Annotated in this window: 36 protein-coding genes; 28 read left to right on the top strand and 8 right to left on the bottom strand. The window is 43.9% G+C overall.

Features of this window, described 5'->3' with window-relative positions; genetic code table 11:
* The 3 genes from tssI to C5471_RS15825 all read right to left on the bottom strand — a co-directional run.
* Positions 1 to 871 (bottom strand): type VI secretion system tip protein TssI/VgrG (tssI, locus tag C5471_RS15835; RefSeq protein WP_166296107.1); only part of this gene is annotated, 871 nt, incomplete at its 3' end.
* Between the two features lie 17 nt (positions 872 to 888).
* Positions 889 to 2,622, bottom strand: a complete 1,734-nt coding sequence (locus tag C5471_RS15830; RefSeq protein WP_133815426.1) for a type VI secretion system baseplate subunit TssF — start codon at positions 2,620 to 2,622, stop codon at positions 889 to 891.
* 514 nt (positions 2,623 to 3,136) lie between these two features.
* Complete coding sequence (locus C5471_RS15825; RefSeq protein ID WP_133815425.1) at positions 3,137 to 4,477, bottom strand: condensation domain-containing protein; 1,341 nt, start codon at positions 4,475 to 4,477, stop codon at positions 3,137 to 3,139.
* Between the two features lie 369 nt (positions 4,478 to 4,846).
* Here C5471_RS15825 and fepB point away from each other — a divergent pair, with 369 nt between their 5' ends.
* The 10 genes from fepB to dhbA all read left to right on the top strand — a co-directional run bounded on the left by fepB (position 4,847) and on the right by dhbA (position 19,725).
* Complete coding sequence (gene fepB / locus C5471_RS15820) at positions 4,847 to 5,887, top strand: Fe2+-enterobactin ABC transporter substrate-binding protein (RefSeq protein WP_242688736.1); 1,041 nt, start codon at positions 4,847 to 4,849, stop codon at positions 5,885 to 5,887.
* A gap of 23 nt (positions 5,888 to 5,910) precedes the next feature.
* Positions 5,911 to 6,963: a FecCD family ABC transporter permease gene (locus tag C5471_RS15815; RefSeq protein ID WP_133815424.1), complete on the top strand. Its 1,053-nt coding sequence runs from the start codon at positions 5,911 to 5,913 to the stop codon at positions 6,961 to 6,963.
* Positions 6,960 to 8,024: a FecCD family ABC transporter permease gene (locus tag C5471_RS15810; protein ID WP_133815423.1), complete on the top strand. Its 1,065-nt coding sequence runs from the start codon at positions 6,960 to 6,962 to the stop codon at positions 8,022 to 8,024. The genes C5471_RS15815 and C5471_RS15810 overlap by 4 nt, the downstream gene beginning before the upstream one ends.
* Before the next feature lie 611 nt (positions 8,025 to 8,635).
* Entirely contained in the window at positions 8,636 to 10,750 is a 2,115-nt protein-coding gene (locus C5471_RS15805) for a TonB-dependent receptor (RefSeq protein WP_133815422.1), read from the top strand.
* 180 nt (positions 10,751 to 10,930) lie between these two features.
* Positions 10,931 to 14,017, top strand: coding sequence for a condensation domain-containing protein (locus C5471_RS15800; RefSeq protein ID WP_133815421.1), 3,087 nt, complete (start codon positions 10,931 to 10,933; stop codon positions 14,015 to 14,017).
* A 99-nt stretch (positions 14,018 to 14,116) separates the two neighbouring features.
* The gene (locus tag C5471_RS15795) at positions 14,117 to 14,956 is read left to right on the top strand and encodes an ABC transporter ATP-binding protein (RefSeq protein ID WP_133815420.1); all 840 of its coding nucleotides are present in this window, start codon (positions 14,117 to 14,119) and stop codon (positions 14,954 to 14,956) included.
* A 325-nt stretch (positions 14,957 to 15,281) separates the two neighbouring features.
* Positions 15,282 to 16,463, top strand: coding sequence for an isochorismate synthase (locus tag C5471_RS15790; protein ID WP_133815419.1), 1,182 nt, complete (start codon positions 15,282 to 15,284; stop codon positions 16,461 to 16,463).
* Positions 16,460 to 18,103 carry a (2,3-dihydroxybenzoyl)adenylate synthase gene (locus C5471_RS15785; RefSeq protein WP_133815418.1) on the top strand — a complete coding sequence of 548 codons (1,644 nt, stop codon included), beginning with the start codon at positions 16,460 to 16,462 and terminating at the stop codon, positions 18,101 to 18,103. Before C5471_RS15790 ends, C5471_RS15785 begins: the two co-directional genes overlap by 4 nt.
* Positions 18,090 to 18,965, top strand: coding sequence for an isochorismatase (locus C5471_RS15780; protein ID WP_133815417.1), 876 nt, complete (start codon positions 18,090 to 18,092; stop codon positions 18,963 to 18,965). Before C5471_RS15785 ends, C5471_RS15780 begins: the two co-directional genes overlap by 14 nt.
* Position 18,966: 1 nt before the next feature.
* On the top strand, positions 18,967 to 19,725 hold the full coding sequence (gene dhbA, locus C5471_RS15775; protein WP_133815416.1) for a 2,3-dihydro-2,3-dihydroxybenzoate dehydrogenase: 759 nt from the start codon (positions 18,967 to 18,969) through the stop codon (positions 19,723 to 19,725).
* A 1,771-nt stretch (positions 19,726 to 21,496) separates the two neighbouring features.
* On the opposite strand, the gene C5471_RS15770 is transcribed toward dhbA, so the two are convergent.
* Together C5471_RS15770 and sbcD are read right to left on the bottom strand one after the other, a co-directional pair.
* Entirely contained in the window at positions 21,497 to 25,186 is a 3,690-nt protein-coding gene (locus C5471_RS15770; RefSeq protein ID WP_166296104.1) for an AAA family ATPase, read from the bottom strand.
* Positions 25,183 to 26,418: an exonuclease subunit SbcD gene (gene sbcD, locus C5471_RS15765; RefSeq protein ID WP_133815415.1), complete on the bottom strand. Its 1,236-nt coding sequence runs from the start codon at positions 26,416 to 26,418 to the stop codon at positions 25,183 to 25,185. Before sbcD ends, C5471_RS15770 begins: the two co-directional genes overlap by 4 nt.
* A 259-nt stretch (positions 26,419 to 26,677) precedes the next feature.
* Here sbcD and phoB point away from each other — a divergent pair, with 259 nt between their 5' ends.
* From phoB to brnQ, 3 genes are all read left to right on the top strand, one after another.
* A complete protein-coding gene (gene phoB / locus C5471_RS15760) occupies positions 26,678 to 27,367 on the top strand; it encodes a phosphate regulon transcriptional regulator PhoB (protein ID WP_133815414.1) in 690 nt (229 codons plus the stop codon).
* Positions 27,368 to 27,390: 23 nt separating this feature from the next.
* Positions 27,391 to 28,728 (top strand): phosphate regulon sensor histidine kinase PhoR, encoded by a 1,338-nt coding sequence (phoR, locus tag C5471_RS15755; protein WP_133815413.1) that lies wholly within the window; start codon positions 27,391 to 27,393, stop codon positions 28,726 to 28,728.
* Between the two features lie 349 nt (positions 28,729 to 29,077).
* Positions 29,078 to 30,409, top strand: coding sequence for a branched-chain amino acid transport system II carrier protein (gene brnQ / locus C5471_RS15750; protein WP_133815411.1), 1,332 nt, complete (start codon positions 29,078 to 29,080; stop codon positions 30,407 to 30,409).
* Positions 30,410 to 30,562: 153 nt separating this feature from the next.
* Here brnQ and ggt read toward each other — a convergent pair whose 3' ends face one another.
* From ggt to C5471_RS15735, 3 genes are all read right to left on the bottom strand, one after another.
* Positions 30,563 to 32,326 carry a gamma-glutamyltransferase gene (gene ggt, locus C5471_RS15745; protein ID WP_133815410.1) on the bottom strand — a complete coding sequence of 588 codons (1,764 nt, stop codon included), beginning with the start codon at positions 32,324 to 32,326 and terminating at the stop codon, positions 30,563 to 30,565.
* A 215-nt stretch (positions 32,327 to 32,541) separates the two neighbouring features.
* Entirely contained in the window at positions 32,542 to 33,144 is a 603-nt protein-coding gene (locus C5471_RS15740) for a peroxiredoxin C (RefSeq protein ID WP_133815409.1), read from the bottom strand.
* A 160-nt stretch (positions 33,145 to 33,304) separates the two neighbouring features.
* Entirely contained in the window at positions 33,305 to 33,853 is a 549-nt protein-coding gene (locus C5471_RS15735) for an acyl carrier protein phosphodiesterase (protein ID WP_133815408.1), read from the bottom strand.
* A gap of 104 nt (positions 33,854 to 33,957) precedes the next feature.
* Between C5471_RS15735 and queA the strand changes: the two genes are divergently transcribed.
* The 15 genes from queA to C5471_RS15660 all read left to right on the top strand — a co-directional run.
* Positions 33,958 to 35,025 (top strand): tRNA preQ1(34) S-adenosylmethionine ribosyltransferase-isomerase QueA, encoded by a 1,068-nt coding sequence (gene queA / locus C5471_RS15730; protein WP_133815407.1) that lies wholly within the window; start codon positions 33,958 to 33,960, stop codon positions 35,023 to 35,025.
* Positions 35,026 to 35,084: 59 nt separating this feature from the next.
* The gene (tgt, locus tag C5471_RS15725) at positions 35,085 to 36,209 is read left to right on the top strand and encodes a tRNA guanosine(34) transglycosylase Tgt (protein ID WP_133815406.1); all 1,125 of its coding nucleotides are present in this window, start codon (positions 35,085 to 35,087) and stop codon (positions 36,207 to 36,209) included.
* Positions 36,210 to 36,304: 95 nt separating this feature from the next.
* Positions 36,305 to 36,637: a preprotein translocase subunit YajC gene (yajC, locus tag C5471_RS15720; protein ID WP_021323460.1), complete on the top strand. Its 333-nt coding sequence runs from the start codon at positions 36,305 to 36,307 to the stop codon at positions 36,635 to 36,637.
* A 27-nt stretch (positions 36,638 to 36,664) separates the two neighbouring features.
* Positions 36,665 to 38,512 (top strand): protein translocase subunit SecD, encoded by a 1,848-nt coding sequence (secD, locus tag C5471_RS15715; RefSeq protein ID WP_133815405.1) that lies wholly within the window; start codon positions 36,665 to 36,667, stop codon positions 38,510 to 38,512.
* A gap of 10 nt (positions 38,513 to 38,522) precedes the next feature.
* Positions 38,523 to 39,491 carry a protein translocase subunit SecF gene (gene secF / locus C5471_RS15710; protein ID WP_133815404.1) on the top strand — a complete coding sequence of 323 codons (969 nt, stop codon included), beginning with the start codon at positions 38,523 to 38,525 and terminating at the stop codon, positions 39,489 to 39,491.
* Between the two features lie 115 nt (positions 39,492 to 39,606).
* Positions 39,607 to 40,056: a transcriptional regulator NrdR gene (gene nrdR, locus C5471_RS15705; protein WP_041382373.1), complete on the top strand. Its 450-nt coding sequence runs from the start codon at positions 39,607 to 39,609 to the stop codon at positions 40,054 to 40,056.
* Between the two features lie 6 nt (positions 40,057 to 40,062).
* Positions 40,063 to 41,172, top strand: a complete 1,110-nt coding sequence (ribD, locus tag C5471_RS15700) for a bifunctional diaminohydroxyphosphoribosylaminopyrimidine deaminase/5-amino-6-(5-phosphoribosylamino)uracil reductase RibD (protein WP_133815403.1) — start codon at positions 40,063 to 40,065, stop codon at positions 41,170 to 41,172.
* A 126-nt stretch (positions 41,173 to 41,298) separates the two neighbouring features.
* Complete coding sequence (gene ribH, locus C5471_RS15695; protein WP_133815402.1) at positions 41,299 to 41,769, top strand: 6,7-dimethyl-8-ribityllumazine synthase; 471 nt, start codon at positions 41,299 to 41,301, stop codon at positions 41,767 to 41,769.
* Positions 41,770 to 41,795: 26 nt separating this feature from the next.
* Entirely contained in the window at positions 41,796 to 42,212 is a 417-nt protein-coding gene (nusB, locus tag C5471_RS15690) for a transcription antitermination factor NusB (protein ID WP_133815401.1), read from the top strand.
* Between the two features lie 102 nt (positions 42,213 to 42,314).
* Positions 42,315 to 43,304 (top strand): thiamine-phosphate kinase, encoded by a 990-nt coding sequence (gene thiL / locus C5471_RS15685; RefSeq protein ID WP_133815400.1) that lies wholly within the window; start codon positions 42,315 to 42,317, stop codon positions 43,302 to 43,304.
* Complete coding sequence (gene pgpA / locus C5471_RS15680; protein ID WP_133815399.1) at positions 43,297 to 43,788, top strand: phosphatidylglycerophosphatase A; 492 nt, start codon at positions 43,297 to 43,299, stop codon at positions 43,786 to 43,788. Before thiL ends, pgpA begins: the two co-directional genes overlap by 8 nt.
* 512 nt (positions 43,789 to 44,300) lie before the next feature.
* Complete coding sequence (locus C5471_RS15675; protein WP_133815398.1) at positions 44,301 to 45,014, top strand: hypothetical protein; 714 nt, start codon at positions 44,301 to 44,303, stop codon at positions 45,012 to 45,014.
* A 51-nt stretch (positions 45,015 to 45,065) separates the two neighbouring features.
* Positions 45,066 to 46,247, top strand: a complete 1,182-nt coding sequence (locus C5471_RS15670) for a cysteine desulfurase family protein (protein ID WP_133815397.1) — start codon at positions 45,066 to 45,068, stop codon at positions 46,245 to 46,247.
* Between the two features lie 33 nt (positions 46,248 to 46,280).
* The gene (locus tag C5471_RS15665; RefSeq protein ID WP_133815396.1) at positions 46,281 to 47,474 is read left to right on the top strand and encodes an MFS transporter; all 1,194 of its coding nucleotides are present in this window, start codon (positions 46,281 to 46,283) and stop codon (positions 47,472 to 47,474) included.
* Positions 47,475 to 48,191: 717 nt separating this feature from the next.
* On the top strand, positions 48,192 to 48,573 hold a 382-nt coding region (locus C5471_RS15660), incomplete at its 3' end, for a two-partner secretion domain-containing protein (protein ID WP_166296101.1).

Raw genomic sequence — 48,573 nt, 5'->3', positions numbered from 1 at the left:
CCGGCATTAATCGAATACAATTGCTCTCCGCTTGCCCTGATTTGCTGTCCGTCCGCAGGGCTTCCAGCCGGTACTGGGTAAACGGAATGCCCTCTTTGTTTTTCAGAAAACGCCCGTAACTTTCGAAGATATGAAATGGCGTGCTGTTTTCTGCTTCATAATCGGTGGCGTTATGCTGCAAAGCATAATTGGGGTTGTGGTAATTCCGGTCTTTTTGAGTGGTGGATTCAGGGCGCATGTGGGAGCCAAGAGACCATCCGGAGATAACATTTTCATCTGTTACGTCGGTGACATCTGGGTTGTAGATCAACGTATCCGGTGCCCTCATGTGTAAGTGGCTGTCGCTCACATGGAGGCCATCATCGGCGAACCAGAAGAAAATCCCCTCTTCCGCGGCCAGGCGGGTGAAGAAATCATAGGAGGATTCCCTTTTCATGGTGGTGTATTCCCGCACTGAGTGCGGGTCATTAAAACGTATATTGGCCTGGAGTTTTTTCTGTTTCAGTATGCTGTGTAAAATGTCGGGAACACTGAGCTGGTGATAAATACGGCTGTCCTGATCCAGGGTCAGCAGCCACATTTCTGGCCTGACGGTCAGGTGATACAGCGTTTGATGCCGGTTTGTGGTCCCGATAACCGCACTTTCAATCAATCCGTTCACTTCACGTTGTAAAACATCGTCACGGGTGACGGTGAACTGTGCGGTTTGAAGCAGAAGGGTCGCCGTATCAATATCGGAGCGCGGTGCCGCCAGGGTCAGCGACAGGGTAAGTAACGATGAAAGCGCTTCATCTAATGTAAAATTGACGACCGCAAAAGTTTTGGGTGCCAGATTGCCGATAGTGCAGGAAAAGCGGAGTCCGGTTTTCATGGTTTTTCCTCATCATGTTACATAATCTTCTGATGCCCAGGCATATTGTAAAATCGCCAGCATTCACCGGTGCCGTTATTGATGACCGTTAATCGGTGAAAGCTTGTTTCGACCAGGCAGAGGGAGAAGGTGGTATGTAATGTTTTGGCGAAGACATACATTTCGCCTTCATGTTCATAATTTTCCGGTGTCATACGCAGCGTGATTTCCTGGCCTCTCATGGGGATACCCTTGACCAGATGGTAGTATGGCTCGATATGGATACTACTGAGACCGTCGGCCATGCGCTGAATATGCCGGCTCCGCGGGGCGTCCAGATGTGCGAAGGTATCAAGTTGTTTGACCAGCGATCTGACGGAATCAATATGGCCGAGAAAAAAGGGCCCAAGCGACAACAAAGATAGTATCGGCCAATGCTGATGACTGTTGACTACGGCAGGAAAGTCTTTTGACGCGGCCACAATATTTTTGGCCTGAATATGACTAGGTATCTGCTCATCGGGTATACAGATTTGCCCGATGCCCAGTGTTCGTGCTTGTGTATCAAATTTCTGATATTGGCAGTAAAAGTCGCAATGATGGTGTTCTGTGACCGGTTTTGCCTGATGATCATAAAACGTGAGATTAATTTGATTGCTCCCCAATGGCACTGCTTCCCGTATATGGTCAAAAAGTAATATTTTGTCACCGGGTTCGGCAAAATGGTGGGCGGTCAGTTGCGCGCTGTCGATAAGAGGAACACGGTGGTCAGATCCATCAGCGATTTCCTCTGGTTCAGATTGGAGTTTAATGCTGTCAATACTAAAGATTTCATCTGCTGCCAATACATAACGCGATTGACCCGGTTCAAATGCTATTGGTTTTGTTTTTGTCGAAGACAGGTTGATAACCGGTACGCAGTGGGGAATAAATGCGGGGGTAATATCCTCAATGGGAATGTTGCGGTCGAATTCCAGGATGAGGGTAAATTGCTTATCCTCTCCCAAAGGGAGCTGAGAGATCTCCTCCGATAAATCAAATGACATAAAGTCATTCACATGTGGCAGATAGAGGTATTCGTATAACACCTGCAGCGGCCAGAAATAGTCATGGGGTCTTGGCAATACCAGATTTTCCTTCAGACGTGTCGCTATCTTGATACCCAGATCCATCTCTTTCTCGGCAAGGGATGTTTTCAGATAAGTGTCATCCAGCGACTGACCCAGGTATTTTGTCAGTAAAGATGCCAGTTTTTGATCTGCGCCCAGAAAAAGTATGACGGGCCCGGTCTTCCAGTGGGGCGTTTGCCCATGATATTGAAAGGTCAGCGAGATAAGGCTTTTGTTTTCGCTGTGTTTCAAAGTCTTATGGATCAAGGTGACCGGTTCAATGCTGATATCTTGGGTGGTTCTGAATGCAATTGATTGGCTATGTTGTATGGCAGAAATTTGACTGCCTTTGGCAATGAGTGTGGCTTCAGTTATGCTGCCCGGTTCAATATCTAACTGGATAATACTGGTTGACGGAATAGGGTGTAACGGTATCGGCCATACTTTTCGTAAAAGCGGATAAACCACTTCCGGGAAACCATCATCAATTTTTTGTTGAATACCGGCAGCCAGAAGCGCAAAACCTTCCAGTACCCGGAGAATATCAGGGTCACCCGATTCCGGAGTAAATGGGGCAAGATGTGGATGTTCTTGCGCCGCGTGATGCATATCCTGCTTTATTTGCGAAAGTGCTTCCCGATAGAAGTCTTCAAAATTCTTCATATTTATGTCTGTCTCTTTTATATTCAACTATTAGTGTGAATTTATATTTATACCTGAGAAATATCAAGGTTGATATTTCAAAGATTTGTAAATTTAGCTTTGTAATAGTCAATAATGTAAATTTTATAGGTGTTCAGGTAACGGGGTTATTTAAGTTATTTCAATGATTTTGGTTTTATGAAGTTTGCTTTAAATTAAGTTATGGCACCATGATAGTTAGATGTAATAAGCTGAAATTAATAGTTAACTAATAATTAATATGGTAAATAAATGTGACGTTACATTATTTTGGTTGGAGATCCTGTATCCTGTCCAAAATGTGATGGTAATCGAAACCGTTATACCCGGTGTAAAAGATCGGCCGTTCACGATCGATAACTAATGGTGCCTGACGGTGTGAAAAAATACAGCTCATCCGAAAGGTGGGAGAATTATCAGATGCTGCTTACCCGACTCATGTGTTCTGAACCGAAGTCAGACTCCGGTTCTTTATATATTAAGTTATTTTTTCATTTTATGAATAAAGCGCTTTTACAGGCAGGGAAAGAGAGTTGCCGGTGAGCACTTTTTGTAGAAAGTCAGTCAGATTTTTCTGATGTTTTTCAACCTCTTCTTTGCCAAACATTGCTGAATCAGCATCAAGATCAACAATTAATTCTCCGGCATCGACTTTCCCGCGATAGATAATGTTAAAGCTAGAGCAATCATAGAGCCCACTGGTGAGTATATGACGTTTAACCTGGCAATCGACAAAGTTTGGAGAGTCAAAAGGTAACACGTTGATGAGTGGCGAAAATAAATAACGGGTATCTTGAGGTAGTTTATGATCTAAAAAGATCTGTTCTATACGATATCTGGCATGAGTCCGTTGAGTATGAAGCGCGTTGATTGTTTTTTTCAAAAAGGTTTCTAATATTTCATCCGGGTTGGTGTTTATCAATAAGGGAAGAATATTAGTCATTAATGCCGGTGTATTGGTTCTGAAACGGGTTCGGCGATTCATATAGGGGAGCCATAACGGCATTGAATATTCACCATTTTGTGTCTGTGCAGCGAAATAGTAAAGCAGGTAGATGCTTGAAAGCGCCACTAACAGATCAGGCCAGGCGATACCTGTATCAGCCGATAGACGTGTTAAACCTGTGATAATATTCCCGGAGAGCACACAACTGGTGTAATGGTGTTTGGTGCTATAGTCGGCACGGGCGATATCCACGGTTGGAAGGTGCACGGATGAAAGATAATTTTGCCAGTATAAGCGATCCTTTTCATATTGCTCGCTGTTACAGTACTCTTGTTCTTCAGTAAGGTAGCTGCTGAGTGAGTGAAAAGAAGCATCGGCACTGGCTTTACCAAGATAGTATGAATAGAAATGCGCACAACGATGTTCAATGAGCGCCATACCAAATCCATCAAGCAGAATATGATGAGCCCGGTTGTACCAGAGATAATGAGATTCGCTTAATTTAAATAGCCACTGAGCGGATAGCAGCTGAGTTAATAAATTCAGCGGAGATTCCACATCGGCCCGCATAAGTTGCAACGCTGTGTGGAAGGGATCGGGCTGCGTTTGTAAGTCGATGAATTTTAACTGTGGTGTGGCGGCTTGATTCGGTTGTTGTAAAGGAAACAGCTGTTCTTTAAGGCGTTTAAAACGGACAGAGAGTATATCTGTTTCACTGGTCACTGTCGTTATTGCTTTGCAAAGCGCCTCTTGATCGACATTGCCCTGAATATCAAGATAGTGAGCGACAGTCGAAACAACTTTTTCGGAATGCAGGCTGAACTCATGCCAGTAATATTGTTGTGCCTGCGTCAATGGCATCCAGCGAGAAGTTTGATCGATGTTTAACATGGTAAACCTTATGAATTCATCATAGAAAATAGAATAAAAAATAAAAAAAACAGATAAAATTTTCTTCTATGTTTGTGATAGGTGTTCATACAATGTTAAGCCACGATATTCCCGTCTGAACAAGCCAACACATAATCGCCTATTTATTCTCATGACATTCATTCTCCTGTTTGATCACCATTTTTCGTTGATTGTTTCTGGCTGAAATCTGAATTGGTTTTATATCTGAGAAAATGAAACATTTGTTGTGCGATACAACAAGAATGTGACGTATTTCGTGATCAGCGTTATTGTATATGATAATCATTATTAATCTCATTGTCGGATATTAGACAAAATGATACATTACGTCCACTTTGGATTATCTGAATGGGTATGCGAGGTTTCTGCATCGCAGATCCACCATCACTGTCTGAGAATGCCGGAATGAAATCGATATTAACCCTTGTATATGGCTTGGTAATTACTCTGGTCACTCTATTTGGGGGGACTGTTTATGCTGCAAACGCGAAAAATGCAGCTCAGACGGAAAGCCTTTCTTGGCCAAGAGAGTTTAAAAATGCGGATGGCACTATTACCACTATTCCGACAAAACCACAGCGTATTTTATCGACCACTGTTTCGATAACCGGAATACTGTTATCGATTGACGCGCCTGTAGTCGCGAGTGCAGCGGCTATGAATGGGAAATTTTTCGCGCAATGGGAAAAGGTTGCTCAAGAGCGGAAAATTGAAAAGCTTTGGCCAGCCGGCAATATTGATCTGGAAATGGCTTATGTTGTCGCGCCCGATCTGATTGTGGTTTCTGTGAGCGGCGCTGATTCCGCATATGCTCAGGTAGAACAACTTAAACAAATCGCGCCTACGATTATCTTAGATTATGGTAAACAGACATGGCAGGGTTTGGCGACTGAATTAGGAAAAGCGACAGGGCTTGAAGATAAAGTTGCGGCCAGAATTACTGGTTTTGATAATTATCTTGCTGAGTGCCGGGCAAAAATTGCTATCCCCGAAGGTAAGGTGAATATTATCAGCTATGCGGGGCCGGGAACCGTTAACCCCATATCAACGAGTATAAGCCCACATGCTTTGTTGCTTTCACAGCTTGGGTTTACTATCGAGTCGGCAGATCCGGCTTGGCATAATAGTGCGAATAAAACCGGGGACTTTGTTTGGGCGCAATATGAAAATATTACGCAGTTAACCGCGCCCACGACATTTCTTTTAAGTGCAGGAGAGCACAGAGCGGCTGAATTCTTAAAAGATCCTGTACTTGCTAATTTGCCTTCAGTCAAAACAGGACAAGTCTATGGTCTTGGTGTGAATTCGTTTCGAATTGACTATTACAGCGCAAAAGAAATTGCTGATAGCATTGTTAAACGGTTTGGCATTAAGCAGAAAGCCAAATAATTTAGCAATTGTTTGAGCTGAATATGAAAAAATTGATTTTTTCAGTTGCTAATTCTGTTACGCAATCCGATAACCAGCAATTCAAATTTCAACGAAAAGGGTTGCTGATTTGCGGGTTATTACTTGTGGCATTTTCAGTTTTTAGTCTTTTTGTCGGGACCCGCCCTGTCACGATTAAAGTCACCTGGGAGGCATTCACCGCTTTTAATCCTGCTAATAGTGAACATTTATTGGTTCGTTACCTGAGAGTGCCCCGTACTTTGCTGGCGATTATCGTTGGTTGTTCATTGGGTGTCGCGGGTGCCATTATGCAGGCGCTTACCCGTAATCCACTGGCTGATCCGGGTATTCTGGGAGTCAATGCCGGGGCAGCGGTTTCCATTGTCTCGGCAATTGCTTTTTTGGGCATTTCCGACGTTATTGGCTATATGTGGTTTGGTCTGGTAGGGGCGACAATTGCAGGTTGTGGCGTGTATCTGCTTGGGGGGATCCGGCATGGGTTGAACCCGGTAAGAATGGTATTGGCGGGCGCTGCACTGTCCGTTGTATTACTTGCTGTCACCCAGATTATCACCATAAACAGTGAAGATGAGGTATTTAATCAATTCCGACACTGGGTGGTGGGTTCACTTCAAGGACGAGGTTATGAGGTGCTTTTCCCTGTCTCCATTTTGGCGGCCTCAGGAGTGATGATTGCTTTAATGTTGACAAAGTCTCTTGATACGGTAGCACTTGGTCATGATCTGGAAAAATCACTGGGTGTTAACCAAACCAAAGTCTGGATCCTATCTGCATTGGCTATCATTATGTTATCTGGCGGCGCTACGGCAGCGGCGGGGCCCATTAGTTTCATCGGCCTGACCGCCCCCCATTTTGCTCGTTTAATTGCAGGGCCTGGTTATCGTTGGGTACTTCCTTATTCTATGTTGATATCTGGCGTCATGGTGGTTGCTGCTGATAGTTTGGGACGGGTCATAGGATATCCTGGGGAAATTAGTGTTGGCATTATGGTGGCGCTAATCGGAGGGCCGTTCTTTGTTTTCCTTGTCAGAAAATGGAAAATTGTTCAATTATGAGCAGACGGAATGATTATGAGACTGAGGTTAATATTTCCGGTAAGGTCTGGCGACAAGGAAAAGTGTCTCTTGTTTTTGTTCCCAGAAATCTTATGGTGATTTGTGCCATACTGCTGTTGATTATGGTATTAGCGCTTTTTTCCATGACTATCGGAAAATTTAATATCACAATCGAACAAATTATCACTATTTTTTGGGGGCGGGGCTCCGGTACAATCAGCGAAAAGATCATCATGGATATTCGTTTACCTCGCGTGTTAACCGCAATTTTTGTTGGTGCAGCACTGGGGGTATCTGGTGCGGTTTTTCAGTCCATTTCCAGAAATGCGTTAGGCTCTCCAGATGTAATTGGTTTTACAGCCGGTGCGGCGACGGGGGCGATTCTACAGATAGTTTTATTTGATAATAGTGCAGTGCAAGTAGCGATTGCTGCTGTTGCCGGAGGAACGCTGACCGCGGTGATAGTGTATCTGTTATCTTTAAAATCCGGTGCAATAGGTGGGTATCGCCTCATCCTGATAGGTATTGGTGTGGGTTCAGTGCTAAGTGCCCTGAATGGCTTATTACTGGTAAAAGGAAATCTCGATAATGCCGTGATGGCAAATTTATGGCTTGCCGGATCACTTAATGCCCGAACATGGATACATGTTTTCCCTGTTTTAATGGGCGTTGTATTGCTGGTGCCTTTGGTTCTTTTGATGGCAAGGAAACTGAGCATTATCGAGATGGGGGATGATATTGCCAGTCAGCTTGGTATCAGGGTGGAACGCGTTCGTCTTATTATGATTTTTTGTGCTGTGGTTTTAGCGGCTCTTGCCACTGGTGCCGCAGGACCGATTGCTTTTGTTGCTTTGGCAGCCCCTCAGCTTGTGGTTCGCCTGACTCGTTCGAGAAATATACCGGTTATCAGTGCGGCGCTAATGGGCGCTTGCCTTTTGTTGGCAGCTGATCTGTTTACACAACTGTTACCTTTACAAGCGGCAGTCCCTATTGGGCTTATGACGGGGCTCATTGGCGGAATTTATCTGATTTGGTTGTTGACCCGTTCCCGGCAAATTTAGCAAGAATTATCGTAAATTTTCTCTTCATGTGGCGAAGATCTCAAGAGAAACAGTCATTCAGGTAATGAATATAATGATATATTTTTTGCGATCTTTATCTGTCTCAATTGATGGAATATTTTCGTTATTTATATTTTTAACTTAGTTTGTGAATTGTTTCTTTATTTTCCTGGTTTGTTTTTTTAAGCCTCAAATTAATTCCATAAAATATAGGGATATATTTTTAGTCAATTTCTTTCTGGCTAAATACCTTCCTAAAACCACATGTTTTACCGAGTTATCTTTTGTTTTTTTTATTTCCTTAAAATAAAAATTTGTTTTATATGGGAAATTTATTTTTCTGTTGCATTGATCACAGTTAATGATAATGATTTTTATTTACATACAATAATACACCTTGTTATGATAATTATTCCTATTTAAGAAATATTATAACAAAGCAACACCGAAGAGTAATAATAACATTACGAAACTACTCTGCGTAAAATTAACATGGGTTGAATCGCACCATGTTTTTCCAGACTGGGAGCCACTGGTCAGCAATGTCACGATTTAACTTATTTAATTTTATTAAAACGATTTCGTGTAAGCTGGCTAAAGGAGAAAAATGAATGAATAGGTTGCACTCAACTCTGCAACATGATGTATCAGAAAAAGAACATACTGAGAAATCAAATTTTGTAGGTATTTTTGGGGCTATATTTTTCGGTGCTATTGTGCTGACAGGAACTGACGCTATTGCGGCAGAAGAAAAGAACACAAAAAGCGCCCAAAAAGGAAATACCAAGGCATTATCATCGGAAGAAGATGTATTAGTGGTAACTGGAGAGAAAGTTAACCGCTCTATTTATGATAGTGGTTCAAGCGTCGAGGTTTATAATCTTCGCAAATTGAAATCTATTCCTAATCCTGATGTTAACACGTTGCTGCAAATGACGCCGAACGTTGTTGATAATGGTATTAGTAATGCTCTTCCCGCTGTTCGCGGTGTTGATGGTTCGGGCCCTTCACAGGGGGGAATGGCTTTCATTAGTGGGACGCGTCCCAGAATCAACGTCTCTATTGATGGGCGTTCGTTTACCTATAATGAATTAGCTTTCGGCACGCAATCTTTGTGGGATATAGAGAGTGTCGAGGTATTTCGTGATCCACAAAGTTATATTCAGGGAAGGAACGCAATTGCAGGCGCGGTGATCATTAAATCACTCGATCCTACCTTTTATTGGGAAAGCGCAATCAAAAGTGGGTTCGCTAATCAGGGCTATCAGCAAGTTGCGGCTATGGCTTCCGGACCTTTGATTGACGAGCAACTGGCCTTCCGTCTTAGTGTCGATCGCCAAAATCGCGATAGCTTTGCTAACCTGGTTTCTTATGATCCTGTTGGCGATCCGCACAAAATTGAATCAACAACGGTCCGTGCGAAGCTGCTATTTGAACCACTGTCCATTCCTGAGTTATCCACCAAATTAACGGTTAACCATCTTGATAGTCGGGCTCCTCAGAACGAAGCATACAATCCAAGGGATACGCTTAATTTAAGGCATGAGCTGTTCAGGCCAGTGGTAGAGCGAAAAACGACCAGCGGGATCTGGGATATTTCATGGGCTTTGTCAGATACGATGAGTCTGGAAAATAAATTAATTTATACCGATCTGGCTTATCACAGATTAACCTCGTCTAAAATTCCAAAAGCTGATACTGATGGCAAAGAGTTAGAAGTTGAACCTATTATCCGTTTTCAAGGGTTTGATAATCGGCTGAATGGTTTGGTGGGTGTGCGTTATTTCCATGGTAAACAGGATGAATCCATTAATCTTTTCGGAGGCAGCAAGTTTGATGATAAAACAGAAACAGCCTCTGCCTATACTGTTTTGACCTACACGGTTGTTCCTGAGATTGATGTGACTTTATCAAGCCGCTTTGAGCGTGAACACAGAACACGTAAAGGGGGAAGTGAAAGTGTAGCAATCGATTTTGATAAAACCTATAACGCTTTTCTGCCTAAAATTGATGTCGCCTGGAAACCGCAGAAAGATCAAACTGTCGGGGTAGCTGTTGGTAGAGGTTATAACGCAGGGGGGGCGGGAGTGACCTTTGGCAAGCCTGTCATTAGTTATACCTACAATCCTGAATATGTCTGGAACTACAGCCTTTATACACGTAACAGCCTGCTGGATGGTAAACTGGAACTCACCTCCAATCTTTTCTATAACGATTATAAGGACATGCAGTTACCTTACTATCTGTCACTTGATTCAACCATGATCCGTAATGCTAAGAAGGTTGAAACGTATGGCGCAGAAATCGGTGCCCGTTGGTTGCCGGTCGAAAAACTTGAGCTAAACGCTAATATTGGCTTGCTGAAAACGAAGATTAAAAGCTTTGCGGAGAGTGGTGTTCAGGGTAATGAATTACCTCGGGCACCGGGATATACCGCAAACCTCTTGGCTAAATATTTACTGACAGAAGATATTGATGTTAGCGGCAATGTTATGTTCTCAGATACTTATTACTCTCAGTATGACAATTCTGCCCGTGGAAAAATCCCCGCATATTGGATAGCTAACCTTCAACTTGGTTATAACTTCACATGGGGACGCGCCACCATATTTGCTCAGAATCTGTTTGACTCTGATAAACGTTTATTAGTTCCGGATAATAACGTTAATTCGATAATTTATCAGCGTCCGAGAATGATTGGTGCAACGTTTGAACTAAAGTTTTAAGGCAATTAATCAACGGCTTGGAACAATAACTCAATAAGTAACCGGACAGTGGTGTAAAACTTATTCTACCCGACAAAAATATGGAGGGTGGTTGTATGAGTGGGATCACATCCTCTGTCCGGAAAATGGCAAAAGATTAGTATGTAGATATAGCCCTGCGTTGACTGGAGAAGTGGGAATATGGCAAGAGAGTTTAAGCGGATACTGACAGATGATGAAGCGCTGCTTTTGGATGAAGTATTCAGTGCCCATGCTGATGGTCATTCATCTTCGGAAACCCAAGAAACTGAAAAGGATTTAACTGAATTTGAAGAGATGATGTGGCTTCATCATCAACAGGATCCTGATGCTTCCGGTCAGTTTGCCTGTGCCTGGTCATTGACAGGAAATATCAACATAGGCCAGCTTATCAGGGCATTAGAGCTTCTTACTAAAGAGATAGTTGGAATTCATGTTAGGTATCGTTTTGATGATGAAGGCGATTTGCGTAAATATTGCGATCCAACAGCGGATTCTCCTATCGAAATTTATCAGATTCAGTCTGATGAAGAAGCGATAAATAGGCTACTTAAGGATCAGTGCAGACCTATCGAGCTTGATGAACATCCACCCGTCAAATTCATGTTGTTTATGAATGGCAAGTGTGGGGTTATTTTGGGTATGATTGTGCATCATATTCTGAGAAATAGCGTGTCATGGCCGCAGATGCTTACCCGGCTTTCTGATGTCTATAATAATGGTTTGAAGACTATCGGATTTGGCAAGGAAGATGTATTTCGCAAGGCAATTCCGGCTAAATGGTTATCATGTGAGTCTGGAAAGATTGGTATTCCCTGGCTCTATAAATCCGATACCGCCAGGGGCGTGCTAATTAAAGAAACGGGTAAAACCAGTTACCTTGATGATGCTCTTCATCATCGTCTTGTGGGCAGATATCGTACTACAATCAATGTTGATGCACTTGCTCCATTTTTGCCTGTGGAGAACACCGCATATTCAGCATTGGCAACAGTAACGGCATTATTTGGTTACTATATTGCAATGATAGGCTCTCATTTGGAGGTGAATGTCAGTGTATCGTGCGACTCAGAATATACCCACGATGAACTCAACAGCCCATTTTTCTACTCAGAATTAATGTTGTTGCGTGTGTGCCGGGATGACAAAAGCCTGGATAAAATAATTGCCGATATTGAAAGGCAGATAGAAAGCGGCAAGCTACAAATTGGCAATGAGGTAGAGTTCGGACCTGACAGCCCACATATTCTTGTGACTTGGCTTAATCAGCCCCAGTCATCACTCAGGTTGAATGATGCAATGGTTGAATTATTACCCATTCCACCGTTGAACGCGCATTTTGATATCTCGCTGGCAGCTGGAAATATAAATGATGGGCAATGGTTTCTTGAATTAATCACGGGCCCGTCAGTATCCGCACATATTGGCGCATTTTTGTTAGAAGGTTTTTGTACCTTTATTCATGAACAAGATGTCACTATTGTGCCAAAACTTACGTCTGTTTTTTCGCTTCCAACGAAGAAAAAACATCAAGATATCAGTGGTACAGCACTTATTCTCGCCAAACAGCCAAAAGAACATGAGGCAACTGACAAAAGCGATAGCCATCGTAAAATAGCCAATATTATTCTGAATGAATTCAGGCAAGCGCTCTCCTCACCGGAAATGACAGTCAATGATGACTTTTTCGATCTTGGCGGGCATTCACTCATTGCCACCCGGGTGATAGGCAGATTACTGAGCTTACATAATATAGAGATCCATATTAACCATCTCTTTAGTTATCCGACTGCGTTGAAACTTGCCGAATATGCACAATGTCATGAACCTATTGATGAAAACAAAGATGAATTGAGCGAAGAACAATCCGAAAAAGATATTTCGGTTGTCGCACCTTTATCCCTTGCGCAAAAATCTCTATGGAAAGCGTATGCGGCATTTGATTTCAACGATATCTTCAACTTACCTTTTATTTTAAAATTTTCGGCAATTATTAATGAGCAGGTACTTAAGCAAGCTTTTTTTGATGTACTGCAAAGACATTCTGTATTGCGTAGCCTATTTTATGAGGAAGAGGGCGAAATCTATCAACGTGTCGTTCCAATGAAGGATTTATCGGGCTATCAGTGGTTTTGGGGTTCTCATGAATATGGTCTCCTCTCCTCAGAAGAAATATTAAAAAAAGAGGGGAAATATCTGTTTGATCTCGCTGAGGAATTGCCTTTGCGCATTAAATTTGTCACCGATAACGTCTCAGGACAGCAGTTTTTATCCATGTTATTTCATCATGTGGTACTGGATGAGTGGTCTGTTACCTTGCTGATGGAAGAGCTGAAACATGCCTATAAATACAGGTTGATAAATGAGACGCTAACATGGCAAGAGCAACCTTTACCATTCCTTCAATATGCAGTCAGGCAAAATAATGAGGGAATGAATCAGTCTCATCTTGATTATTGGGTTAATAATTTACGGGGCGCGCCAAGCGGAGAACCCATTTTCAAAAATGCAGCCAGCGAGTTATCTGGGCAGGCGAATTCCTGTGAAGGCATTGAGTTTGAGATTGAAAAAGTGGTGGCTCAGGGCTTGCAGTCACTTGCTAGAAAAAATGGCGCTTCATTCTTTAATATTCTTTACGCCAGTATTGTTGCATCGCTCAATTTACTGGGGGCAACCGATGATCTTATTGTAGGAACATCGGCTTCAGGGCGTGATGATGCGAGCTTCTTTGACACTGTTGGTTATTTTACTACGGTTGTGATGCACAGGGTTCGCTTTACTGAACAGATGACATTTACTGATCTGATCACTCAGGTTAAGAACAACATCAATGACTCGTTGCCTTATACCGATATCCCTATTGATCTGATTGAAGAAGCCTTATCAGGCCATGCAGATCAAGGAAAAGATCATTTGTTTGAGGTATATATTCAGTTGCACGCGAAAAATAGCTTGAGCGGTGAGTTCCATATGTTGGATGGAAGCCAGATTGCATTTCAACAGATGGTGTTGGAAAAGCAGGAATCGCTGTTGGGGCTGCACTTTGAAATTATGGAAGAAGTGATCGCAGGTGAAGAAACGGTACGTGTTTTATTTAATTATCGTTCAGATCGTTATAGTGCGGCTCAAATCGCTCAAATATCAGAGACGATCAATGGCATTTTGGGGCTGTTTGCAAAAACACAGGATAGCAATATACCGCTTAGGGCTGTCTTGCCAAGGTTATCTGAGCACATAGATAACCGTTGAATACCAAGGTTTCTATTCAACACTGAATAATCCTCTTGCAGTCTGCATTGATATGAATATTGATGCAGACTGATTAATAACGTTTTTGTGAGAAAATTGATGACAACGTCAGCGTTAACACCGGATAACCAACGTGTTTTATCACCTTGTCGCTTGAGTGTGGAAGAATTGCGCCTGGGTTACGGTGAACATGTTGTCTGTGATGAACTGAATCTGCGTATCCCTGATGGTCGTTTTACCGTGATTATTGGTCCTAATGGCTGCGGCAAATCCACGCTGTTGAGAAGTTTATGTCGTCTGCTGCGCCCGGAATATGGCAGGGTTTGCCTTGATGGCCATGATATCCACACTATACCAACACGCGCTTTGGCCCGTCAGCTGGGATTATTGCCGCAAAGTGTGCAGGCTCCTCAGGGGATCAAAGTGGTTGATTTAGTCGCGCGCGGGCGTTTTCCCCACCAGCGGTTATTACGTCAATGGAGTCATGAGGATTATGAAGCGGTGCGCCAGGCAATGGATGCGACCGGAGTGACCCAGCTTGCTGAATGCGTTGTTGACGAACTTTCAGGTGGGCAGCGCCAACGGGTTTGGGTTGCTATGGTACTGGCTCAACAAACGCCATTGTTACTGCTTGATGAACCAACAACTTATCTTGATATTGCGCATCAAATTGAGTTGCTTGAGTTATTTTGCCGCCTTAATCAAGGATCCGGATATACGCTTATCGCTGTGCTTCATGATTTGAATCAGGCTTGCCGGTATGCAGATCATTTGATTGTGATGGCGGGGGGACGGATTGTGGTGGAAGGGGCGCCTGGTGAGATCATGACGACAACATTAGTCTCTGAGGTTTTTGGACTCGATTGTGTTATTATTGATGATCCCGTCAGCCATACTCCCTTAATTATTCCGCAGGGACGGCGTTTTACCGAGGGATAGCGATGGTTTTTAAACGTATTTATTGATAATTGTATTGATAATTATTAATATTCAAATAATATGAATATCGTTGGGCTATGCCTGATAAACTCAATTAACAATTTTTAAGATCAGGCAGAATAACAGGATGATGCGAAATGGAATCTCCACATGGAATAAGGGAGAAATGTTTTAAACATATACATTTTTATAAAGTTAAATCATATCAAAATTTTATTATTGGCAATTTAAATCGTCATTTTATTTATAGTAAGTGATGCAAAGTTATGTCGAGGCAAGAATTCCATTTTCGTGATTACACGATTAACAGATAGAGGTAAAACTTGTGCCAGATCTATATAGAGATACTTTGCTGACTGGTTTTAATGATCTTAATAATAAGGATTTTCTGTTTCTTTCATCCAGTAAAAGTCTGTTAGCACAGGGGCAATATGCGATTGTGTCAAAGCCACTTGATGATGCAGCAAACCCTGATAGCCTGATTCAGCAAGAAATACGTCAATTATTCCAGCAAGCGAAGAGCGATGGGATTGAAAACCCTGTTCTGGTGGGTGCAATTCCATTCGATAAACAGCAAAATGCGGCACTTTTTGTCCCTGAACAATGCAATTGGTTCCAAAGAAAGCAGTTTCCCTCGCTTATTTCCAATTCAATCTATACAGAAAAAAGACGCATCCAGTGGCCTGATAAAGCACACTTTAGTCAGATGGTGAACACTGCGATTGCTGCAATGCGCAATCATACATTAGACAAAGTTGTTCTTTCGCGGTTACTCGATATCGAAACCCATCAGCCATTAGATTCAATTCAATTATTACGGCATCTCAATCAGCAAAATAGTTGGTGTTATAACTTCCATGTTCCGTTGGAAAATGGGGCATTGATTGGTGCCAGCCCAGAATTATTAGTGCGTAAACAGGGCAATACTCTCTTTTCACAGCCGCTGGCAGGCTCTGCAAAGCGCAGTGAAAACCAGCAAGACGATTACAAATTACGCCAGGCGCTTATTCAGTCCGTCAAAGATAATTATGAGCATCGGTTGGTGACCGATATGATGAGAAACGTACTTGAAAGCCGTTGTCAAAAACTACATATCTCTGAAATGCCTTCCACCATCAGCACGCCTGTACTTTGGCACCTTGCCACCGATATTGAGGGAGAGTTAAAGGCACCACAGGAAAATGCACTTTCTGTTGCTTGCCTGCTTCATCCTACTCCGGCCCTCTGTGGCACACCGTATCAAACCGCGAAAAACCTAATTGAGGAATTAGAGCCGTTTAAACGAAACCTCTTTGGCGGCATTGTGGGGTGGTGTGACGCGAAAGGGGACGGCGAATGGGTGGTGACTATTCGCTGTGGTGAAGTGAATGGTTCACGGGTAAGGCTGTTTGCGGGAGCTGGCATTGTGCCTGATTCGAAACCAGAGTCAGAGTGGCAGGAAACAGAGGTTAAGTTTTCAACGATGATGCGTGCATTCGAGTTTTCACAGGAGGCATGTCCAGCATGATAGTTGAATTTAATCGTTGGCCGAAAGCGCTGGAACAGCGCTATCGTCAGTGTGGTTATTGGATAGATCTCCCGCTTAGTGACATTTTGACCCGTCAGTCAAACAACGGGCAAATTGCGCTTATCTGTGGAGATCGTCAGTTCAGCTATGCTGAACTTAACCTGCTGGTGGATAGTTTGGCCGCAGCATTACAACGACAAGGTGTTAAACGAGGACAAACCGCCTTAGTTCAATTGGGGAATGAGGCTGAGTTTTATATTGTTTTCTTTGCCTTATTACGGCTTGGGGTAGTTCCGGTTAACGCTATATTTAGCCATCAGCGCAGTGAACTGTGTGCTTATGCTGATCAGATTAACCCCGCATTGTTGATTGCCGATCGCAACCATTCCTTGTTTAGCGACGACAATTTTATTGATGAACTCAGAGCCCGTACACCGTCTTTGTGTCACGTTGTCTTACGTGGTGATAATGACAGTATTCTGGATTTTGAGACGCGATTGGTAGAAGATGCGGATGATTTTATCGCTAATCCCACACCGGCTGATGAAGTAGCATTTTTCCAATTGTCGGGGGGGAGTACAGGGACACCTAAACTTATTCCCCGAACGCATAATGATTATTACTACAGTATTCGCGCCAGTGCGGAAATTTGCCAGTTTAATGCTGAAACTCGCTATTTATGTGCACTTCCTGCTGCGCATAACTTTCCTATGAGCTCACCGGGGGCATTGGGGGCGTTTTACAGCGGAGGGCAGGTCATTTTAGCGAATAACCCCAGTGCTGATTGCTGTTTTCCGCTTATCCAGCAACATCAAGTGAATGTTACTGCATTGATACCGCCAGCAGTCAGTGTATGGCTTGAAGCGATAGCACTAAGTGGTAACTGTGACGCACTAAAAAGCTTGCGATTGCTACAGGTCGGAGGGGCAAGGTTAAGCGAGAGCCTGGCAAGACGTATTCCAAAAGAGATGGAGTGCCAGTTACAACAAGTTTTCGGTATGGCTGAAGGATTAGTGAACTATACCCGGCTGGACGATGACGAACAGCATATTTTTACGACGCAAGGTTGTCCGACCAGTCAGGATGATGAAGTTTGGGTTGCTGATAACGATGGCAATCCTGTTCCTCCAGGCGTCGCTGGCCGATTGATGACTCAGGGGCCTTATACTTTCCGCGGATATTACCGCAGTCCACAGCATAATCAGCAGTGTTTTGATAGTAATGGATTCTACTGTTCTGGGGATCTCGTCATCATGGCACCTGATGGTTATTTACAAGTCGTGGGGCGTGAAAAAGATCAAATCAATCGCGGTGGGGAAAAAATTGCGGCTGAGGAAATTGAGAATCTGTTGCTTCGGCACCCAGATGTCGTTTACGCCGCGCTTGTTGCTATTCCTGATTCGCTAATGGGTGAAAAAAGCTGTGCTTTTGTCGTATTACGAAAACCGATAAAAGCCGTAGTCCTACGGCGTTATCTGCGTGAGCAGGGAATAGCAGATTATAAATTGCCTGACCGGTTTGAACCTGTTCCCTCACTGCCGATAACCCCTATCGGAAAAATAGACAAACAACAATTACGTCAACTTGCTAAACAATTTGTTCAGCCATCACTCGTTGGAGAAAGAAATGAGCATTCCTAAACTTAATAGTTATGATTTACCTGTGGCAGAAGGACTTCCGACAAACAAGGTCAATTGGTCGTTGGATAAAAATCGGGCTGCGTTATTAATTCATGATATGCAAAATTACTTTCTTAACTTCTGGGAAGAAAATAGTCCATTAATTGATCAAGTCGTGACTAATATTGCCAGGCTGATAGAAATCTGCCGGGAAAATGGAATACCGGTATTTTATTCCGCTCAACCCAACCAGCAGAGTGATGAGGAGAGGGCGCTGTTAAATGATATGTGGGGACCAGGGCTGAATTGCCACCCTGAACTGCAAAAAATTACAGAGGCGCTCGCACCGCAGGCTGGTGATATTGTCATGGATAAATGGCGATATAGCGCATTTCAGCGTACTGATTTTGAGCAACAGCTCAAAATAGCTGGGCGTGATCAACTTATTATCTGCGGTGTTTATGCACATATTGGCTGTCTAATGACAGCGACTGATGCGTTCATGCGTGATATACAGCCCTTTATGGTTGCGGATGCTTTAGCCGATTTCAGTTATGAAGAACATATGATGGCGCTTAAATATACCGCTGGGCGCTGTGGGCGTGTAGAGACTACTGAGCAGCTTCTTGTTGCCTTAGATGTAAAACAAGCGCAATGGAATAAAACCCGCCTCAAAGAGCTATTACTGCCTTTATTAGATGAAGATTGCGGCGATATTGGTGATGATGAGAACTTGCTCGATTATGGGCTGGATTCTATACGCATTATGTCTCTCATTTCCCATTGGCGGCAGCAAGGATATGAAATGGATTTTATTTCGCTAATGAAAAATCCAACAATAAATGGTTGGATGGCATTATTCACTGAGCGTCAGGGAGCTTGAAATGAGTATTGCGCTTGATTTTAGCGATAAAGTTGTCTGGGTAACGGGTGCTGGTAGCGGTATTGGTTATCAGACGGCTTACCGTTTTCAACAAGCGGGCGCGAAGGTGATTGGGTTTGACATCACGTTCCCTGAGGGGGATTTGCCTTTTACGCCGTATTTGCTTGATATCAGTGATCCTATTGCCGTTTCGCGCTGTTGTGAACAACTTCTTGCACAACAGCCGCAACTTGATGTGCTGGTCAATGGTGCAGGAATATTACGCCTTGGCGCGATTGAGGAGACAACGTTTGAAGATTGGCAACAGTGCTTGTCTGTCAATGCGGGAGGGGCATTCAATCTATTTCAGGCGACTATTCCCCAGTTTCAACGCCAAAAGGCGGGGGTAATTGTCACTATTGCATCAAATGCGGCTCATGTTCCTCGTGTTGGCATGTCGGCCTATTGCGCATCTAAAGCTGCGCTGCGTAGTCTCTGCCTGAGTGTTGGGTTGGAATTAGCACCTTATGGCGTTCGTTGTAATCTTATTTCACCAGGATCGACAGATACGCCAATGCAGCGTGGTATGTGGCAAACAGAAGCGTCTAAACAGCAAGTCATTCAGGGGTTTCCTGAGCTGTTCAAACTTGGAATTCCACTTGGGAAGATCGCGACGCCAGCAGAAATTGCTGATGCGGTCTTGTTTATGGCCTCTGATCTCGCAAGCCATATTACGTTACAAGATATTGTCATTGATGGTGGTGCAACGCTTGGTGCTTAATCGCCTGTTATGATGAATAAAACGCTGTATTAGAGATTGCTGGAAATGAAAATATCTTTTTCATTTCCAGCACTTGAAATCTTCAATACAGACTTAAGTTTTCGGGAGCAATTCATCAGGGCCGGATCTTACTTTTTATGTGAATCTACCTATGACAATAAATTTAAAATCTGAAAATATTTTAAATAAAATAGAAGAATGACTGGAATAAATGCTGCTTAAATTATGTAAAATAATATTTTAATATTCTTTTTTAGTTTTAATAAACTTATCAATAGCTTATGCAGACTCGTTAAAGTCTTTCAGCATATCTGGCTTTCCCTTAAAAAACCTCTAGCCGGAAGTATACAGGCCAGCCAGCTTTTCTTCGCCGCTTTTCAAGGCTTAAATCCTGCCAGATTAACTATTTTATCCGTTTTTTCATTGCGTTATTTTTAGGGTTTTCTCCGTAAAATAAGCAGTGAGAAAGCGCTTTAATACCTATCTGTTCGGATAATATTATTTTACGTGCGGATTTCTTTTCAACTCGCGATTAATGGTTGATGGTTTTCGATTAAATGCGATTAATTCTCCTTATAAAAATTTTTATTTATTGAGTTGAATTGAATTTTTCATTGATATAAAGCTTTAATACTTCTGTCTTCACGCTTTTAAATAATTATGGTAGGTTAGGTAAATATAAAATAAGCGAAGTATAGAATCGCTGATAAATGAATTAAATATAGCAGGGTAAATAAAGTTGGATCCCGCCATGAAAAATACCCCTTGCTTTTTTCCCGGATAATCGCCCTCTTTTTCAGGGCTTAAATCCTGCCAAATTAATCGTTTTATCCGCTTTTTCATTGCGTTATTTTTAAGGTTTTCTCCGTAAAATAACCGGCGAGAAAGCGCTTTAATACCTATGATGTAAAGTCTTTAATACTGCTGTATTCACGTTTTTAAATGATTATGGTAAGTTAGGTAAATGTAAAATAAGCGGAATATAGAATCGCTGATAAATGAATTAAATATAGCTAGGGTAAAAAACGTGGGATCCCGCCATGAAAAATACCTCTTGATTTTTCCCGGATAATCACTTCATTTTCAAGGCTTAAATCCTGCCAGATTAACTGTTTTATCCGCTTTTTCATTGCGTTATTTTTAAGGTTTTCTCCGTAAAATAACCGATGAGAAAGCGCTTTAATACCTGTGATATAAAGTCTTTAATACTGCTGCATTCACGTTTTTAAATTATTATGGTAGATTAGTTAAATGTAAAATAAGCGTAATATAGAATAGCTGATAAACGAATTAAATATAGCAGGGTAAACAACGTGGGAAGAAATACCCCTTGCTTTTTTCCCTGATAATCACTCCCTTTTCAAGGCTTAAATCCTGCCAGATTAACTTTTTTATCCGTTTTTTAATTGCGTTATTTTTAGGGTTTTCTCCGTAAAATAACCGGCGAGAAAGAGCTTTAATACTTATCTGTTTGGATGATATTATTTTACGTGCGGGTTCTTTTCAACTTGCGATTAATGGTTGATGGTTTTCGATTAAATGCGATTAATTCTCCTTATGAAAAGTTACATTTATTGAGTTAAATTAGCCTTGATATAAAATCCTTAATACTTCTATATTCTTGCTTTTAAATGAGGCAAGCTAGGTAAATGTAAAATAAGCCGAGTATAAAATCGCCGATAAATAAATTAAACATGGCAGGATAAACAACGTGGGATCCTGCCATGGTGCCTTCATTTTGGTGATGGCTTTTTATGCGAATCTAGGTCCGCTATTGTTTGTTATAACGAAACTCAGGTGAGAGTTTACTGATTCCAAGTCCATTAATTTTTTTAACCTTTATCTGTACCGGAATTCGTTCTTTCATGGCTTCGACGTGGCTGATGACGCCAATGGTTTTCCCGGAAGCATTCAGATGATCCAGAGCGTCAAGAGCAATATCGAGGGTTTCCGGATCAAGTGTGCCAAAGCCTTCATCCAGGAACAGTGAATCAATACAGGTTTTATTGCTGACTAAATCAGACAAAGCTAAAGCCAGAGCGAGGCTGACCAGAAAACTTTCGCCACCGGAAAGCGTTTTGGTATCACGAATGGCATCGGCTTGCCAGGTATCAACAACTTGCAGTTCAAGGCCATCATTGTTTTTGCGTTGTAAATAATAGCGTCCGTGAAGTTTTCTCAGCCGTTTATCGGCAAGATGAACCAGATGATCCAATGTTAGTCCTTGAGCAAAACGGCGGAATTTAGCGCCATCTGCGGAGCCAATCAGATTATTTAGGTAACTCCAGTCATCATAATTTTGCTGGCAATAGCTGATTTCTGCCAGCAAGGATTTTTGCTGTTGACGGCGAATTGCGTCATTACCGAGCAGGTTTCTCAATTCTCCTTGTTGTAAGGTATTTCTTTTCAGTTCATCAGTGATGTTTGCCAACTGTTCAGTCAGTTGTGATTTTGTATATTGGGCAAGCAATTCAGGGCGATTTTTCCGGTGTTGTTGCAGGGCCTCTTCTGCTTTCTGATATAAAGCTTGGGCTTGTATCTGCTGTTGCCCAAGTTGTTCTTTGAGTTGTTGCAGCTCTCTACGTTGCTCTTGTGATAACAGTGCTGCTTCAAAGGTACTTTGATCGGCAAATGGGCTTTTTGCTAACGCAGAATTGAAATTCTGTTCTGCCTGCTGCTTTTGTTGTTCAGCCTGGCTGCTGTTTTTTTCTGCCTCATGAATGGCACCAGTAAGCAGGCTGATACTGGATTGTGCCTGTTGCAGAGATGACAGTACCTGTTGGTACTCTTCTTCCAACCGCTGAGATTGTTGCTGTAATGCCTGAGCCACTTTCGCAACCGACTGTTCACCAAATAGTTTTTGGCGCTGTTGTTGCGTATCGGCAAGTTGCTGTTTCTGTTGCTGCTCTTTTTGATTAAATACGTTTAAATGGGATGTGTATTCTTCTTTTTGTTTACTCAATGATTCAAGCTGATTTTGAATAACAGCTTGTTCTTTTTGGATTTGTTGCCAGTTTTCACGGCAGTTTTGATATACCTGCCACTCATTTCTACGTTGTTGCAGCCAGTTTTCAGTATCATTCAGGATTGGCAGTGATAAATTATATTCCTGTAATTCAGAACTCATTTTTTCGATAACATCAGCCAGCTTACTTTGCTGTTGCTGTATCTCTGGTTGCAGTTCATACCGGTGTTTTGTTAGGGCATTGTATTGTTGTTTATTCAGCTCAATGCTTTGCTCAATTTTTTTAATCTGTTCTGTATGTACTGTTAGCGCTTTTTCTGTTTTTTGATGCTCTTTTTCTGCCAGTTCAAATTCGGCTAATTGGGTTAGGCAAAGCTGATAAGCCGATTGGTTCTGCTGCACAAATATTTCAAGTGACGGTTTATCTGAAGGAGAGATTTCAGTTTGTAATGTTTTGCAAGTTTGCTGCCATTGTTGAATTAATGAATTCAATTTTGGTTCAGCGTCAGTAATTTCTTGCAAGATATGGTTGTATTGTTGCTGTTGGAACTCTTTTTTATTAATTAACGATATTCTGGTCGCTTGCAGTTCTTCAAATTGCTGACGTAAATCTTTTAGCCGTTGCTCTGATTTTGGCAATTCAATCTTTTGATAAGCCTGAATAGCCGGATGATGTTCAGAGCCGCAAAGTGGACAAGGCGCGCCTTCTTTGAGTTGCGCCCGCTCTTTTTCCAGACTGACAATCTTTTGTTCTAACTGAATACGTTGAGCAAGATCGGTTAAATGTTGCTGTTTGTCTGAGAGTTGTTTATCAATAGTTCCAATTTGAACCGGAAGTTCCTGTAATAATTTTTCCGGTTGCTGTAAGCGAATATGATTACTGGCAATAGTGGCTTGTAATTGCAGGATTTGTGGGGACAATATTTCCAGTTTATGTTGCAGTGTCAGTTGTTCCTGAGATTTAGTTAATTGTTTTTGTAATTTCTCCGGCGAATATTGCTTTTGCAGATTAAAAAATTGCTGCTCTGCCTGTTCAAATGCCAGTTTCAGTGGTTGGTTATGTTCAATCTGTTGTTTTAAGATTGCTTCTTGTTTATGCAGGCCATTGTTGAGCTGTGCGATTTCGATAGTGAGTTTGTCAATTTTTTGAGTTTGGTGATCAATCTGTTGTTGCTGATCTTGCCACCAAGAGAATTTCTGTTGCCAGAAAGCAATTTTTTCACCGAAATATTGATGATGGGGTTGTTGTTCGAAATGGTTTTCCAGTTGTTTTCTTTGACTATTCAATGACAGAGCGTGCTGGTTTGCCATGTCATATTGCTGACAACGGTTTTCAAGTGCTGTTTTCTGTTCACTGATTTGTTGCTGAGTAAAATTCAGATCTTTGATCTGACCATCAATTTGATGATCCAATGGGATCACCTGTTCTGATATCAGTTTTTCTTGTTGTTGCCGGTGTTGTTGATGTGTTTCTCTGGCAGAGCCTGCATTAGTCACTTTTTGTTGCATTGGTGTGAGTGTCTGCTGCTGCTGTTGAAGTTGCTGGCGCATCTCTTCCAACTGTTTACTGATTTTCTGATGCTCATTTTGAGTGCGATTTTTGTCATCCAGCAATGGGCGAAGTATTTCTGCGGGTTCACTGCTAGCCAGTTTTTGCAGTTGTGGTTCTGCGTGGGTAAGTGCTGTTTCTGCTTGTTGTAAAGCCGCATGATTTTCAGTCGCGAATTGCTGGAGCTCTTCTTCACGAATCAGCCATTGTTCCGAATGTTGCCGTGTTTTTATCTGCTGATTTAGTTGCGATTCAGCCTGGGTGAGTTGCTGCTGTTGTTCCAGATATTGTTGATGCTGTTCTTCCGTTAGCAAATCAATGGTGGATGCCTTGGCTTGCAGAATATCCAGCTCTGACTGTGCTTCTTTATGTTGTTGGTAAATTTGCTGGGATAAAATACCGTAAATTTCAGTACCGGTTAATTCTTCCAATAAATCAGCCCGTTCATTTGCTTTAGCATTGAGGAAAGCGGCGAAGTCGCCTTGGGATAACAACATGGATTTAGTGAAACGGCCATAATCCAATCCGGTAATTTCAGTGACTTTCTCTTCCTTATCCTGAATTTTATCCGCCAGGATTTTGCCATCCTCTTTGCGTGCGAGTTCGACTTTGGGCGTTTGCAGGTTGCCGTCAGGTTGATTACGTGCTCGTCGTTGGCTCCAGAAAGCGCGATAGGCGATACCTCTCACTTCAAACTCAACCTCAGCCAGTGATTCTGCTGTGTGGCGGGTCATCAGTTCATTTTGTGAGGCAGAAATCGTCGTCAGGCGTGGTGTTTTGTGATAAAGCGCAAGACAGATAGCATCTAGCAAGCTGGTTTTACCCGCCCCGGTAGGGCCGGTTATGGCGAACAGACCATTGCTGGCGAACGGCTCTGTTGTGAAATCAATTTTCCATTCACCTTGTAATGAATTAATGTTTTTCAGCCGCAGACTCAGAATTTTCATGCCTGTTCCTCCTTGTTTTTATCCTGATAGATAGTATTCAGTGTTTGTTCGAAAAGGGTAGTCAGACGTTTTTTGTGTTCTTCATCTTTAAGTTCTGATTGTTCAAGCCGCCGGGTAAAAACCTCGTTAACGCTGAGTTCTGTCAGGGTTTCTCTGTTTTCTTGTGCTAGCCTGTTTTGCCGCTGTGTTTTACTACGCCGCAGCAGAATGACTTCGACAGGAAGTTTTGCAACCAGCAACTGAATTCTTTTCTGGATATCATGGAGGTAATCTTGTGTGGCAACTTCAATATCTAACCAGACGGGGTGCTCGCCTTTATAGTCATTAAGCGTTTGTAACTGTTGCTCAATTTGTTGCAGATCACCCCTGATAAGCTGCATGGGCTGATATTGAGGAATGGGTAAAAGTTTAATGGATCCCAGTTTGTCTTGGGTGAATTCTACCAAACAGACACTTTTTTCCTGCCCGACTTCATCAAAACTCAGTGGTATGGGGGAACCGCTATAACGGATATGTTCAGATTTGGCGACGATTTGCGGCCGGTGAATATGCCCAAGTGCAATATAGTCTGCCGGTGGGAAAGCTTGCGCTGGGAAGGCATCAAGTGTACCAATATAAATATCCCGGACTGAATCTGTGGCAGTGACGCCAACGGTGGTAAGATGCCCGGTGGCAATGACAGGTAAGGGCAAATCCAGCTCATTACGTAATTTACATGCTTGCTGATAGAGTTGATGATAGTGTTCTGCAATTGCTTCCTGTAACGCCAGTTGTTTTTGTTCTCCTGATTGGCCTGGCTGGCTGGTCATAATATCTCTTGGCCGCAGAAAAGGAATTGCGCAGAGGATGGCGCCAGCTTTACCTGCCCTGGTGTTAAGTGTTTTTATCTGTTTTTGTAGATCTTCGTCAGCATTCGCAATGACGGTGGTATTCAGGCAGGAAAGCAATTCCTTTGATTCATTCAACGTTGCCACGGAATCATGATTACCACCAAGGATAATTAACTGACAGCCAGTAGGTTGCAGTTCAACAACAAAGCGATTATATAGTTCACGGGCGTAACTGGGCGGCGAGCCGGTATCAAATACATCTCCGGCAACAATTAATGCATCGACCTGGTAATCCTCAACCTGTTTAATCAGCCAACGCAGAAAATGTTGATGTTCAGCAGCCCGGCTTTTTGTAAAAAAATATTGACCAAGATGCCAGTCCGAAGTGTGAATAATACGCATAGTGCCACCGCAATGGGTTAAAGTGAATGATGATTATAATAGCTATATTCTGAATGTCGCCTTTAAATCTGGCTTCGTGAATATATCTTCGAGCCGCTTCGCATTCATGATGAAATATGACAATTGTTAAATTAATTGTTGCGAAACAGATTGCAGGTGGAGGATAACCAAGGCAGGATTTCATAAATCTGTCATAAATCTGACGCATAATGCCTTTAAAACTCAATCGCGTTTATCTCAATATTTAACAGGATTAACCATGACAAGACGTATTCTGGTCGTTGAAGATGAAGCTCCGATTCGTGAGATGGTCTGTTTTGTGCTGGAAAAAAATGGCTATCAGCCGGTAGAGGCAGAAGATTATGACTCTGCGCTGGCATGTTTATCTGAACCCTATCCTGATTTGGTGTTATTGGATTGGATGATCCCTGGTGGTTCTGGTTTGCAGATAATCAAGCAAATGAAACGGGATAATAATGTCCGTGATATTCCGGTGATGATGTTGACGGCACGTGGTGAAGAGGAAGATCGGGTTCGTGGCCTTGAAGTTGGGGCTGATGACTATATAACCAAGCCTTTCTCGCCTAAAGAGCTGGTTGCCAGAGTTAAAGCGGTATTGCGGCGTATTTCACCTATGGTGATGGAAGATATCATTGAAATGGATGGTTTGGTTTTGGATGCCACTTCTCATCGTGTGACCAGCCAGGATCTGGCGCTGGATATGGGGCCGACTGAATTTAAGTTACTTCATTTCTTTATGACTCATCCTGAACGGGTCTACAGCCGTGAACAGTTGCTCAATTATGTTTGGGGAGCAAATGTTTATGTTGAAGACAGAACTGTTGATGTACATATTCGCCGTTTACGTAAAGTATTAGAGATTGGTGGTCATGATAAAATGGTGCAGACCGTTCGTGGGACTGGTTATCGTTTTTCTACCCGTTACTGAGTTTGCGCACCGGAGAACCTGATGTGTTAGAACGTTTATCCTGGAAAAAACTGGTTTCAGAACTGTTTCTTTTTGGTTTGCCTGCATTAGTTTTGTCGATATTTATTGGTCATTTATCCTGGTGTTTGTTTGCTTCGGTATTTTTGGCGCTGATATGGCATGGCTATAATTTGCTGAAACTTTCGGATTGGTTATGGTTAGATCGCAGTATGCTGCCACCGTCGGGAAGAGGAGGATGGGAGCCGATTTTTTACGGTATTCACCAAATGCAGCAACGGAACCGGAAACGGCGCCGTGAACTGGCGCTGTTGATCAAACGGTTTCGTAGTGGCGCTGAATTATTGCCGGATGCCATTGTTATGATGACAACTGAGGGTAATATTTTCTGGTGTAACCGTTTGGCCCAGCATTTACTGGGTTTTCGTTGGCCTGAGGACAATGGGCAGCCTATTTTTAATTTACTGCGTTATCCTGATTTTAATCGGTATATGCTTGCCAGGGATTTTGCACGTCCGTTATCAATAGAATTAAATAATGGTTTCACTGTTGAGTTTCGGGTTATGCCTTACTCTGGAGAGCAACTATTAATGGTTGCCAGAGATGTGACGCAGAAACGGGCCTTGGAAAATGCCCGCCGTGACTTTTTTGCGAATGTCAGCCATGAAATGCGTACCCCTTTAACTGTATTGCAGGGTTATTTGGAAGTCATGCAGGATCAGGAGGTGTCTGGCTCGCTGAGTAATAAAGCGCTGAATACGATGCAGGAGCAAACCCGGAGGATGGATAGTCTGGTGAAGCAGTTATTGCAGCTTTCTAAAATCGAAGCTGCTCCTCAGATTGATATGAATGAAATAGTTGATGTGCCTCTGATGCTTAAGGTATTGCGTCAGGAAGCCGCTGCGCTTGGTAATGAATGCTATAAAATTAATTTTGATATTGGTGAAAAACTGAAGGTTTTCGGCAATGAAGAGCAGCTTCGTAGTGCAATGTCGAATCTGGTTTATAACGCGGTGAATCATACCCCGAAAGGTACTCAGATTGATGTCAGTTGGAAAAAGAACTCCCACGGTGCCGAGTTTACCGTGAAAGATAATGGACCAGGTATCAGTGCAGAACATTTACCCCGTTTGACCGAACGTTTCTATCGGGTAGATAAAGCCCGTTCCAGGCAAACGGGGGGAAGCGGCCTCGGTCTTGCTATTGTTAAGCATGCTTTACATCACCACCATTCCCACCTTGAAATCTCCAGTGAAGTAGGTCAAGGAACAACTTTTAATTTTACTTTACCGTCAGGATTGATTGTACCGGCTAGAATAACCAGTAAAAGAGATAAGGATAGTTTGATTAAAAGTAATAATTAATCTTCGTAATTAATTATTAGTGTTGCAGGTTAAAAAAAACACAAATCATATAGTGTGTATTCAATGATAGCTAACAGCAATCACTGGTTTTGAAAAAGAGTGCAGTATATGACTCTGCATTCTGGTTTATCTATTGCCTTCTGGCACTATAAAAGTTTTACTTGTGGGCAGTTGCTGGCGATTCTATCTATAATAACCACTATGGTTCTGTATTAAACAGGTACAGGTGAATATTATTTTGATAATAAATCGTTAAATTAGGGTTCAATATTGCCAATGCGGGCTTAACTATTGGCGGTATTTATATTATTCAAGCCATTAAAATGGTAACAAAAAATTAACAATTATTATGACAAATCGTTTATCATCTAAGGATATTTGGGCGTTAGGGTTTATGACCTTTGCCCTGTTTGTAGGGGCGGGAAATATTATTTTTCCTCCTATGGTGGGATTACAATCGGGTGAATATGTTTGGGTGGCTGCATTAGGCTTTCTAGTCACCGCAGTTGGTTTGCCGGTAATTACAATCATCGCGTTGGCAAAAGTAGGCGGTGGTATTGAAGAACTGAGTTCACCCATTGGTAAGGTTGCGGGGTTGTTGCTGGCGACGGTTTGTTATCTGGCTGTTGGTCCTCTATTCGCAATTCCACGTACTGCAACGGTTTCTTTTGAAGTGGGTATTGCTCCCCTTGCCGGTTCGGGTGAATTACCGCTCTTTATTTACAGTCTGATTTATTTTGCCCTGGTGATTGCTGTCTCGCTTTACCCTGGTCGTTTACTTGATACTGTCGGGCATGTGCTGGCACCCATTAAAATGCTGGCGTTAGGTATACTTGGTGTTGCTGCTCTACTTTGGCCCGCGGGGGGCTCAATTCCTGCAATTGATGCTTATCAGCAAATCCCATTCTCCAGTGGTTTCGTTAATGGTTATCTGACGATGGATACCTTAGGCGCTATGGTATTTGGTATTGTTATCGTTAACGCGGCGCGTTCAAGAGGCGTTGCTTCATCTTCATTGTTGACTCGTTATGCGACGTGGGCAGGGGTGATTGCCGGGTTCGGTCTGGTGTTGGTTTATCTGTCTCTGTTCAAACTGGGTTCTGGCAGTGGATCATTAATTCCTCATGCGGAAAATGGCGCTGTAATTTTGCATGCTTATGTTCAGCATACTTTTGGTGATGTTGGCTCTCTTTTCCTCGCTGTGTTGATTTTTGTCGCCTGTATGGTGACTGCGGTTGGGTTGACTTGTGCGTGTGCTGAGTTTTTCAGCCGTTATCTGCCTTTGTCTTACCATTCATTGGTTCTGATCCTTGGTTTGTTCTCTATGCTGACTTCTAACCTTGGTCTGAGTCATTTGATTAATATTTCTATTCCGGTACTGACTGCGATTTATCCACCTTGTATCGTTTTGATTGTTCTGAGTTTTACTCTGCGCTGGTGGAATAATTTCAGCCGTGTTTTGGCTTCGGTTATGTTAATCAGTCTGCTGTTTGGTATTTTAGATGCTATCAAGTCATCAGAAACCTTGGTGTATTTATTACCAAACTGGGCAACTCGTTTACCGTTGGCTGATCAAGGATTAGCTTGGTTAGCGCCATCCCTGTTGGTTCTGGTTGTGTTTGGTATTTATGACCGTATTTGGGGACGTTCTGGTTCACAAGAAAGTCAAAGCCATCAGTGATGATGGTCCGTTTATTTGACCGTTTGTCATCGTCAGTCAGTTAGAGAAAGCACGGGATGGGGTGCCTGAGAAAGGTATTCCATCCCGATATCTTGAGCTGTTTCTACATGGTTTCTACATACATGGTTTGCTGGTTTCCTGATCGAGCTGTCATTAGTAACCTATAGCAGCACCTGCTGGGCGCCGAACATCATTGGCACCATAGAAATAGTTTTCACGAACTTGACCAGATACGGCAGCATCGTTACCCGAATGGCCTGTATTTGAAACGCCGGCGGCTTTTGGTAAACCAACCATAATTAACTCGGCAGCTCCCCACGGTGTTTGTTCCACCATCTTATATCCCATTTTTTCCAGCAAATTCAGTGAGTCTTTAGAAATACCACGTTGCTCATAATAAACTTCATCTGGTAACCATTGGTGATGTATGCGGGGGCTATTGACCGCTTCCTGAGGTGGCATACCGTGATCAATGATGTTTAAGGCCGTTTGCAGCGTGATAGAGATAATACGCGAGCCGCCGGGTGAGCCCAGAACAAGGAATATATTATTGTCTTTAGTGACGAGCGTTGGGCTCATTGATGATAGTGGACGCTTACCGGGGGCGATAGAGTTAGTCGCGCCCTGAACGAGTCCATACAGATTTTTTTCACCAATTTTTGTCGTGAAATCATCCATTTCATCATTGAGGAAGAAACCTGTTCCTGGTGCGATGACGACCGCACCGAAAAGCCCATTGATTGTGTAAGTGGTTGAAACCGCATTACCTTCTTTATCTACAATAGAGTAGTGTGTGGTTTCTGGTTTTTCATGTGGTCCAACACCCGGCTGAACATTTTCTGATAATGTCGCTTCCCCAGGTTTTATTTTTTTACGCAGAGATTCGGCATAGCTCTTACTCAGTAAGCGATCGATTGGGTTTTTGACAAATTCCGGATCGCCAAGGTAAGTATTTCTGTCCATATAGGCATGACGCATCGCTTCCGTTAGTGTGTGAATATAATCAGCAGAGTTGAATCCCATTTCTTTGAGGTTGTAGCCTTCCAGAATATTCAGAGTTTCACACATTGTTACCCCCCCTGAGCTGGGTGGCGGTGAAGAGATGAATTTATAACCGCGATAGCTACAGGTGACGGGGGCTGTTTCTGAGATTTTATAGTTGGCGAAATCGGCTTCGGTAATAATACCGCCTGATTTTTTGGCTGCTTCTGCAACCCGTTTAGGAATATCGCCATGATAGAACGCTTTTTGTCCTTCTTTGGCGATTAATTCCAGTGTATTTGCCAGATCGGTTTGTATCAACTTGTCGCCCGGTTGGTAAGGGGAGCCATCTTTACGCAGGAAGATGCGGGTTGCTTCTGGATCTTTGCGGAAACGTTTGATTGAGGTGTCCAGAATATCGGTGTCTGCTCGGGTCAGTATGTAACCTTCCCGAGCCAGTTTAATTGCAGGTGCCATGACCTGTTGACGATTGAGTTTGCCATATTTCTTTAGGGCACTGTCCAGCCCCATCACGGTTCCGGGCACTCCGACCGCTAGGTAGCCATATAAACTGGATCCTTTAATAATGTTGCCTTCTTTATCCAGATACATATTGGCACTTGCCGCATTTGGTGCGGTTTCGCGGAAGTTAATAAAAGTATTTGTGCCATTAGCCAGATGAATTGTCATAAAACCACCCCCACCGATATTGCCACAGCATGGGTTTACAACGGCCTGGGCATAGCCAACAGCAACCGCTGCATCAATAGCATTTCCACCTATTTTGAGGATATCTACACCAACTTGTGAAGCAAGGTGTTGGGCCGAGACAACCATGCCATTCTTAGCTTCAACGGCGGGTTCTGAAGCGGCATAAAGATGCGACGAGATGAGTAAGGATATTATTGCCAGTGGTGTTTTCCATGTTTTCAACATGTTGTGAACTCCTGTCATTTTGCGAGGCGATTTTTATAAGTGGAAGTGCTTACTTTTACACGAATTTTAATGTTAACTAATTGTAAATTTAATTATAAGAGGTGATAGTTATCAGGAAGGGTTTTTTTTGTGCGCAAGGTTACAAAACGAGGAATTTCAGAGAAAAAAACCAGTTGGAAGATACCAACTGGTCTGAATATTGGTAACGTCGTGGGTTACAGTTTAGCGGCGTTTTGGGACAGGTATTTAGCTACGCCGTCTGGAGACGCGCCCATACCTTCTTTACCTTTTTCCCACTGTGCAGGGCATACATCGCCGTGCTCTTCGTGGAATTGCAGTGCGTCAACCATACGCAGCATTTCGTCAATGTTACGGCCCAGTGGCAGATCGTTAACCACTTGGTGACGGACAACGCCGTTTTTGTCGATCAGGAAAGAGCCACGCAGAGCTACGCCCGCTTCTGGGTGCTCAATACCGTATGCTTTTTGAATTTCGCGTTTAGTATCAGCAACCATTGCATATTTAACTTCGCCGATACCACCGTTATCGATAGGAGTTTTACGCCATGCGTTGTGGACAAATTCAGAGTCGAAAGAAACACCGACAACTTCAACACCGCGTTTTTTGAACTCTTCGTAGCGGTGGTCGAATGCGATCAGCTCAGAAGGACATACGAAAGTAAAGTCCATCGGCCAGAAGAAGATAACGGCAGGTTTACCGTTCAAGTGTTTTTTCAGGTTGAAATTCCCAACTATTTCGCCGTTGCCAAGGACAGCTGCTGCTGTAAAGTCAGGGGCTTGACGAGTTACCAGAACCATGAGTTACTCCTGTAGTTTTAACTGGGGTTTATGTAAAAATTGGATGCAGAATAAGGAATTAGCGTACATTAATAAAGGGTAAAATACTAATTTTTGCAATAGATTTTACCTATCAATACTTTATTTTTATTTTCTTTACTGTAACGCTTTACCCACGTTGTTAATTGGGGGCGGTTTCCAGTTTCATTTGGGGAAGGTTATAAAAATCTTTATTTTCCGCTTTTTCCATCATATAGGGATAAAATTGCCAGAATAACGCTTCGAGGTCAGAGTAATGGTGTTCTATATCCTGAAATGATCCCGATAAAGCAGATAATCTGGGATGTCTTCGGGCCATTCCATTTAGTACATTTGCGATAAATGTAAGATCTGCATAGCGGATCAACCAGTTTTGTGACCATAAAAATTCATTCATTTCCTGAAATTTTTCGGGAGTTTTATAAAGATGGGGTTCTATTTGACTGTGGGCACTGTGAATAAATGCCGGTAATGAGTCACCGGGAACCAGTTTATCCCAATGTAGGGAAAGGAAGTGATCCCAAATAATATCTAATGTAATTGGCGCCACCCGTCGATGCATGCGAATGCCTGCAACCACGTCAGCGCTGTATTGCCCCTCTGGATTACCGCGAACAAAATCCGCCATCAGGTTCCCTAACAGGGAGCTTTCAGCCAGAGTAGCTAAATGAAGGTGAGCGAGAAAATTCATCTGGTGATTATAATATAAATCAGCGAAGTTATGTGCTTATTTGTTGCACCCTTAGAGCTGCGGCACTAGACTAGTCCGCCTGTTTTTCTGAATGATTAAATACAATGCGAGTTTCCGATTTTACTTTTGAACTTCCTGACGAAATGATTGCTCATTACCCTCAACCACAACGTAGTGGCTGCCGTCTGCTTTCCCTTGATGGTGAAACGGGGGCGTTAACGCATGGTGTTTTTACGGATGTTCTCGATAAGCTGAATGCCGGAGATTTGTTGGTTTTCAATAATACCCGAGTTATACCCGCGCGTATTTTTGGCCGGAAAGCCACCGGCGGTAAACTGGAAGTTTTGGTTGAGCGGGTATTGGATGATAAGCGGGTACTTGCACATGTGCGCGCTTCCAAAGCACCGAAAGAGGGGGCAGAGCTGTTGCTGGGTGACAGTGAGAACGTTAAAGCGACGATGCTGGCCCGCCATGACACGCTGTTCGAAATACGTTTTGATGATCAGCGTGATGTGCTGTCCATTTTGGATGATGTCGGCCATATGCCTTTGCCGCCTTATATTGATCGTCCTGATGAAGAGGCGGACCGCGAGCTGTATCAAACGGTATACAGTGAACGCCCAGGCGCGGTAGCTGCGCCAACGGCGGGGCTCCATTTTGATGAGCCTCTATTGGAAGCCTTGCGTGAAAAAGGGGTGGAAATGGTTTTTGTGACATTGCATGTAGGGGCCGGTACTTTCCAGCCAGTGCGTGTGGAAACCATTGAAGACCATATTATGCATGCTGAATATGCAGAAGTGCCGCAGGATGTGGTTGATGCTGTCCTGGCATGTAAGGCCCGGGGTAATAAGGTTGTTGCTGTCGGAACAACGTCAGTCCGCTCGCTGGAAAGTGCAGCAAGAGCTTGCCAGGATGGATTAATTGCGCCATTTTTTAATGATACTCAGATTTTTATTTATCCAGGGTTTGAATATCAGGTTGTTGATGCGTTAATTACGAATTTCCATCTGCCGGAATCGACACTTATTATGCTGGTTTCTGCATTTGCTGGTTATAAAAATACCATGAGTGCTTATAAAGAGGCGGTGGCAGAGAAATACCGTTTCTTTAGTTACGGTGATGCGATGTTTATTCGCCGTGATCCTTTGGCTTGCAAGGAAAAAGTTTCTTAATTTATTGTAATGATGTATGAAATCAGCATCAGACTGTTTATCTGATGCCTGGAGGTTAAGTGAAATTTGAATTACAAACTACTGATGGTCAAGCCCGTCGTGGTCGTCTGGTTTTTGAACGTGGTGTTGTAGAAACGCCGGCTTTTATGCCTGTGGGGACTTACGGCACAGTAAAAGGCATGACGCCGGAGGAAGTGAAAGAGACCGGGGCGCAAATTCTGCTCGGTAATACTTTCCATCTGTGGCTGCGTCCGGGGCAGGAAATCATGAAGCTGCATGGCGACTTGCACGGATTTATGCAATGGCATGGCCCGATTTTGACGGATTCAGGCGGTTTTCAGGTATTCAGCCTTGGCGCGATGCGTAAAATCAAAGAGGAAGGTGTACATTTCCGCAACCCAATTAATGGTACGCCTGTTTTCCTCAGCCCGGAAAAATCAATGGAAATCCAGTATGATCTGGGTTCCGATATTGTGATGATTTTTGATGAATGTACGCCATATCCTGCTGACTGGGATTATGCGAAACGTTCGATGGAAATGTCCTTGCGCTGGGCGGCTCGCAGTCGTAAACGTTTTGATGAGTTACAGAATAAAAATGCTTTGTTTGGTATTATTCAAGGGAGCATTTACGAAGATTTACGTGATATCTCAGTAAAAGGTCTGGTAGAGATTGGCTTTGATGGGTACGCTGTAGGCGGTCTTGCGGTTGGGGAGCCTAAAGAAGATATGCACCGTGTTCTTGAACATGTCTGCCCGCAAATCCCGCAGGACAAACCGCGTTATCTGATGGGGGTAGGAAAACCAGAAGATTTGGTGGAAGGGGTTCGCCGTGGCATTGATATGTTCGATTGTGTAATGCCAACCCGTAATGCCCGTAATGGTCATCTTTTTGTCACCGATGGTGTCATTAAGATCCGTAATGCCAAACATAAAGAAGATACTTCGCCGCTGGATGAGCAATGTGATTGCTATACTTGTCGAAATTATAGTCGGGCGTATTTGCATCATCTTGATCGTTGTAACGAAATTCTCGGTGCAAGGCTGAATACTATCCATAATTTGCGGTATTATCAGCGTTTAATGGCTGGGATCCGTAAAGCTATCGAAGAAGGTAATCTTGAACAGTTTGTTGAAGATTTTTATCAGCGGATTGGTAAACCCGTTCCGCTATTAAATATTTGACTTAAGTAGTGATTGACTGACCTCAGTGTGTATAGCATATTGCGGTTGGTTTTTTTGATTACTATCGATTTTGATAACAATGAGGGAAAAGTTTAATGAGTATTATTTCTGAAGCAACGGCATCTGCTGGCGCACCGGCGGCTCAGGGAAGTCCATATTCTCTGATCATCATGTTGGTTGTTTTCGGTCTGATCTTCTACTTCATGATCCTGCGTCCACAACAGAAACGTACGAAAGACCATAAAAAACTGATGGATTCTATTTCCAAAGGTGATGAGGTTCTGACCAATGGTGGTTTGATTGGTCGTGTAACTAAAGTTGCTGATACGGGTTATGTCGTTTTAGCACTGAATGACACCACTGAAGTGACTATTAAACGTGATTTCGTCGCTGCCGTTTTACCGAAAGGTACAATGAAGGCTCTGTAATTTCTGATTTTCCCGAAGGGAACTGCCGTGTTAAACCGTTATCCTTTGTGGAAGTATCTGATGCTGATCGCTGCGATCCTCATCGGTTTGCTTTATGCACTTCCCAACCTTTATGGTGAGGATCCGGCTGTACAAATCACTGGCGCGCGAGGCATTGCCGCCAGTGAGCAAACGCTGGACCAAGTCCGTAATGTTTTAGAGAAAGATCACATCACGAGTAAATCTATTGCGCTGGAAAATGGTGCGATTCTTGCTCGTTTCAATAATTCTGATATTCAGCTTCGTGCCCGTGAGGCCCTGATGTCCGCATTGGGCGATCAGTATGTGGTGGCATTGAATCTGGCACCGGCAACACCAACCTGGCTGGGTAAGATTGGCGCAGAGCCGATGAAACTGGGCCTTGATCTGCGTGGTGGTGTGCACTTCCTGATGGAAGTGGATATGGAAACCGCATTAGGTAAATTGCAAGAGCAGAATATTGATGGTCTGCGTACTGATTTACGTGAAAAAGGCATTCCTTATTCCACTGTTCGCAAAATTGATAATTACGGTGTAGAGATCCGCTTCCGTGATGAAAAAGCCCGTTCTGACGCGGAGAGTTATCTGACCAATCGTCACCGTGATTTAGTGTTCAGTATTGGGGCAAGTAATACCCTGAAAGCGGTGATGAGTGATGAGCGTCAGCGTGAAGCCCGTTCTTATGCGGTGCAGCAAAACATTACTATTCTGCGTAACCGTGTTAACCAATTGGGTGTGGCTGAACCGTTAGTTCAGCGTCAGGGCACCGACCGTATCGTGGTGGAATTACCGGGTATTCAGGATACTGCCCGTGCTAAAGAAATTCTTGGTGCGACAGCAACCCTGGAGTTCCGTTTGGTCAATACCAGTATTGACTCTACTGCGGCGATATCAGGTCGTGTACCGGGTGATTCTGAGGTGAAAAACACCCGTGATGGTAGCCCGGTTGTGTTATATAAGCGAGTTATTCTGACTGGGGATCATATTACAGATTCAACTTCTGGTACCGATGAATACGGTAGTCCAGAGGTGAATATTTCACTGGACAGTGCGGGTGGAAGCGCAATGTCTAATTTCACCAAAGACAACGTTGGTAAGCCAATGGCAACGTTGTTTGTGGAATATAAAGACAGTGGCAAGAAAGATGCTAACGGTCGTGCGGTGTTAGTCAAAAGTGAAGAAGTGATTAATATCGCTAATATTCAGGTTCGTCTGGGGAGTAATTTCCGTATCACGGGTATTTCCAACGCGGCTGAAGCCCGTCAGTTATCTTTGCTGCTGCGTGCCGGTGCGCTGATTGCCCCGATTCAGATTGTGGAAGAACGTACCATTGGGCCAACCCTTGGTCTGCAAAATATTGAGCAAGGACTGGAAGCCTGTTTGTGGGGCCTGGTCGCATCAATCCTGTTTATGGTGATGTATTATCGCAAATTTGGTTTGATTGCGAGTAGCGCGCTGCTGGCTAACTTGGTGCTGATTGTCGGTGTTATGTCTCTGTTACCGGGGGCTACGCTCACCATGCCGGGGATTGCCGGTATTGTTCTGACGCTGGCGGTGGCAGTCGATGCTAATGTGTTGATAAACGAACGTATCAAAGAAGAATTGCGTAATGGCCGTACCGTACAGCAAGCGATACATGAAGGCTATAAGGGCGCTTTCTCCAGTATTATCGACGCCAACCTGACTACGCTGATTACTGCGATCATTCTTTACGCTGTTGGTACAGGGTCAATTAAAGGCTTTGCGATAACAACGTCAATTGGTGTCGCTACTTCTATGTTCACCGCTATTGTAGGTACCCGGGCTATCGTGAACCTGCTATACGGCGGTAAGCGTATTAAGAAGCTGTCAATTTAAGGAGCACGTTGTGGCACAGGATTATACTGTTGAACAATTGAACTACGGCCGTAAAGTCCATGACTTTATGCGTTGGGACAACGTTGCTTTCGGAATTTCGTTGCTGCTGTTGGTGGCTTCTGTTTTTGTGATGGCAACCCGCGGGTTTAACTGGGGATTGGATTTTACCGGTGGTACGGTAATTGAAATCAAACTTAGTCAACCTGCTGATTTGGATAAGATGCGTGATAACCTGGCGAAAGCGGGTTTTGCCGATCCTCTGTTGCAGAACTTCGGTAGTAGTCGTGATGTGATGGTGCGTATGCCACCGCTGATGGGCGCTGCTAATGAGGAACTGAGTAAAAAGGTTATTAAGGTCATCAATGACACCGTTGATAAAGACGCGAGTGTGAATCGTGTTGAAATTGTGGGCCCGAGTGTCGGTGCTGAACTCGCCCAGAATGGTGCAATGGCGCTATTGGCCGCGCTTATCTGTATCTTGATTTATGTTGGGTTTCGTTTTGAATGGCGTTTGGCGTTGGGGGCGGTTCTCGCACTTGCGCATGACGTCATCATTACGTTAGGGGTTCTGTCGTTGTTTGATATCGAGATTGACCTGACAATTGTGGCGTCGCTGATGTCTGTTATCGGTTACTCATTGAACGACAGTATCGTGGTTTCTGATCGTATCCGTGAAAACTTCCGTAAGATCCGCCGGGGTACGTCGTATGAAATTATGAACGTCTCTTTGACTCAAACATTGAGCCGTACCATCATGACTTCTGCGACAACCTTACTGGTGGTGTTGATGCTGTATATTTTCGGTGGTGCAATGCTGAAAGGCTTCTCACTGGCGATGTTAATCGGTGTTTCTATCGGTACGATATCTTCTATCTATGTTGCTTCCGCATTAGCGTTGAAACTGGGTATGAAGCGTGAACACATGATCCAGCAAAAGGTTGAGAAAGAAGGGGCTGATCAGCCCTCTTTATTGCCTTGATTATTCTGCCTTGATGCTGTGCAAACACCCTGTGAGTATCCGGCTGGCAGGGTGTTTTTTATTCAGATTAAGGTAAACTGTAAACTGAGTTCGGATTAACCAATCAGGAAGTGATATGCATTGCCCATTTTGTGCCGCTGTTGATACCAAAGTGATTGACTCCCGTTTGGTGGGGGATGGCTCGCAGGTACGCCGACGTCGCCAGTGTCTTGAGTGTCATGAACGATTTACCACTTTTGAAATGGCTGAGTTGGTTATGCCGAGAGTGATAAAAAGTGATGATATCCGGGAGCCGTTCGATGAAGAAAAACTACGCCGAGGTATGCAAAAAGCACTGGAGAAACGTCCGGTCAGTTCTGATGATGTAGAAATGGCGATTAGCTATATTAAATCTCAGTTACGTGCTACTGGTGAACGGGAAATTCCATCCAAAATGATTGGTAATCTGGTGATGGATGAATTGAAGAAATTGGATAAAGTCGCTTATATCCGTTTTGCTTCCGTTTACCGCAGCTTTGAAGATATTCGTGAATTTGGTGAAGAGATTGCTAAATTACAGGATTAATAAGTAGTGAATAACGATGAAAAATATATGGCGCGTGCTTTCGAGTTGGCGCGTCAGGGATGCTTTACCACGTCACCTAATCCTAATGTCGGTTGTGTGATTGTGCGTGATGGGCAGATTGTTGGGGAAGGTTTTCATTTACGTTCTGGTGAGCCACATGCTGAAGTCCATGCTTTGCAGATGGCTGGAGATAAAGCTAAAGGCGCAACGGTTTATGTCACTCTGGAGCCGTGTAGTCATCATGGTAAAACACCGCCTTGTACCGATACCTTGATTGCTGCCGGCGTTAGCCGTGTGATTACCGCTATGCAGGATCCTAACCCGCAGGTCGCGGGAAGAGGGTTTTATAAGCTACAACAGGCGGGTATTGAAGTTGAACACGGGTTGATGATGGAGGAAGCGGAATCCCTCAATAAGGGGTTTTTGAAGCGGATGCGCACAGGATTTCCGTATATTCAGTTGAAGATGGCGGCTTCTCTTGACGGGCGAACTGCGTTGTCTTCTGGAGAAAGTAAATGGATTACATCATCACAGGCTCGTAATGATGTGCAAAAATTCCGTGCTCAGGGCAGTGCGATTCTGAGTTCCAGCAGCACTGTTCTGGCTGACGATCCCTACTTGACGGTTCGCTGGAACGCGTTGGATGCAGAAACTCAGGCGGTTTATCCTGAGAAAAATTTTCGTCAGCCAGTGCGTGTGGTTGTTGACAGTCAAAACCGTGTTGGCCCCCAGCATCAAGTCATACAACAGCCGGGCTATTGCTGGCTGGCCCGTATCAACGCTGATGAACATAACTGGCCTGAAAATGTAGATCAGATATTGCTGCCTGCTCATGGTGCTGGCGTAGATTTAGTGTTACTGATGATGCAATTAGGTAAACGTCAGATTAATACTGTTTGGACTGAATGTGGTCCACTGTTGGCGGGGGCATTACTGACTTTGGGGTTGGTGGATGAACTGGTGCTTTATGTTGCGCCAAAAGTGCTGGGTGATGCTGCCTGTGGTTTGTTTACCATCCCTGAACTTAAAAATCTGGCGGAGGCGCTGGAATTTAACATTTTTGATGTACAGCAAGTCGGGCCTGATCTTCGTCTGCGTCTGCGGCCTGTATACTAACTGAATATGTGAGTGTGGGTTAGCTCGCCTGTTTTTATGCTCTGTGACTAAATCGGCAGGCGCGGCTAACAAAAGAATATGATAGAATCCGCCCCCCTGCGGATATCAACAGATATAAGGAAGGCTATGAACGTCATCAAAGGTATTGTTGCAGCTCCACAAGCTTGTGTGGCGATTGCCATTGCACGTTTTAACAACTTCATTAATGACAATCTGTTAGAAGGCGCGGTAGATGCGCTTGAGCGCATCGGTCAGGTTGCTTCAGAAAATATCACTGTTGTCTGGGTTCCTGGTGCATATGAATTACCGTTGACGGTAAAAACATTGGTCGAAACCCAAAAATATGACGCAGTTGTCGCGTTGGGTACCGTTATCCGTGGTGGTACCGCTCACTTTGAATACGTTGCTGGTGAATGTAGTTCCGGTCTGTCTAATGTGGCAATGACCAGTAAAATCCCAGTGGCATTTGGTGTTCTGACTACAGAAAGCATTGAGCAGGCGATTGAACGCGCTGGAACCAAAGCGGGTAATAAAGGCGCAGAAGCTGCGTTAGCCGCACTGGAAATGGTCAATGTAATTAACGCCATTAAAGGCTGATTTTAGTTTTAATTAAGGGGAATCTTGTGAAACCTGCTGCTCGTCGTCGTGCTCGTGAGTGCGCTGTTCAGGCTATATACTCATGGCAATTATCTGGCAATGACATTGCTGACGTTGAATTACAGTTTCTGTCGGAGCAGGACGTCACTGGTGTTGACGTAACCTATTTTCGTGAATTGCTGTCAGGGGTCGCTGTGAACGCAGTTAAGCTGGATGCTTTGATGGCTCCTTATCTTTCCCGTCAGCTTGAAGAGTTAGGTCAGGTAGAAAAAGCCATTTTGCGTGTTGCTATGTTTGAACTAAGTTATCGTGATGATGTCCCTTATAAAGTGGCTATTAACGAAGCTATCGAATTGGCCAAAGTCTTCGGCGCTGAAGATAGTCACAAATTCGTGAACGGGGTACTGGATAAATCTGGCCCAGCAGCACGCAAGAAAAGATAATTCTCACTGCTTGCCGGGTTTTTCCCACCGTAGACGATGATTTATAAGGCCGGGATACCGGCCTTATGTACGTAATCATCTGTAACTTTTTGGGATTCTATTATGGCATGTGGCGAATTTGACCTCATTGCGCGTTATTTTGATCGCCAGGTAACTAACCGGCGTGACGTAAATCTGGGTATTGGTGATGACTGTGCACTGATGACGCTGGCTGATAAACAGCAATTAGCTGTCAGCATGGATACCTTGGTTTCAGGCGTTCATTTCTTACCTGATATTTCTCCTGAAGATTTGGCTTATAAATCTCTGGCGGTGAATTTAAGTGATTTGGCTGCTGTCGGTGCTGATCCTGCTTGGCTTTCACTTGCGTTGACATTACCGGAAATAGATGAGTGTTGGCTAAGTGGTTTCAGTGAGAGCCTCTTTGAACAATTGCGTTATTACGGTATGCAGCTTATCGGTGGTGACACCACCCGTGGCCCGATGAGTCTGACGTTAACGATTCATGGTCTGGTTCCTGCGGGCAGAGCATTGCGGCGTGCCGGCGCAAAAAATGGCGATTGGATTTATGTGAGTGGCTCGTTGGGTGATAGTGCGGCAGGTTTGGCTCTGTTGCAAAACCATTTGCAAATTTCTGATCCAGTGTCCCGCGATTGGCTAATTCAACGTCATCTCCGGCCGCAACCCCGTATTTTGCTAGGGCAGGCATTGCGTAACCTGGCAACGTCAGCAATTGATTTGTCTGATGGTTTGATTTCTGATTTGGGCCACATATTGAAAGCCAGCCGATGTGGAGCCAGAATAAATTTGGATGCGATCCCTTACTCTGGTGCAATGAAACAATACGTTGAACCGCAGCAGGCGCTTATGTGGGCTTTGAGTGGCGGGGAGGACTATGAATTATGTTTTACTGTCCCGGAAAGGAATCGTGGCGCGCTGGAAATCGCTTTGGCTCATACCGGTGCCGGTTTTAGCTGTGTCGGACAGATTATGCCGGAATCAGAAGAGATTCGTTATTACAGCAATAATAAAGAGATTAAATTGGATCTGAAAGGGTTCGATCACTTTATTACCGAGGAAGCACATGGATGAGGCAAAACGCCGTTTACGGATGAGTAATCCTTGGCATTTATTAGCGACGGGTTTTGGTAGTGGGTTATCGCCGGTCATGCCGGGAACAATGGGATCTGCTGCGGCTATTCCATTCTGGTTATTATTGATGCAGTTTCCAGAATGGATTTGCTGGTTGGTTATTATTGCAGGAATGTTATTCGGAATAATGATTTGCCAGCGTACTTCTGATGATATGAAAGTTCATGACCACGGCAGTATTGTCTGGGATGAATTTATCGGTATATGGATCACATTGATGGCGATTCCTGTGGTTAACTGGCAGTGGGTTTTAACGGGATTTATGGTGTTTCGTATTTTGGATATGTGGAAACCGTGGCCGATTCGTTGGTTTGATCGTTATATTCACGGCGGATTAGGTATCATGTTGGATGATATTATCGCGGCTATATTTTCTTTCGTCATTGTTTGGTTATTGGCATTTTATCAGATTTTAACTTTCTGATGTGCGGGGTATTTGATAATTAAATAAATAGGAATTTCAACCCATAATTGGTTGATTAGTAGTCAACTTCCTCCTGCTGGCCTTTTGGTCAGATCTGCCCTGTAGGGGCTATATCGCCCCTGTACAGGCGGTTACGTTGCGAACTAAGTGCAACATTGTATGACGGATCAGAAAGGCCATCTCATCTGGCCGGGGCTCAACCACCTGGCTACAAGGCTAAAAAGAAAAAACGCCATCAATCAGTTTAAATTAAGACGAAGATCTATTTTTTGATATAGAAGACAAGTTAATCTTTAACCTTCTAATTATACCCTTGCCTGATATCAGACATACTTATTTTATAAGGGGGCGCACAAGAAAATGGTATTTAGCATACCTTAAATTATAAAGATCACCTTATTTTCCGTGCATTACATCAGCCATGCTGTAAGAACCCCCCGATCCTAAAATTAATGGATCCTTGCGGTTACTCTTATACGTACAATCCATCATGGAAAAGGATATTAATGAAAATGAATCAGCGAGAAACTAACGTAAGCATACTTGCAGGGAATTCGCGAGTTTATCTCAATAAGGATAATGAGATAGTTGTCGAGGCTCAATTGAAAGCCTTTGAGGCTGCGCTGCTGTTCGCCAAGCGATGCCAAGATAAATGTGGCGAATTACCGAGAATATCCGTGGCATTCGATCATCATGGGATATTCCGCCTCCAATTCCTGACAGAAAACCTCTCTAATTCTCAAAAAAGGAACCCCCGTCTGAGTCATCTCCACGCCTCGATCATGAATGTCTTCTTGCCCGTAGCTGAAAAACATCAGATTCCGCTCTGTGAAATACGTGTTATTCACGAAGATTCAGCTAGGCAGCACCTTGTCCACATTCTCGCCTCCGGGGAAATACCCGAAACCATCACACGGCGGATGGTGTCTAAAACCTTCGCTGATGGCAAACCACCGACATCAGATGTTTCTTACGAAGAGCCGACTCAGAAACTCACCTGTGCGGCAATTACGAAGGAGTATTTTGAGAAAGCAGCAGGCGATCACAAAGGTTCAGACGCTATTCTGGAGGTGTTTTTTGAGGACTGCGCGTGGTCGAGAGCCCTGGCATATGTGCGTGGGCTCCAACTTAGCCACATGCTCGGTGTTTTAACCGCCATTCGTCTCAATCTTGTTAATGAAGAGGGAGATGTAAGCACAGGCGATTTAATTACTGCCCAGATATAGCCAAGATAATAAGAAAATAATCTTCATCTTTATTTGTTGAGGGAGAAAATTATGTACAGTTTAGCACAGCCGATATACCTGGATAACAACGCTACAACGGCATTAGATCCTGATGTGCTTCAATCTATGATGCCCTATTTTACCAGCGCTTACGGAAACGCTTCCAGCAATAACCATGCATTTGGGTGGAAAGCGATGGAAGCTGTTGATGGTGCGCGAAAAGTGATATCGACATCGATAAATGCAGCAAGTCATTCCGATATTATATTCACGTCTGGCGCGACCGAGTCGATCAATCTTGCAATCGCTGGCCTTCAACATCGGGGTAAAAGGGGTCATGTCATCACATCGACAATTGAGCATAAGGCTGTTCTTGATTGTTGCAGTAGGCTCGAATCAATGGGAACGGAGGTGACCTATTTACCGCCGCAAAGCGATGGTGTCGTATCCCCAGACTCAATATCTCGTGCAATGAGAGATGATACTTATCTCGTCTCGATCATGGCCGCTAATAACGAGATTGGCTCAATACAAAAAATTGAAGAGATAGGCGCGATCTGTAAGGAGCGTGACATTCCTCTCCATACAGACGCCACGCAAGCGCTCGGCAAAATAGAATTTGATGTACAGCGCATGAACATTAGCCTTGCCTCATTTTCCGCGCACAAAATATATGGACCAAAGGGGATCGGCGCACTTTATATTAATTCACGTAATAAACATATGACACTCGCCCCTATCATCGTCGGAGGGGGACATGAACGAGGCTTACGCTCTGGAACCCTTAACGTTCCAGGGATCGTAGGTTTCGGGCGTGCCGTCGAACTATCTGTTAAAAACTTGGCTGCTGAGTCGATGAGGTTACGTTATTTACGGGATTTGCTTCGGCTGTATATTACCGAGCATGTAGCTAACGTTCGGATAAACGGTCATCTCACCGAATGCCTTCCCGGTCTGTTAAATGCCTCCTTTGACGGTGTAGATGCTGACTCGCTTTTGCTGGAGCTTTCTGAGGTTGCACTGTCCTCTGGGTCTGCATGCACATCCGCTAACAGGGCTCCTTCACATGTACTGAAGGCAATAGGGGTCAGTGATGCGCAGGCTCAAGCCAGTGTGCGCTTTGGACTGGGCAGATTTAACAATGAGGATGAGATACGGTATGTTTGTCTCCGTCTGGAAAAAGCGGTGAATAAACTGAGGTCAATGGTGCCAAAGTCATTTGGCACCCGATAATAATTAAGAATTAATTAAGATGGAGTTTGACTCATGCGAACAATGTCGGCACTTTTTCTCCTGTTCGGAACCCTGTTCACTGCGGGGGGATATGGCACCACCTTCCTTATTTCCGCGTATTTTCGGTCACAAGGGGGGAGTGACATTGACGCCGGGACGACCCTCAGTGTGGCTTTGGTCGGCACCTTGATTGGTGTTCCTTTAGTCGGATGGTTTGCCGGGCAGTTGGAAGCATCCCGCCTTGCCGCCCTTGCGGCGTTGGCGATGTCTTGTGGTTATCTTCTTTTAGGCGGCTTCAGCGGTGAACTGGGTTATATTCCGCGTATCGCGGCGTTTTTGATTGGACTCGGTTGGGGAATGTTCTATATCAGTGGGCCCATGGCGTTGTCGGAACGTGTAACCGATGCCGACAGGGGCCACTGGTTTACCCGATTCAGTGCGTTTCAAATGGCTGGGATTTGCGGCAGTCCCATCCTCCTCACCGCAGCGGTTGAACAGGCGGGAGTGTCCATCCAAACAACGTTTCTTTTTGTTGGCGTCGCTGGCATCTTCGCCTCACTGCTTCTGGCGACCTTTGGTATCAAGGAGCCGCATGGTCAACGGGAATTATCACTGAGACCCTGGGTGAAAAAGATAGCGAAGATCGCTACAAGTAGCGCGATCCGCCCCATTGTGATGGTGGGGCTGGGAGGCTGCGTATTCTCCGGAATGATGTCATTCCAGAGTTCGCTCGTCGAAGGGACGCGTGCAAATGCAAGTACCTTCTTCGCTGTACATGCAGCGACCGTGGTTGTGTCGCGGCTTTTGTTGGCCCGGCGTTTATCGACGATGCCCCGTATCCCGTTAGTCACTGCGCTGATGTTATTCTTAATCGTGGGCATTTTGGCACTGCTGGGCATACCGGTTCACCCCGTGTTCCAGATTGCGGCGGCCATGTTAACGGGGATAGGGTATGGATTGGTGTATCCCGTCATTCAAACATGGGCAATAAACGATTCTGCTCTTGAGAATCGCCATGCGGCCCTCACCTGGTTCGTTGTCGCCTATTTTGTAGGTATATTTGGATTTCCGGCGATAGGTGGATGGATATTAGTTGGCGCGGGCAAGGCCTTGTTTATCCTCGTTCTGGCCGTAATAGCCTCTCTTGAACTTGTGATGGCGTTATTGGGAGGGAACTGGTTTTGTCGCATTAAGGACAGGTTGACGGCGCAGGATGAAGTTCGTTAACAGTCATTCAGCCAGTCGATTTCCTTGGCTGGCATCTTGATAATGCATTCGACAGATACTCAAATCAGCATGTACGAGGTACTAAATGAGCACTGAAACTTACGTTCGCACACGTATAGATCCAGCAATAAAGATCATGAATTAGCCGGAGGGTAGGGTTTATAGAGTGTCATATTGGGGGGGTGACGCCTGCTCAGGGATATGAGTGACGTACACTGCAAGACTCCCGGTACTGAAAAAAACTGTTGAGTTTTAACATCAGTTTGCAGGTTTTACATTGTTATTAAAAGTCACTATTTTAACTCCTGGGTTTAATCGATATAGAGTTTTAATCGTTGTTTTCACCACTTTTAATGTCTGATTATCCCCAAGTTGTTGACCAACCCATTTAAAAACATCCTTAAATACATAAGCAGAATGCCACACCCCTGCTGGATTGGGGACGTAATACTATTAATAAACTTAAGGAACTGATGTTGTTTTAAAAAAAGCATTTCCAGCCTTATCACCACTTTCCAGCATTTAATACATCGCATTCCCCATTATCAGGATTAAACAACCCGATCTTGATCACATTTCATACTATCCATTCAGACAGATAAATAATCACACATTAGAATAGTTTTCTTATGTCACTATCAAATTATCACTATTTCCTATGGAAAGATGACCGTTTTATCACCAAAGCCAGATTCACTTAAGCAAAGAGAGAGTACGATGGATCAACGCAACAACTCGATGGTCAGGGCCACGAGTTATCGTTTAATTTACCTGACCGCCGTTTATCCCCTTCATCCGGCTATTGCGGCTGGGATAACGCCGGATAACAGCCAAACACAGGTACAAAATCAGGGTAATGTCCCGGTGGTGAATATCGCCACACCGAATAACGCGGGGATATCCCACAACACCTATCAAGAGTTTAACGTCGCTACTCAGGGTGCCGTGCTCAATAACGCCACTCAGGCGGTGCAATCACAACTGGCCGGGCAACTTAACGCCAACCCGAACCTGAAAGGCCCGGCGGCGGAACTGATTATTAATGAGGTCACTGGCAGCGGACGCTCTGAACTGCAAGGTCAGTTGGAAATTGTCGGCA

Origin of the sequence: Photorhabdus tasmaniensis, assembly GCF_011189505.1 — a bacterium.
Taxonomy (GTDB): Bacteria; Pseudomonadota; Gammaproteobacteria; order Enterobacterales; family Enterobacteriaceae; genus Photorhabdus; species Photorhabdus tasmaniensis.
The sequence above is the reverse complement of the archived record's forward strand: the minus strand, read 5'-3'. Positions and strand labels throughout refer to the sequence as shown.

What these genes read in the sequence shown, in the direction of transcription:
- C5471_RS15830 (WP_133815426.1), bottom strand. Translation starts at nt 2,622, where the DNA reads ATGAAGAATTTTGAAGACTTCTATCGGGAAGCACTTTCGCAAATAAAG.
- C5471_RS15825 (WP_133815425.1), bottom strand. Translation starts at nt 4,477, where the DNA reads ATGTTAAACATCGATCAAACTTCTCGCTGGATGCCATTGACGCAGGCA.
- fepB (WP_242688736.1), top strand. Translation starts at nt 4,847, where the DNA reads ATGGGTATGCGAGGTTTCTGCATCGCAGATCCACCATCACTGTCTGAG.
- C5471_RS15815 (WP_133815424.1), top strand. Translation starts at nt 5,911, where the DNA reads ATGAAAAAATTGATTTTTTCAGTTGCTAATTCTGTTACGCAATCCGAT.
- C5471_RS15810 (WP_133815423.1), top strand. Translation starts at nt 6,960, where the DNA reads ATGAGCAGACGGAATGATTATGAGACTGAGGTTAATATTTCCGGTAAG.
- C5471_RS15805 (WP_133815422.1), top strand. Translation starts at nt 8,636, where the DNA reads ATGAATAGGTTGCACTCAACTCTGCAACATGATGTATCAGAAAAAGAA.
- C5471_RS15800 (WP_133815421.1), top strand. Translation starts at nt 10,931, where the DNA reads ATGGCAAGAGAGTTTAAGCGGATACTGACAGATGATGAAGCGCTGCTT.
- C5471_RS15795 (WP_133815420.1), top strand. Translation starts at nt 14,117, where the DNA reads ATGACAACGTCAGCGTTAACACCGGATAACCAACGTGTTTTATCACCT.
- C5471_RS15785 (WP_133815418.1), top strand. Translation starts at nt 16,460, where the DNA reads ATGATAGTTGAATTTAATCGTTGGCCGAAAGCGCTGGAACAGCGCTAT.
- C5471_RS15780 (WP_133815417.1), top strand. Translation starts at nt 18,090, where the DNA reads ATGAGCATTCCTAAACTTAATAGTTATGATTTACCTGTGGCAGAAGGA.
- dhbA (WP_133815416.1), top strand. Translation starts at nt 18,967, where the DNA reads ATGAGTATTGCGCTTGATTTTAGCGATAAAGTTGTCTGGGTAACGGGT.
- C5471_RS15770 (WP_166296104.1), bottom strand. Translation starts at nt 25,186, where the DNA reads ATGAAAATTCTGAGTCTGCGGCTGAAAAACATTAATTCATTACAAGGT.
- sbcD (WP_133815415.1), bottom strand. Translation starts at nt 26,418, where the DNA reads ATGCGTATTATTCACACTTCGGACTGGCATCTTGGTCAATATTTTTTT.
- phoB (WP_133815414.1), top strand. Translation starts at nt 26,678, where the DNA reads ATGACAAGACGTATTCTGGTCGTTGAAGATGAAGCTCCGATTCGTGAG.
- brnQ (WP_133815411.1), top strand. Translation starts at nt 29,078, where the DNA reads ATGACAAATCGTTTATCATCTAAGGATATTTGGGCGTTAGGGTTTATG.
- ggt (WP_133815410.1), bottom strand. Translation starts at nt 32,326, where the DNA reads ATGTTGAAAACATGGAAAACACCACTGGCAATAATATCCTTACTCATC.
- C5471_RS15740 (WP_133815409.1), bottom strand. Translation starts at nt 33,144, where the DNA reads ATGGTTCTGGTAACTCGTCAAGCCCCTGACTTTACAGCAGCAGCTGTC.
- C5471_RS15735 (WP_133815408.1), bottom strand. Translation starts at nt 33,853, where the DNA reads ATGAATTTTCTCGCTCACCTTCATTTAGCTACTCTGGCTGAAAGCTCC.
- queA (WP_133815407.1), top strand. Translation starts at nt 33,958, where the DNA reads ATGCGAGTTTCCGATTTTACTTTTGAACTTCCTGACGAAATGATTGCT.
- yajC (WP_021323460.1), top strand. Translation starts at nt 36,305, where the DNA reads ATGAGTATTATTTCTGAAGCAACGGCATCTGCTGGCGCACCGGCGGCT.
- nrdR (WP_041382373.1), top strand. Translation starts at nt 39,607, where the DNA reads ATGCATTGCCCATTTTGTGCCGCTGTTGATACCAAAGTGATTGACTCC.
- ribH (WP_133815402.1), top strand. Translation starts at nt 41,299, where the DNA reads ATGAACGTCATCAAAGGTATTGTTGCAGCTCCACAAGCTTGTGTGGCG.
- thiL (WP_133815400.1), top strand. Translation starts at nt 42,315, where the DNA reads ATGGCATGTGGCGAATTTGACCTCATTGCGCGTTATTTTGATCGCCAG.
- pgpA (WP_133815399.1), top strand. Translation starts at nt 43,297, where the DNA reads ATGGATGAGGCAAAACGCCGTTTACGGATGAGTAATCCTTGGCATTTA.
- C5471_RS15675 (WP_133815398.1), top strand. Translation starts at nt 44,301, where the DNA reads ATGAATCAGCGAGAAACTAACGTAAGCATACTTGCAGGGAATTCGCGA.
- C5471_RS15670 (WP_133815397.1), top strand. Translation starts at nt 45,066, where the DNA reads ATGTACAGTTTAGCACAGCCGATATACCTGGATAACAACGCTACAACG.
- C5471_RS15665 (WP_133815396.1), top strand. Translation starts at nt 46,281, where the DNA reads ATGCGAACAATGTCGGCACTTTTTCTCCTGTTCGGAACCCTGTTCACT.